This window comes from Nocardia ignorata NBRC 108230, from assembly GCF_001612905.1.
Taxonomy (GTDB): domain Bacteria; phylum Actinomycetota; class Actinomycetes; order Mycobacteriales; family Mycobacteriaceae; genus Nocardia; species Nocardia ignorata.
On sequence record NZ_BDBI01000001.1, the window covers coordinates 1 to 57,671 of the forward strand.

Genomic DNA, 57,671 nt, shown 5'->3' on the forward strand with positions numbered 1-57,671 from the left:
CCCAACACCTTTGTGGTGCACAAAACACCAAGGCAGTTCCACACGGCTGGAACCCCGCCACACAGCGGCCACCCAGAAACGGCAAAGGCCGGTAGCTCTAGCGCTACCGGCCTCCACCGTCGTTCAGGGCATGCTCACTGCCCACCTAGGCATCAGTTCGTGCGAACCGCCAGGCCGGGGTTGTCCGACAGGACCACGCTCAGTGGCTGTGCGAAGAGCTGGGGGGTGTCGCCGGTGATGGCGCCGATGATGTTGGGGATTTCGCAGATCGGGTAGTCGGCGACCGACGAGGCGCTGGAGATGCCGAGGGCCATGCGGCCGGTGACGATGGCACCGCCGGAATCGCCGGGCAGCGCGCAGATGTTGGCGGAGAAGCTCTGGGTGAGCTGACGATCGCCGACCTGGACGGTCTGGTCGACACCGTTGACGATGCCGCAGCTGAACCCGGTCCGCGAACCCGACTTGCACACGGGGGCGCCGACGACCGGCACGCCGACGCCGTCGACGGCGATGGGCGCCGCGCCGGGGACGGTGACGAGGTTGTTCTCGAAGCGGGCGCGCGCGTTGTCGTTCACGCGGATGATCGAGTAGTCCTGCTCGCCGAGGATCGACTTCTGGAAGGTGCCGAGCTGGGCGCCTGCACGGTCACCGTTCATCTCGTACACGGCGGCGGCGGAACCGGTGCCCGCCGACTCCAGGTCGGGGTTGCAGTGGCCCGCGGAGATGTTCACGACGTTGCCGGCGCGGTCGGTGCCGTTGAAGCCGAACGAGCAGCGCAGCGAGCTGTTGCCCGCGATGGCGGCGTAGCCCTCGCCACCGGCGATCGGGCCGGTGCCGTTGCCGGCCACGGGAGTGGCTTCCAGGTCGATCTTCTCACCGGCCACCGGCGGCGCGGTGACGACGACGCGGGCCGGGTCGATGAAGCTGGGCAGGGGCAGCCCGGCCTGCTCGACGCGCACGGCGATCGCGTTGTTCACGGTGTCGATGACGACGCCGCGCACCAGGTTGGCGATCTCCGGCGGCGCGGCGGCCAGCCAGTTCTCGAACGCGGTCTTCTCACCGCGCAGCATGGATTCGCTCTTGGCGACGTTGCGGACCTCGAAACCGGCCGATTCGGCGGCGGCACGGGCCTCGTCGGCGCCGGGGCCCTGGGTCAGCGCGACGACGGCGTTGCCCTGGTCGTTGAGCCAGGAACCGGCGAACACCTGCGGGAACTGACGCTGCGCGGTGGTGGCGAACGCGGCGACCTGCTGGGCCTCGTCGGCACGGCGCAGGTATTCCTGCGGGGAGAGCTTCAGGTCACGGCTCACGGCCTCGATCAGCTGGGCAGGCAGATCGACCGCGGGTTCGGCGTCGGCGACTGCCATCGTGGGGCCGAACAGCAGAATCGCCGCCGAAGCGGCGATCACGGACTTGCGAGCTCGTCTCGAGCTTCGTGCGAGGGGGGCGCGACCCATACGTGGCAGGAGCATGATCGAACTATATGGGCTCGGACCGGTTATGCCTACTCGGACCGGGCAAGAGATTTCACTCACCCGGTCCGTTCGGTGATTCGTCCGGTACTAACCCGCGTTGGGGTTGGTACGCACCATGATTCCGCTGCCGAGACCGCCACCGGAATTGGCCTCGATATCGGCCAGGATGGGCCGGATCGGCACACCGAGGGTCGCGGTGCCGCCGAAGGGTGCGAGCTGGGTGTTGGCCTCGGTGCAGTTGGGTGCCTCGGCGGCATTGGAGCCGCTGGTGATGCCGAGCGCGAGAGTGCCCGACACGATCGCGCCGCCACTGTCACCACCGAGGGTGCAGGCGCTGGTGGCGAAACCACGGATCGTCTTGCTGACACCTTCCGCGGTGAACAGCTGAGTCTCCACGTGATCGGCCGAGACGAAACCGCAGGTGAAAGTGGACGATTGACCAGTTTTGCAGACCGGCGCACCGGTCACCGGATCGGCGGTGCCGGTGATGGCGAGGGTGGTGCCGTTGGCGCCACGCACCCGGGCCTGGTCCATGCCGGCGTTCACCGCACGCTCGTTGAGCTTGATGACCGAGTAGTCCAGCGCGCCCGGCCCGCCGAGAACGGACATGGCGAACTGACCGACCTCGGGACTGTTGGGGATGTCGCGCACGTTCGGCACGTACACCGCGGCGGGTGTGCCGTGGTCGACATTCGGATTGCAGTGGCCCGCAGAGATGTTCAGCGCGTTGCCCGCCGCGTCGGTGCTGTTGAAACCGAACGAGCACACATCGACACCGCGCAGGTCGGCGTCGTGCAGGTCCTTGGCGGCGGTGATGTAGGTGTCGCCGCCCATCGGCCGGTTCACCACCTCGCCACCGCCGCCCGGCGTGATGACCACCTTGATGGTGGCGATCAGGGTCGGCAGGTTCAGCAGGTGGCCGGTGCTGGAATTGGCGACGCTCATAACGATCTGGCTGTTGAGCACGTCGATGGCGATCGAGCTGATCGGCGCGGAGATCTCGCGCGGCAGCGTGGAGATCCACTGACTCAGTTGCAGCAGAGCGCCTTCCAGGCCGCTCGCCGAGATCGGGGCGAGATGGGTCTGGTAGCCGTCGGCGGCGGCCAGGCGGCCGGTCTCGGCATCGGTCACCGCGACAACGGCTTTGCCCTCGGGCGTGAGCCAGGCACCGGCGAAGGTGTCGGGGTTCTCGGCGCGGAAGTCGGCGGCGTAGGCGCGCAGTTCCTGGGCGCGCGCGGCACGGTCGAGGTATTCGTTCGGGGTCATGCCCAGGTCGCGCGAGATGGCTGTCACCAGTTCGGCGGGTAGGGCGTCAGCCGAAAGCTGCTGCGGCGCAGCGGGTTGCGCGCTGGCGACACCGGAGCCGAGCAGAGGGGCGAGTAGAACGGTCGCGGCGAACCCGGCGGAGGCTGCCTTGACCGCGGCGCGACGCGCCACCAACTTGCGCATGAAATCCCTTCGTCACCGAACGAGTGACCGAGACCACCGCCGGCGGCGGGTATGTCGGTCAGCGCATCACTCTAAGGCACGCCCGGCGATGGGGTGCGGTTACCCGCTACCAGCTTCGGTTTTGCGCCAGCCGGGGATCTCGAGCGGCGGCGGGAGCTCGCCGGGCTCGCGGGGCTGGAACGGGAACGGCCGAGTGGTCGTGGTGCGGCCGGGCGTCGTCGTCGGCGTGGTTGTCGTCGGTGACGGCGTGGTGGTGGTCGGAGCTTCGGTGGTGGTCGGCTCCTCGGTGGTCGTCGTCGGTTCCGGGGTGGTCGTGACGACCGGTTCCTCGGTGGTCGTCTCCGGCGGCGGCGGAGCGACTACGGGAGTGGGTGCCGGCTGCTGGGTCGTCTCCGAGTGCGCGTCCGAGATGGTCGGCGGCTCGGTCGGCTCGGTGCCGCGCAGCAGCACCGACACCGCGATGCCACCGAGCACCAGGCCGATCAGCGCCGCCCCGGCGATCAACAGCGGCGTCTTGTTCCGCGCCGGAGCGGGCGTGGGAGCCGGAGCGGGCGCAGGCACGGTTGCGGCCATCGCCTTGGTCGGATGCTGCACCGGAAGCGCCGCCGAATATGCCTGCGCGACCACCACGGGCGGCTCGACAGCGGGCATCACATCGGTCTTCACCAGGGAGTTCTCGGTGACGATCGGATCCGGCGGCGTCGCACCGGCCGGGGTCGCCAGCACCGCGACCAGCGCGGCCTCGGCGGCCGAGGACGCGAACGCCTTCCCCGGATCGGCACCCTCGGCGGGCTGGGGCAGTTCGTCCTCGCCGAGCAGCGCCACCGATTTCAGACCCAGATAGTCCAGCGCCTCACGGACGCCGCGCACCACCTCCGGCGACCACTGCGCCGGATGCGTCGCGTAGAACTCGGCCGGGCCGCTCAGATGCTCGGTGGTGAGATCGATGAGGCAGAACATGGCCGTGGCCAGCAGGTCTTCGGCCCGATAGGCCTCGCCGCCGTCGACATCGACACCGGCCGGATCGCCGATCGCCCGGACGAAACCGGAGATCGCGTGCGCCTTCCCGGACAGCGGTGCGTCGCCGAGGGCAGCGTCGCCGTCGTCGGACATGTGCAGCACCGACGACCGCTCGACGAAATGCTTCGCCCCGTCGTCGGTGACCACCGCGGCGACACACTCGTCGTCGGCGATACGCAAGCCGACTCCAGTGGCCATCCGGTTACCTCGCTTCGACGTCCGTGGTGTTGGGCGGCGAGTCCGGCGGTCACACCAGAAGTGAGCCGTGTCCCATCGCGCGCAGCATCGACAATAATTCCGATCGTGAACGTGCGCCTATCCGGCGTCGGATACGCGCCACGTGATGCTCCACGGTCTTGGCGGAAATGTACAGCCGTGCGCCGATCTCCCGGTAGGTGAGACCGAGTAGCACCAGCTCGGCGACCTCGCGTTCACGATCGCTGAGCGCGCGCCGCTCGATCGCGGGCTGGGGAGCCGCCGAGGTTTCGTCGCCGGTCTTGGGTGCCTCGAGGCGGGCGGGGATGCGCACCGAACGGGCCAGCTTCAGCAGGGCGCTCGCGGCGGCGGGGTCGTCGATCACGCGTGCGGTGTCGCCGGCGAGGCGGGCGCCGTCGAAGGTGTGGCCCTGGTGGGCCAAGGCGAGGACCGCGCTGTGCACGGCGGGCAGGTCGACCTGGCCGCGCAGCACGAGCAACCAGGTGCGGCCCGCGTCGGCCAGGACGGCGGCGTGCGGGTCGCCGTCGGCGGCGGCGTTCTTCAGCGCGTGCGCGTGCGGCAGCAACTGCTGGGGCGAGGACTTGGCGATCGCCGCCTGCACCCCGTACCAGTGGAAGGCGTTGGTCCAGGCGGGTGCGCGGCCGAGGCGGCGCAACAGTGCGGTGGCTGCCTCGACGAGCGGCTGGATGCGGCCCTCGTCGCGCAATTGGATTCCGGCCAAACACAATTCGCCGATCGGTAGCAGGCTCAGCAGGTCGACGTCGACCTCGTCGAACAGCGGGAAGGCGGCGGTCCACGCGGCATGCAGTGCCTGCGCGTCACCGCTGCGGCGGGCCAGGCCGACGGCCAGGGCGTGCGCGAGCAGGCGGTCGCGCGGGGCAAGGGACGCGATGTCGATGCCGGTCATGGTCTCGGCGGCCTTGCATTCGTCTCCGATGCGCAACGCGGTCCAGGCCGCGAGCACGCCGAGTTGTTTGCCTTCGCCGTCGGCGGCGCGGATCGCGTCGTCGGCGCGGCGTGGTTCGCCCGCGCTCAGGCTGAGCAGGGCGCCGACGGTCACCGCGCTGCACGGGGTGGTGCCGGTTCCGTTGGTCCGCGCGGCCTGGACCAGTGCCGAGATGGCGGCCGCGGTGGCCGCGCCGTGCGGGTCGAGGGAGGTGAGCAGGGCGTTCGCGATCAGCCGGGCGCCGGCACCCGTCTGGGTGGGCGGCCAGTGTTCGGCGTCGGCCGCGGCCTTCGCGGCGGCGGCGCTGTCACCGGCCAGGGCGTGCACGGTCGCCGCGACCGCCCAGTCGGCACCGACTCGGTTCGGGCCGAGCCAGCGGTAGAGTGCGGCGGCCCGGCTGACCAGACCACGCCGGGTGAGCACGCTCGCGCAGACGCGGACGGCGGCCGCGAGTTCGGCGGTGTCGACATCGGCGCCGTCGAGCAGGGGTTCGGCCAGGCGGAGAGCGGTGTCGTCGTCGCCTGCCTTCGCGGCGGCCTCGGCCCAGGCGAGGGTGACGCGACGCGGATCGGTGCCTGCCGCGACGGCTGCCGCGTAGTAGCGGGCGGCATCGGGACGCTGCTGTCGGGCTGCCGCGCAGAGGAATTCGGCGAGGCGCTGGTCGCGCACACCGGACTCGGCCAGCAGCAGGCCGGTGTGGTCGCGCAGCAGGCCCGCCTCGAGCCGGGTGTCGAGGAGCCTGCGCTGCACGGCGACGAAGCGGCGATCACCGAGCAGCAGCCGCAGTTGCGGCACGGCCGCGCTCAGCAACAGGTCGGCATCGGTGACCAGTGCGCTCGCCCGCGCCCGGGCCAGCAGGTCATGGGCGACAGGCAATTCCACCCCGAGCACCTCGGCGAGCTCACCGGCGTCGAGACCGGTTCCCGTCGCCGCGACGACGAGGGTGTCGAGCAGTGGTGGATCGAAACCCGCCAATTGTGCACGGGCCCAAGCGGACAGGGCCGCGTCGACGGCAGGCAGGCCCGCGTCGAGCTTGGCCTGACCCGCCGCCCGCAGTGCCGCGACGACACCGCCGTGGATGCCCGCGGTCCTGGTGTGGATGTGGTTGACCAGCGGACGCGGCACCGACACCCCGAGTTCGCGGGCGAAGGAACCGATCTCACCGCAACCGAGTGCGCGGATCTCGATCAGGCGGCCCTGCCTGCCGACCGCGTCGCACAGGGCGCGCAGTTCGGGATGCTGGGGGCGAGGCTGAGTGGCGCAGACCAGGGAGCGGGCACCCGATTCCACCTCGGTGCGCAGGGCTGCGAGCTGGGCGGGGGTCATGTCGTGCAGGTCGTCGGCGATCACGACGGCGCCGTTGTCGGTGGGCTCGGGGGCCCGGCCGATCACGGCAACGCCCCGGCCGCGCAGCCGACGGCGTACAGCGTCGAGCAATACCGACTTGCCGGTGCCGGAGCGACCCGTCAGCAACAGCACCACCGGCTGGTCGTCGGCAGCGTCTACCGCTCGCAGAATCTCACGGGCATGGGGGACTGTGTCGAGCGCGATGGGGCTCAATTGCCGCCTCCGAGTAGTTCACCGGGGAGTTTCGTGACGCCGCCGACGGTGCCTTCGACCACCTCGCCCGCGCCGTCGAGCACCTGGCCGGGGACCGCGCCGACATTCGGCACGTTCGGAGCCTGGGGGACCGGCGGGGTGTATGGCGCCGGTTGCTGTGGGGCGGGCTGTTGGGGAGCGGGCTGCTGGGGGGCCGGTTGCTGCGGCGCAGGCTGTTGCGGTGCGGGTTGCTGCGGAGCAGGGGCTCCGCCGCCGGACTGGACCTGCTGCTGCGTTGCCGGGGACTGGGCAGTGCCGCCCGGCTGTGGTGTCCCGGCGGAGTTCACCGGTGCGGCCGGGGTGACGGTGCCGGGGATCGGCTGACCCGTCGAGTCGAGCAGGGGAGCGCCCGGGACCGGCTGACCGTTCGCGTCGACGGTCGGCGTGCCGACCACCGGCTTGCCGTCCGCGTCGAACGTGGCGATCGGCGCCACCGCCTGTCCGGGGCCGCTGTTCTTCGGCGCGTTCTCGGTGGGGTTCACCGTGGACACGTCCGGCTTGCTCGGCGTCGCGAACTGGGGAGACATGGCCAGCGTTCCCGCGGTGAGCGCGCCGAAGACGGCGACTGCCGCGCCGACGACCGCCAGGCGTTTGCCGGTGACGACCTTCTTCGCCGGGGCTTCGTCGTCGACGACGGGCAGGGCTTTCGCGAGTGCGACCGGGGCGATGTCCGTCGGCGCGGCCGGCTCGCCGACATCCTCGAGAGGAAGGACGAGCGGAGTGGATTCCGCCGCCCGCAGATCGGCGGCCAGCTCGGCCGCGCCCGCCGCGCTCGCGGTGGCCGGGTCGGCACACGCGACGACGGGCAGCGCGAACTCCGCGGACACCAGTTCCGCGACCAGCGGCATCTGCGCGCCGCCGCCGGTCAGCAGGACGGCGGTGATGTCGCCGAGCCGGACGCCCGCGCGCTCGACGGCCTCGCGCACCAGGGCCAGGGAATCCTGCACCGAGCCGCGCAGCAGGTCCTCGAGTTCGTGGCGGACGAGGCGAACGGTCGCGGCCTCGCCGAGGGCGCCGACCTCAACCACGGTCGCGGTGTCGAGTGACAGTTCTTCTCTGGCGAGGCGTGCGCGTTCGCGCAGGGCCGCGAGTTCGGTTTCCACGGCCGGATCGAACGGGTCGAATTCCCGGTCACCCAGCGCGTGCGACAGCACGTAGCGCATTGTCAGCAAATCGAATTCCGAGCCGGCGATCTCCGTGTCGTGCAGCGGGGTGGCCAACAAACCCGACTGCTCCCCGGTGCGGACCACCGAGACGGTCAGGCCGCTCGCGCCGAGGTCGTACACAACCACCGCACCCTCGTCGAACAGTCCGCGCTCGACCTCGTAGCGGCGGACCACCGCGACCGGTTCCGGGACGAGGACGACCGCGTGGGCGCCCGCGTTGTCGAGAGACGAACGCACCGCCTGCACTTGGTCATCCGTCCACCAACCGGGGTGGCACGACACCACCGTCGGCTCGCCCTCGACGTGGTCGCGAACCTCATCGATCAGCTGAGTGGTCGCCGCGGCCACCAAATCGGCCGCGACATGCGACGAACCGTCCTCGGCGAGCATGCGCACCGGATCGCCGACCCGGGCCAGGAAGCCCTCGATCACCACCGCCGGACCGGCTGTGGCTACTTCGATTGCACTGGGTCGCCGCACGACCGCGACCGGTGCACCGCCGTCGATCGCCGTCGCTACGGCAACTGAACGGGATGCGCCGACGGTGACGCCGAGCGCGAGACGGTCTGTCATGGGGAACCTCTGCAGATACGGGAGCGACGGAAATCATCGAGAGAGCTATCCCGACTGTCGATTGCTGACGGTCTGCTGTTACCGGTGCGCGCACCCATAACGGGGCCGATCCCCTAACGGCCCTCGATCCCCTAGCGGGCACCCCGTGCGATGAACAGGGGTTCGCCCTGTTACGAGGGGGGGTCATAGCTTCGAACATCTTGCCGAGCGCACGTGAGCACCGGGGCGCCGTTGCAGGGCATCGTCGGGTGCGGTGGTTACGGCGGCCTCGGCAACGGCGCGCTGGCAGGCGCTCTCGGGGAGGCCGGCGCGGGCGGTCTGCTCAGCGGCAACGACGTCACCGATTTCGCCGACTTCACCGACATCTCCACCAACGGCATCGGTGCCGCGATCGACGAGATCTCGGTCCTCAACGACGTGGTCGACGGCGGCGTGGCCGGTGTGGCCGGGGGTGTCCTGAACTGCGAGGGCGGTCTGCCCGACGGCGGCCTCCCGGGCGATGTGCCCACCGAGGTAGACGGCACAGGCGAACAGTTCGACACCCTCACCGGCGCGGCGACGGGCGGCCTGTCCGGCACCACCGAGGCGGCGACAGGCCGACGATGGTGGCCTCCTCTGAGGATCGTCATGACGACTCCGGCGAAGACGTCGGCCGCACCGTCGGCAGCCACCCCGCCGCTGACGGCGCCGGTCCCGCGCGCCGAACTGGTGCTCACCGCGCCGGGCGCGAGCGACATCCGCGTGGAGGTGCCGTTCGACGAGATCGGTTCCCTCGACGCCCGCTACGCCGACGGCATGCTCGAGCTCACCTCGGCGCCCGGCAGGCAGCGTTCGTATTCGGCGCCGTCACCCGGTGTGCGGCCGGTGCCCGCCGAGGACGGACGCCGGTGAACGCCGTGTTCGCTCCGGCGCGCGAGGGTGTGTTTAAGTGAAGGAATGATGCTCGCCGCGTGGGTCGAAGCGGAGGCCGCGCGCCGATGAGACACTATCGGCCCGAATCCCCGCTTCCCGGCGGCGCACCCACCGCACCCACGACCGGCGAGGCGCACCGGCTCGTCGAGGCCGCCGCGCGGGAACTGCGCGACCCCGCCGCCCGGCGGTTGATCGACGAATGCGCCGAGCGGTTGCGTCAGCCGTTGCGGGTCGCGCTGGCCGGTTCGATCAAGGCGGGCAAGTCGACGCTGCTCAACGCCCTGGTCGGGCAGAGCATCGCCCCCACCGACGCCACCGAATGCACCCGCGTGGTCACCTGGTACCGCAGCGGAACCACCCCAACGGTGACGGCGTTCGCGGCCGACGGCGCGTCGGCGAACGTGGCGGTCCGCCGAGGGGCCGGGGCGCACGGTCTCACCTTCGAGCTGTCGGGTCTGCGCTGGCAGCCGGCCGGTACGTACGCCGTCGACCACCTGGAAGTGCGCTGGCCGACGGCCGAGTTGTCACGCACCACCATCATCGACACGCCGGGCACGTCGTCGCTGTCGCACGACGTGTCCGAGCGAACCATGCGCCTGCTCACCCCCGCCGATGTCGAACCCGACGCCCTGCGCATCCCCGGCGCCGACGCCGTGGTCTACCTGCTGCGCCGCCTCGACGCCACCGACGTCCATTTCCTCGAGCAGATCGGCTCCGGCGGTCCGGCCGGTCCGCTCGGTGTGGTCGGTGTGGTGTCGCGGGCCGACGAGATCAGTGCGGGCCACATCAATGCCCTCAATTCGGCGCGCGATGTGGCCGCCAGATTCGCCACCGAGCTGGAACGCACCGGGTTGTGCCAGGCGGTGATCCCCGTGGCGGGACTGCTCGCTTTCGCCGCCGCCACCCTCACCCAGCCCGAGTTCGCCGCGTTCGCCGCCCTGGCCGGGTTGCCTGCCGACACCCTCGAACTGGCCCTGCTCTCGGCCGACCGGTTCTCGCGCCCCGATATCGACCTCCCGGTATCGCCGCTGGTCCGCGCCCAATTGCTGGACCGGTTCGGCATGTTCGGTGTGCGGATGGCGACCGAACTCGTGCGCACCGGCGTGCGCGACGCGGCGTCGCTGTCGGCCGAGCTCAGTGCCCGCAGCGGCATCGATGAACTGCGCCGGGTCCTCGACGTGCAGTTCGGTCAGCGCGCGGAGCAGCTCAAAGCCCATTCCGCGCTCACCACCCTCGACCGGGTGATCACCGCCCACCCCGGCACCCCCGCCGACGAACTGCTGCCGCGCGTGCGCACCCTGCTCGCCGACGTGCACGGTTTCGCCGAGTTGCGACTGCTCGGCCGGTTGCGCGCCGACGAGTTGCCACTGCCACCCGACGACCTCGCCGAACTGTTCCGACTGGTCGGCGGCGCCGGCGTCGCCCCGCACGTGCGCCTGGGACTACCCGCCGACACCGACCCCGCGACTGTGCGCTCCCATGCTCTCGACGCTGCGCGCAGGTGGCGGACCAGGTCCCGGCATCCGCTCATCGACAAGGCGACAGTCGAGGCGTGCCTGACCGCCGTGCGCAGTGTCGAGGGAGCACTCTCCCAGCTACCGCGCTGATTGCGTCTCCCAATTATTTCGCCGATCGATTGGCCTTGTCGCTGCTCGATACGGCATGATTTCGCCGTGAACACGACGATCGGCGATCCAGTCCGGATCCTGACGGACGCGCAATGGGCGCTGCTCGAATTGCTCCTGCCCAGCTCGGCGGGCCGTGCGGGCCGTGACTTCGCCAACAATCGTCCCGTGATCGAGGGGATGCTGTTCTGGCTGCGTACGGGCGTCGCGTGGCGTGATCTGCCCGCCGAATTCGGTCCGTGGCAGACGGTCTGGAAACGGCAGCGCCGCTACCAGGCCGACGGCACATGGGATCATCTGCTCATTGCCTTGGCCGCCATGGCCGACGACGGGGGCAACCTCGCCTGGGTGCGGCGCGATATTTAAGAGACGCTGATCTTTCGGCTCCGAAAGGGTCACACTCTTCATCGGTAACGATTTCGCTGTGGAATCGGACTAGCTTTCCGAACACTCGCATGGCCAAGCGTGAAAAGCACCCACCGACAGACGAGTACGGATCCGGCGCAAGTCCCGATCTGGAGGAGCTGACCCGAATGAACCCCACCGCGATCCTCGAGTTCATCCTGAACCTGCTGCGCGATCCCCAAGCCGCAGCAAACTATTGCGCCAACCCCGTCCATGTCCTCTGCGAAGCGGACATCCCCGCCACCCCCGCCGAGATCGCGGCCGCCGCCCCCACCATCGCCGCCACCCTCTCCACCGACTGCACCTCCACCCTCACCGCCCTCAACACCGCCGCCGCCTCGGTGACCACCGTCGCCACCTCGTCGGTAGCCGCCACCACCGCCGCAGCCGTCACCACGGCCGCCGACATCGAGACCGGCCTGGAAACGACCGTCGACCTCGGCACCTCCGTGGGCACCGGCCTGACCGCTGTCGCTGATGTTTCCGCCGGTTTGGGCGCGTCTGTGGGTGCCGGGCTGGGTGCTGTCGCTGATGTCTCCGCTGGTTTGGGTGCGTCTGTGGGTGCCGGCCTGGATGCAGCCGCTGATGTGTCTGCTGGTTTGGGTGCGTCTTTGGGTGCTGCCGCTGAGGTTTCCGCCGGTCTCGGTGCGTCTGTGGGTGCCGGCCTGGGTGCTGCCGCTGATGTGTCCGCCGGTCTCGGTGCGACTCTGGGTACCGGCCTGAGTGCCGCCACTGACGCAACCACAGGTATCGGCGCGACTCTGAACCCCACCCTCGATGCGGCAACCGACGTAGCAGCGGGCCTCACAACAGGTCTGGGCGTCGGCGTGAACACGGGCCTCACAGCTGCCACCGACATCGCCGCCGGCCTGGGCGGCACCATCAGCAGCACAACTGCTGATCTGGGTGCGACCACTGACATCACCCTCGACGCGGTGACCACCGCAACTACCGGCCTCGGAACCACCCTCGAAGCCGCAACCGACGTAACCACCGACCTCACGGCCGGTCTCGGTGCAGGCGCGGATGCCGCCGTCGACCTGGGCGCGGACGTCACCGCAGGTCTCGGGACGACCACAGGTCTCCTCGCCGACGCATCGGCAAACATCCACTCTGCCGTCACCACGACCACCGACACCACCGCAGACCTCGGCCTCGAGCTGGCCACCGCCACGAATAGCGCGGTAGGCGAGAGCCTTTCGTTCGGACACGAGTCGGTGATCGGTGCCGCCACCGGTCTCGATTCCGCCCTCGAGTCGGTGGCCACCGCTGGTGCCGACCTCTCCGCAACGGCGGGAACCGACCTTGGAATCGGTGCCACCGTCACAGGTGCACTCGACGCCACCACGGGTGTCGCCGCCGGCCTCGGCACGACTGTGAGCGGCCTGACGACAGCAACAACCGAGACCGACCTCGCCGTCTCCGCAGCACTCGGCGCCACCAACGCTGCCGCCGTCCAGTCGGCAATGTCCGCCAGCACCGCCGCGACTACCGGCCTCGAAACCGGCCTCATGACCGCAGGCTCGATCGGCACGAACGCTGCCGCCGACCTCACCGCCGGTGCTACGGCGGGCGTGGAATCCGCGGTTGGCGTCGATCTGACCTCTGGTCTTTCCGCCGTGGGTGCGCTGGGCGTGGAAACCTCGGCCGACCTCGCCGCGAACGCCGCTGCCGGCGTGGAGGCCGCTGCGGGCTTCGGCGCGACTTCGGGTCTCGCCGCCGGGGGTGTGCTGGATACTGTTGCCGATCTTGCCGCCAACTCCACGGCGGGCCTGAACTCCGCCGCCCTGTCCGGGGCGGGTTCGTTGGGCTCGGGTTTCGATGCCACTGCTTCCGGGTTGACCGAAGGCGTTGCGGGGCTGGGCACTTCCGTTGGTGGTGCGTTCGAGACGGGTCTCGAAACAGGGCTTTCGGGGACGGGTGGGGTCGGGATGCAGGTCGGTGCGGCCGCGAATGCCGGTGCTGCTGCGGCGACTTCGCTGACCGGTGCGGTCGCCTCGACCACGCAGATCGGCCTCACCGGCGCGGGCGCCGATCTCTCCGCCGGCCTCACGGGCGCCGCCGCGACAGCGGACCTCGGCACTCAAATCGCGGCAGGCCTGTCCACCGGTGCAGCCGCAACTCTCGGCGCTCCCTTCACCGCCGCCCCGGCCACCGGCCTCGAAACCGCCCTCAGTACAGCCTTCAACACCGATCTTCCCGCAGCCTCGACCGTCGACACCGCGGCCGAACTCGTGTCCACCTCGGCCTTCGATACCGCCCTGGTCGGCGCTGCGAACACCACCACCGCACTCCAGTCCACCCTCACCGGCGCAGTAGCGAACTCGACCGGCATCGCCACTGGCCTCGGCGGCATTGCCACCGCCGGGGCCCACGCTTCCGCGGACGCCGCCGCCAACGCAGCCGCGTCTGCCGAAGCCGCAGCCGGTTTCGCTACGAACGCGACAGCCGGCCTCGGCGCGAACGCGGCAGCCGACTTCGCCGCGAACGCGGCAGCAGGCGCAGCCGGTGCGACTGGCACCGCCGCCGCACTGGACGCGGCAGCCACCGGTGCCGGAGCCACGGCGACAGGCGCGTTCGACGCGACCGCCGACGTAACAACCGCCACCGCAACAGGGCTCGAACTCGGCCTCGGCACAACCCCCGACTGGTCCACCGAAACCGGCGTAGCCGCAGGCCTCGGTTCAACCATCCACTCCGAGCCGCAACTCGATTCCACCTTCACGACATCCACCGGCTTGGAATCCACTCTCGGGGCGACCAGCGGCTTCGAAACCGTGGCATCAACCGCCTTCACCTCGGAGACCTCCATGAACCTCACCGGCGAAGCCACCACCGAACCCACCTCGACCATCGATTTCACCTCGGCCGCCGATACCTGGTCGACGGTCGACGTGGACAGCGCCTTCGGCCCGGCTCTCGACGATTCCCCGCTCTCCGGCGGAACGGGCCTGCTCGACACCTCGTTCACCGCCCCGGAGACTCCGTTCGACACCCCTGAAGCCCTGTAGTTCAGGCCGATGGATTCGTTGCTGTCGGTTCTCGACAACACCGTCGCGGCGGCTCGTGCCGCGGGTCGTGACGACCTGGTCGCCCGCCTGGAAACGGCGGCGGTCCGGGTGCGCGACCCGCGGCGGCGGATCGTCGTCGCGGGCCAGCTCGATCAGGGTAAGAGCCGTTTCATCAACGCGCTGCTCAATGTCGAGATCTGTCCCGTGGGCGACGACGTCACCACCCGTTTCCCGATGCAGCTCGCGTACGCGCCGCAGCCGCGAGCTGAATTGGTGCTTGCTACAACCTCTTCCGAGGAGGAGCGGGTCGAGTTCCCGATCGAGCATCTCGCGTCGATCGACGAGCGGTCCGCGCAGGGCAAACAGATTCTTCGCATCGAGGTCCACCTCCCCGCCGACCTGCTCGCCGACGGCATAGTCCTCATCGACACCCCCGGCATCGGCGCCCGAACCACGGCGGGCACCGTCGGTGTCCTCGAGATGCTCCCCGCGGCCGACGCCGTCCTTGTGATCTCCGATGCCTCCACCGAACTCACCGCCCCGGAGCTCACCTTCCTGCGGCAAGCATCCGAATTGTGCTCGGCCACAGCGGTTCTGATGTCGAAAACCGATCTCTACCCGCACTGGCGCCAGGTCTTCGAAGCCGACCGGGAACACCTGCGCAGGGCGAACCTCGACGTCCCCCTGCTCCCGATCTCGGCTCTACTCCGCTCCCACGCCCTGCGCCTGCAAGACGCGCAGCTGGGCGCCGAGTCCGGTTACGGGCAGCTCTACCAATTCCTGCGCGAGCAGGTGGTCGCCCGCGACGAAGCCGCGACCCGCGCCGCCATCGCTCGTGAGATGTCCTCGGCCGCAGAGCATCTGGCACTGGCTCTGGGCAGCGAACTCGTCGCCCTACGCGATCCGCAACAAGCCGCGGCCGCGGTCGGCGAGCTGCAATCGGCCAAAGCCCGTGCACAGCAACTGCATCGCCGCACCGCCGCCTGGCAGCAAACCCTCGCCGACGGCATTACCGACCTGGCCGGTGACGTCGACCACGACCTGCGCGAACGCCTGCGCGAGATCGCCCGCACCGGCGAGGAGTGGATCGACGACCACGACCCCGGCCGCCACTGGGGAGCCATCACCGAATGGCTCATGGGCACAGTCGATTCAGCCCTGGGCGACAACTTGCTCTGGGCGCACACCAGAGCGGAAGCATTGGCCGACCAGGTGGCCGAACACTTCCTCGAGCTGGGCGCGGTAGACCTCCCCGCCGCCCTCGACCCCTCCGGCGCCACCCACCGCACCGGCACTCTGGGCGACCTCGAACCCGATATCGGCGTCCTGTCGAAGGTCCTGGTCGGCATGCGCGGTTCCTACGGCGGTGTCCTGATGGTCGGTCTCGCAACGACTTTCGCGGGCCTGGCCCTGCTGAACCCGATCTCCCTCGGCGCGGGCGTGCTCGTGGGCGGCAAGGCGTACCGTGACGATAAGCAGGCCCGCCTCACCCGCCGCCGCACCGAGGCCAAGAACGCCGTCCGCCGCTTCCTCGACGACGTGGCCTTCCAGGCGGGCAAGGACTCCCGGGACCGCATCCACCGAATCCACCGCGCCCTACGCGACCACTACGCGGGCATCGCCGAACGCAGCCTCCGCTCCATCGACGAATCCCTCACCGCCGCCCAGGAAGCAGCCTCTGTCCAGGCCAAACACCGCGCCGAACGGACAGCCACCCTCGAACACCAGCTCACCGCCGTAGCCGCTCTGCGCAACCACGCCACCACCCTCACGGCCCCCACCCGCATCCCGCTGCCGAAGTAGCCGCCGCGCTAGGTGGACGGCCCGTCCATCGTCGCGCGCAGTCGCGCGATCAGGGTCTCGAACTGCTCGAGCTGGTCGGCCGGGTATTCGGCCAGGATCGCGTCCTGCTCGGCATTGACCGTGTGGAAGAACTCGTCGGCGAGGCGGCGGGCCTGCGAGCTGCACCGCAATGTCACCACTCGCCGGTCGGTGTGTTCGCGGCTGCGGGTGACGTATCCCGCCTGCTCCAGCCGGTTGATCAGGGTAGTCATCGCCCCCGAGGTGAGCGTGATCCGCTTGCTTAGCAGCGCGGGGGACAGCGGTGTGCCTGCCGCCTCGGCGGCGGCGATCTCCATCAGGGCCGAAACCGAGACCCCACCGCTGCGGTTGTGGCTGGGGCTGATCGCGGTCTCGCTCGGCGTCGCGTTGATCGTGGTCGACCTGACGATCGTGAACGTGATCGTCGCGCCGATCGTCGACGACCTGGCGATCACTTCGATTCAGGCGCAATGGATCCAGGAGTCCTACGCGATCGTCTTCGCGGCGCTGCTGCTGCTCACCGGCAGGCTCAGCGATCTCTACGGCGCACGCAGACTGTTCCTGATCGGCCTCGTCGTCTTCGGCGTGACGAGCCTGCTCGCCGCCCTCGCCCCGAGCGGCGGCCTCCTGATCCTTGCCCGATTCCTGCAGGGCATCGGCGGAGCGATGATCCTGCCGACCTCCCTGGCGCTGGTGAACTCCGCGTTCACCGGCAAGGCGCGCGGACAGGCCTTCGCGATCTGGGGCTCCACGATCGGCGCGGCCGCGGCGGTCGGTCCACTGCTCGGTGGCTGGCTGGCCGACTACTCCTGGCGCTGGGCCTTCGGCATCAACATCCCGATGGTCGCCCTGATCATGGTCGCAGTGCTGTGCTATCTCCCCGTGTCGCCGAGGTCCACCGGCGAGGTGGATCGGCGAGGCGCCGCGCAGTCGGCACTGGGCCTCGGTCTCCTCGCCTTCGCCCTGATCGAGAGCCGTCACTACGGATGGCTGGTTGTCACCGAACCCTTGACTATCGGTGGATTCGCCTGGCGCAGTGGACCTTCTCCGGTCCTCGTCGCACTTGCCGGTGCGATCCTCGCGCTCGGCATGTTCTGGCGCAGGCAAGCCAGGATCGCCGATGGTCACCCCCTGCTCGATGTGCGGCTGTTCACCGTCGACTCCTTTCGCAAGGGCAATGTGGTGACCCTGCTCGTCGGCCTCGGCGAATTCGGCATCATCGCGGTCCTGCCGCTGTGGATGCAGTTCGCCCTCGACTACACCGCCCTGCAGGCGGGCCTGGCGCTGGTCCCACTCGCGATCGGCAGTTTCGCCGCCAGCGGCGCGAGCTTCGCGATGACGGTTTCGGCGCTCGGCCAGGTCAGGATCGGCCTGTTGCTGGAAGCCGCCGGTCTCGCGTTGCTCGGCCTGTTCGCCGTCGCCGACGCCAGTTGGTGGTCGATCGCCGTGGCCCTGTTCGTCTACGGAATCGGTGTCGGCTTCGCCACGGCCCAGGTCACCAATGTCGTGCTCGCCGACGTCCCCGCCGAAAGGGCAGGCCAAGGCTCAGGAATCCAGAGTGCCGCACGCGAACTCGGCTCGGCCCTTGGTATCGCCGTCCTCACCACTGTCTTTTTCAGCACCCTCGGCTCCGGCCTCCGTGACCGCCTGGCCGACGCGAACATGCCCGAAGCCGAGGCCGACCAGCTGACATCGACAGTCACCGGCAGTGCCGGATCGGTGATCCCAGTCCTCCCCGCAGATGCAGCCGAAGCGGCCCGGGCGGCCATGGCGGCGGGTATCGAGGTGTCGAGCTATCTGTGCGCGGGCCTACTGGTGCTTGCCTTGGCGGCTACCGCCTTCGTCGAACCCGCGCGCAAGGCATGAACGATCTGTCACGATCGCGCATCGGCCGCCGTGGTTGAGTGCGGTCGTGGCAAGAATGGCCAAGGGTGACGGGAAGAATTTTCGGGTGGCGGGAATGAATCGCCGCAGGTGCTCGTTGTGCAGATCAACGATGTTGAGCGCATGTCACTCAAGTTCGGGTTGACGCCCGGCGGGGCCGACAGGCAGGATTGAGCGCATCACGCTCAGCGTTGCTGGGAGTTGTCGTCAATTATCAGGAGGAACCCACTATGGCTCGTGCGGTCGGAATCGACCTCGGGACCACGAACTCTGTCGTCTCCGTGCTGGAAGGCGGCGAGCCGGTCGTCGTCGCGAACTCGGAAGGCTCGCGCACCACTCCGTCGATCGTCGCGTTCGCGAAGAACGGTGAGGTTCTCGTCGGTCAGCCTGCCAAGAACCAGGCCGTCACCAACGTCGACCGCACCATCCGCTCGGTCAAGCGCCACATCGGCACCGACTGGACCGTGGAGATCGACGGCAAGAAGTACACCCCGCAGGAAATCTCCGCGCGCACGCTGATGAAGCTGAAGCGCGACGCCGAGGCCTACCTCGGTGAGGAGATCACCGACGCGGTCATCACCGTCCCGGCCTACTTCGAGGACGCCCAGCGTCAGGCCACCAAGGAAGCCGGTCAGATCGCCGGTCTGAACGTGCTGCGCATCGTCAACGAGCCCACCGCGGCCGCGCTGGCGTACGGCCTGGACAAGGGCGACAAAGAGCAGACCATCCTGGTCTTCGACCTCGGTGGCGGCACCTTCGACGTGTCGCTGCTGGAGATCGGCGAGGGCGTCGTCGAGGTCCGCGCCACCTCCGGTGACAACCACCTGGGTGGCGACGACTGGGACGAGCGCATCGTCAACTGGCTCGTCGACAAGTTCAAGGCCAGCTCGGGCATCGACCTGACCAAGGACAAGATGGCCATGCAGCGTCTGCGTGAGGCCGCCGAGAAGGCGAAGATCGAGCTGTCCTCCAGCCAGAGCACCTCGATCAACCTGCCCTACATCACCGTCGACGCGGACAAGAACCCGCTGTTCCTCGACGAGCAGCTCACCCGCGCCGAGTTCCAGAAGATCACCTCCGATCTGCTGGATCGCACCCGCGCGCCGTTCCAGTCCGTCATCAAGGACGCCGGCATCAACGTGGCCGACATCGACCACGTCGTGCTCGTCGGTGGCTCCACCCGTATGCCCGCCGTCTCCGACCTGGTCAAGGAACTGACCGGTGGCCGCGAGCCGAACAAGGGCGTGAACCCGGACGAGGTCGTCGCCGTGGGCGCCGCCCTGCAGGCCGGTGTGCTCAAGGGTGAGGTCAAGGACGTCCTGCTGCTCGACGTCACCCCGCTGTCGCTGGGTATCGAGACCAAGGGTGGCGTGATGACCAAGCTCATCGAGCGCAACACCACCATCCCGACCAAGCGCTCGGAGACCTTCACCACGGCCGACGACAACCAGCCGTCGGTGCAGATCCAGGTGTTCCAGGGTGAGCGCGAGATCGCCTCGCACAACAAGCTGCTCGGCTCCTTCGAGCTGACCGGCCTGCCCCCGGCCCCGCGCGGCGTGCCGCAGATCGAGGTCACCTTCGACATCGACGCCAACGGCATCGTCCACGTCACCGCGAAGGACAAGGGCACCGGCAAGGAGAACAAGATCAAGATCCAGGACGGCTCCGGCCTGTCCAAGGAAGAGATCGACCGGATGGTCAAGGACGCCGAGGCGCACGCCGCCGAGGACAAGGCCCGCCGCGAGGAGGCCGAGACCCGCAACCAGGCCGAGTCGCTGGTGCACCAGACCGAGAAGTTCATCAAGGACAACGAGGACAAGGTCCCGGCCGACACCAAGTCGAAGGTCGAAGAGGCCATCGCCGACGCCAAGAAGGCGCTCGAGGGCACCGATATCGCCGCCGTGAAGTCGGCGGTGGAGAAGCTGGCCGCCGAGTCGCAGGCTCTCGGCCAGGCGCTCTACGAGGCCAGCGCCGCCGAAGGCCAGTCCGGTGACGGTGCGGGCCCCAACACCGCGGCCGACGACCAGGTCGTCGACGCCGAGGTTGTCGACGAGCCGGTTGATACGGAGAAGAAGTGACCGAGGCCAACTCCGAACAGGAATTGATCGAGGAGACCGCCGCCGAAGCCCCCGAGGCGGACGCGGCACCGGATCAGGACTCCGCCCCCGAGGCGGAGTCCGCCCCGGAACCCGAGGTCGAGGCAGCCCCGGAGAGCGACGAGCTCGCCGAGCGCACCGCCGACCTGCAGCGGTTGACCGCGGAGTACGCGAACTACCGCCGCCGGGTGGAGCGCGATCGCCAGGCCAATATCGACGCGGCCAAGGCGAGCGTGGTCACCGAATTGCTCGGTGTGCTCGACGATCTGGACCGCGCCAGGGCGCACGGCGACCTGGATTCCGGCCCGTTGAAGTCGGTGGCCGACAAGCTCGAGACCGCGCTCACCAAGCAGGGCCTGGTCGAATTCGGTGCTGTCGGTGACCCGTTCGACCCGACGCTGCACGAGGCCGTGCAGCACGAGGGTTCGGGTTCGGAGCCGGTGATCGGCGTGGTCATGCGCAAGGGCTATCGGTTCGGCGATCGGGTGCTTCGGCACGCGATGGTCGGGGTAACCGATCCCGAGACCGTGGGGGCATCGGATTCGGATGCCGACGCCGATAACGAATAGCGTGAGAGGAGGAGATGCCCGGTGAGTCAACGGGAGTGGATCGAGAAGGACTTCTACAAGGAGCTGGGTGTCTCCTCCGGCGCGTCGCAGGACGAGATCAAGAAGGCCTACCGCAAGCTCGCGCGTGACCTGCACCCGGACTCCAACCCGGGTGATACGAAGGCCGAGGAGCGGTTCAAGGCCGTCAGCGAAGCGAACGCGGTGCTGTCTGATCCGGCCAAGCGCAAGGAGTACGACGAGACGCGGCGCCTGTTCGCCGGTGGTGGCGGTCGCGGCTACGGCGGCGGCTTCACTCCCGGTGGGGGCGGCGGGTTCTCGCAGGAGTTCAACCTGGGCGACATCTTCGGCCAGCCGGGTGGTCCCGGTGCGGGCGACGGTGGCCTCGGTGACATCCTCGGTGGCCTGTTCAACCGGGGCGGGCGTGCGTCGAGCCGTCCGCGCCGTGGCGCCGATGTGGAAACCGAGACCACGCTGGGCTTCCGTGAGGCGGCCCAGGGTGTCACCGTTCCGCTGCGGATGACGAGCCCCTCACCGTGCACCACGTGTCACGGCAGCGGCGCCAAGCCGGGTACCAGCCCGCGTGTGTGCCCGCATTGCAACGGCGCGGGTGTGGTGAGCCGCAATCAGGGTGCGTTCGGTTTCAGCGAACCGTGCGACGACTGCCGCGGTACCGGCTCCATCATCGACGATCCGTGCACCGATTGCGCGGGCACCGGCATCCAGAACCGCACCCGCACCATCACCGTCCGCATCCCACCGGGGGTCAGCGACGGGCAGAAGATCCGGCTCGCCGGTCAGGGTGAGGCGGGCCTGCGTGGCGCGCCGTCGGGTGACCTGTATGTCACGGTGCACGTGAGTCAGGACAAGGTCTTCGGCCGTCAGGGCGACGACCTCACCCTTGTGCTGCCGGTGAGCTATGCCGAATTGGTGCTCGGGACAACCGTTTCGGTGCCCACGCTGGAGGGCCGGGTCGGTGTGAAGGTGCCCCCGGGTACCGCCGATGGGCGTATCCTGCGGGTACGCGGCCGGGGTGTGCCCAAGCGCGGTCCGGCCGGTGGTGCAGGTGACCTGCTGGTGACGGTGAAGGTCGCGGTTCCGCAGGCTCTCGATGCCGAGGCGACCGAGGCCTTGAAGCGGTACCAGGAGGCGGAGAAGTCGAGCGGTTTCGATCCGCGTGCAGGATGGGCAGGTGCTTGATGTCCGATGATCCGAAGTCTGCGGGATCCTCGCGCGCCGAGTTCTTCATGATCTCGGTGGCGGCTCAGCTGGCGGGGATGCACGCGCAGACGTTGCGTACCTACGACCGGCTGGGTTTGGTCACCCCTCAACGTACTTCGGGTGGCGGACGCCGTTACTCGGCTCGCGATGTGGAGCTGTTGCGCGAAGTGCAGCGGCTGTCGCAGGACGAGGGCGTCAACCTGGCGGGCATCAAACGCATTATCGAGCTCACCAATCAGGTGGAGGCTCTGCAGCAGCGGGTGGATGAGATGAGCGCGGAGCTGGAGCGGTTGCGGGCTGGTTACCGGCCCGATTTGTCTCCGCCGCAACGCAGTACCGCGCTCGTGGTGTGGCAGCCACGTCATCGCCGCTGAGGCACTCGTTTCACCGAGCCCCCGGTTCGCTTGTCCGCCACGGCGGTCGCGGATCGGGGGCTCTGTCGTGTGCTGGTCAATCCCCGGCGATCGGCTGGTGACTATCCAGCAACTCATTTATTTTCGATCTTGCCGTCCGGAAGTAGAAGCGCGCGGCGAGGACGTCCGAATTCCGGGCCCAATCGGTCACGTCCACGCCTCATTCACGGGCTCCAGGTCTGTTTCTTTGGCGCGCCACCGGGACTGTATCCAGTTTTGTCAGAATTACATGCGTGATGTTTAAGAGTACGATTCCTAAGCTGGCAAACCTCGCCTAGACTTCTCGCATCGGCTGCTGACGAGTGTCCTCCCAGCCCGTCACTCGCCGGCGCGACAAGCGTTCGATGGCGAAACGAGGTTGTGACACATATGGATTCGCGGACTGTCGCTTTGATCCGTACCACGTTCAAGGCGGTTGCTGCGGAAGAGGGTGGGTCCGAGACACTGGCGAGGTCGTTCTACTCGATCCTGTTCACGGACTACCCCGGTGTCCGTGACTTCTTCCCAGCCGCCATGGATGCCCAGCGCGACCGCCTCGTCCATGCGATCTCCTACGCGCTGGACCGGCTGGAGGAACCCGACAAGCTGTTGCCGTTCCTCGCGCAGCTCGGGCGCGACCATCGCAAGTACGGCGTGCAACCGGCGCACTATGTGGCGGTGGCCAATTCGCTGAAGTCGGCGATCCGCGGGTGTGTGGGCGACGAGATGTGGACCGACGAGGTCGCCGCCGCCTGGGATGAGGGCCTGGCCAATATCAGCGGCGCGATGATCGGCGCCGCCGACAAGGAAACCAGTCCCGCCGCGTGGACCGCCACCGTCGTCGAGTGCCGCGAAGTGTTGCGCAACCTGTCGATCGTCCGGGTCCAGCTCGAACATCCGATGGAGTACGCGGCGGGCCAGTACGTCAGCGTGCAGGTGCCGTCGCGTCCGCGTATGTGGCGATACCTGTCACCCGCCAATCCCGCGAACAGCAACGGCGAGATCGAATTCCACATCCGCAGTGTGCTCGGCGGCTGGGTGAGTCCGGCGATCGTGTCGCACACCACCGTCGGTGACCAGTGGTTACTCGGCGCCCCCCTCGGCGGTCTGGGCGTACCGCGCAACACCAAGCGCAAGATGCTGATGATCGGCTGCGGCACCGGCATCGCCCCCCTGCGCGCCCAGATCATGGCGATGGCCCAGCGCCGGGTGAACCCGAAGGTCCACCTGTTCGTCGGCGGCCACCACCCCTGCGACCTCTACGACCTCCAGGTCCTGAGCCAACTGGCCGTCGCCAACAAGTGGCTCACCGTCACCCCCGTCACCGAACACGAAGAAAACCCCTGGTGGTACTACGATTCCGGCGAACCCCAGGTCGAACTCCCCGGCCTGGAACCCCGCATGACCGGCCAGATCGGCAAGGTCGTCGCCGCCTTCGGCCCCTGGGCCGACCGCGACGTCCAAATAGTCGGCTCCCCCTCCATGGTCCAAACCACCAAGTTCCGCCTCATGGCCGCAGGCACCCAAGCCAAATCGATCCGCCACGACCCACTGTTCTGAGCCGATCTCAGGTCGTGCGCGGACAGGTCTCGATCCGCAGCGACATCGCGGTCGAGGCAAGGCGGGCGAGCAGGTGCGGGTGGAAGTACATGGAAGGAAAGCTTCCCACTGACATTTCGGCTTGCACCAAGATTTCGCCGCCAGGACGGTCTTGCGAAGTCATCGGCCTGTCAGGCCATTCGTCCAGAAATGCGCTGACCGCATCTTCAGCGCACCAGCTCACGACCGTCCGATGGAAAGGCCCATCCGGATGCCCGGTCGATCCGGTTTGTATGACCGGAGTGGCAGGGTCTGGATCGTCGGTCGCCCCCGAGATGACATCCACATCCAAGGATAGTCCGGAAGCTGCCAGCAGCCTCAGCGCCGCAGCCGAAAGGGCGATGACCGGCCTGCCCTGCCCATCGGTGTCGACCGCGACGCTCAGACACCCGGACATCTCTCGCGCCGAGAGAATATGCCGCAATCGGTCACTGATCGGCGCGAGTTCGTCGAGGGCTCGGTCCACCTGCTCGCCGACGTGACCGGCGCCGGCAGCCGATTCGAGCACCCAACCATCGGAACGCCTACGCAGTTTGGGTGCAGGCCCTGCCTGTCCGGCTCGCCACTGATCGGTCGGCACTCGACATAGCGCCGCCGTGATCTCCTCGGGGTCGAAAGTGCCGGTCAGGCGCAGTGAAGCGGCAACCTCGAAAAGGGCGATGGTCAAGCACCTTCGGAGGTGATGTTGGCCGGGGGTGTCCCGCCGGCGACGAGGCGGTCGGTGGTGGTGGCGACCATGGCGGGGGAGCCGCAGATCAGGACCTGGTGTCGGTCGAAGGGGCCGTGGGCGGCGGCTACCTCGGCGAGGGTGCCGTGCAGCATTTCCGAGGGGGCGAAGCCGATGTCGACGCGGGTCTGTTCGTGCCATTCGTCGCGGATCGGCGGGTCGTCGGGGCTTTCGACCACGGGAATCACCGTGAGCCAGGGCAATTCACCCGACAGCAGGTACAGCATGTCGGCGGCGTAGAGGTCGCGTGGGCTGCGGCCGCCGAATAAGAGGTAGGTGCGTGGCGGGTTTTCGCGGCGGGCCAGGTCGAGGATCTGGGCGCGCATCGGTGCCAGTCCGGTGCCGCCCGCGATCATCACCACCTCGGTCGCGTCGGGGTCGACGGCGAACACGGTGTGCGGTGCGTTGATTCGCCATTGATCACCCGGCTGGGTGTCGGCCACGATCGACCCCGAGCACCATCCACCCGGCACCGTCCGCACATGGAATTCGAGTTTGCCGTCCAGCGAGGGCGGCAGCGCGGGCGACAACCGCCGCCGCACCCCCGGATGCTGCGGCACCTCCACCTCCACCGACCCGCCCGCGGTGAACGGGACGAAGTCACCGATCAACCGGATCACGGCCAGATCGTTGCGCAGCCGATGATGACCGACAACGGTCGCCGTCCAGGCCGGGTGGGGAAACTCGGTGCTCATCAGTCACTTTCGCGCGGTCAGCCGACGGGATCGGCCGCGATGATATCGGTCGGGGTGCCGGCCCGGATGAGGGCGCGGCGGGTGTCGTCGATCATCTTGGCGGATCCGGCGATCTGGATCTGCCGATCGGCCCAGGCGCCGAAACTGGTGACCACCGCGCCGAGATTCCCGGTGAGCCTGCGGTGCATGCCCGGCGGCGGCTCGGACGGGGTGGGCGGATACCACCACGGGTTCTCGGGCTCCTCGCACACCGGCACGATCGTGAGCCACGGATTCGATTGCGACAGCTGCCACATGTTGTTCACGTCGTACAGGTCGCCGGGGAAGCGTCCGCCGATGAAGAAGTGCACGCGCGGGTTGATACCGCGCTGACTCATCTCGATCAGCTGCGCGCGCAGCGGCGCGATGCCGGTGCCCGAGCCGATCATCAGCACGTCGCGCCCGGATTCACGGTCCACCTGCAGCCCGCCGAGCGGTCCGGCGATCTTCCACCGGTCGCCCACCTTGGTGTCGTTCACGATGGCCGGGCTCACCCAGCCGCCGCTCACCCGCCGCACATGGAATTCGATCTCGCCGTACGGGTTGGCGGGGATGGCGGGCGAGAGGTAGCGCCACATGTTCGGCCGCTGCGGCACCGCGATCGGCACGTACTGGCCCGCCTTGAACGGGATCGGGCTGTCGGCCTGCAGCCGTACGATCGCCAGATCGTCGAGCACGCGGCGATGACCGACCACCGTCGCGTCCCAGTACGGCTGCGATTTGTCCTGGTTGGCGCCGATCGCCATGGCCGCCGAGATCACGATGGTGACATCGCGCCAGCCCTCGTCGAGCTCCCGGTTCCAGCGGTTGCCGTGGTAGGTGCGCAGCGCACCGAGCAACGCGAGCCCCGCCATGTCGTAGTGGTCGGCCTCGACCCCGTACTTGCGGTGGTCGCGCGCCAATTGCTCGAGGAACCGCTGAGCGCGGTCGAAGTCGTCGAGATGTTCGAGGACGAACTGCACCGCCGTGGTCAGCCGCTTGGGCTGCATGTCCATGGTGGGCGGAAAGAGATCACGCAATCTTGGGTCCTGTGCGAACAGGTGCCCGTAAAAAGCCCTGGTCAGCCGCTCGGGGCCGCCCGGTGCCTCCATCACTCCGCGAAAATCGGCGCGGACCAGCGCAAGCGAACGCGCATCCACGTCGTCAAGCTCCCTTTCCTAGAATTGTTGCCCGGTGGCCCCGCCCCCACGGCGGGCGCCGTCTCAAGTATCCCCCGAAAACGCCAGCTCGGTGCAGGGATGCTCATCACGCCTCGCGGATCGTATGCCCAGCGTTGCCGCGCGTCCGCGAGTTCGCGTCATCGATATTGGTCGGTGATCTTCCGTAGTTCCTCGAGCGCCCCGCGCAGCGCGGTCGACCGTCGCGGCCCGAGGTGGGCGAGCCATTCCGACTCCACCTGGCGCGCCGCTCGATTCGCGACCTCCACGGCCCGTGTCCCTTTGTCCGACAGCCGCAGCAGGCGCGCGCGGCCGTCGCTGGGGTCGGGTTCGCGTCGCAGGTATCCGGCGCGCACCAGCTGGTCGACGAGTACCCCGGCGGTCTGCTTGGTGACCTGCGCCTGGGCGGCCAGGTCGGTCAGGCGCGACCCGTCCGGCCCGATCCGTGCGACCAGTCGGGCCTGGGCCTGGGTCAGGTCGTCGAAGCCGCCCTCGCTCAGCGCGTCGAGCACCCGCCGCTCCATCTCCCGGTACGGAATGAAGAGCAGAACTCCGAGATTGAGCTCGTCAGCGGGCATGACACTCCTTGATCAGGTCAGTGACACTGACTATATTAGTCAGAAAGGCTGACTACAAGGAGCCGAGCATGGACCCCGATCAGTACTGGCGAACCATCACCGACCAGCGCCGCGCCATCGCCGGGTTCCTGGCCGAGCTCACTCCGGCCGAACTCGACGCCCCCTCGCTGTGCGCGGGCTGGCGCGTCCGTGATGTCGCCGCGCACGTCGCGCTGGCACCCCGGCCGCCCGGCCCGCTCGCCATGCTGCGCGAGGCCGCCCGCGCCCGAGGCAGCTTCCACCGCCTCAACCACGACCTGGCCGTCCGCTACGCCGACGCCACCCCCGACATCGCCACCGCCCTCGCGAGCCTGGCCGATTCCCGCGCCCTGCCCGTGGTCACCAACTACCGCAACATCCACTTCGACGTGATCGTCCACGCCCAGGACATCGCCCGCCCGCTCTCGCGCACGATCGAAGTCGACGCGCAGGCGTGTGAGGTTGCCGCACAGCGTGTCTGGACGATGGGCTGGCCGTTCTGGGCCCGCCGCCGGCTACGCGGTGTGTCCCTCGTAGCCGACGACTCCGCATGGACCGTTGGTAGTGGTCCCGAAATCCGGGGCTCCACGCTGGATCTGCTCCTACTTCTCACCGGCAGACCGAGCGTGCTGCCCGCCCTGACGGGTGCGGGTGTGGAGTCGCTGACCGCACGATGAGCGACCGGCTGCTACCGGTTTGCCCGCCGCTCGGACCCGGTTCCGTGTCCGAGGCCCGTGCTAATCTCCCTGGTCAAAGCAGTGGACCGGCGAGAAGGGGTGGGGATGAACCGGGCGGGGATCGCGCTAGTGCTCGCAGGTCTGGTGGTTGTCGGGGCAGCCGGATGCGAGGAGGGGAAGTCGACGTCTTCGGGGACGACTACGACGGCCAAGCCGGTGCTGTGGAATCCGTGTACGGAGATTCCTGATGCGTTGTTGACGGAGGTCGGGGTCGACCCGGCGACCGAGGAAAAAGGCGTCGGCGGTGTTCCGCAATCGGGGTGGGAGATCTGTGCGTGGGATGCGCGTGAGTTCTCGCTCACCGTGTACACGACGAACAAGACGGTTGATCAGTTCGAACAGAAACCTGGCAACGTCGACTTTCGGGACGTAACCATCGCAGGCCGTTCGGGTCGTGAGTTCAAGGTCAGCGGTGCATCGAAGGACCTCGGCTGCGATGTGGTCTTTCCCGCGCAGCTCGGCGTCGTCCAGTTGCAGATCCTCAATTCGCCCCTCGAGTCCGGCCTCGACGACCCCTGCGAGTACCTGGCCCGCGCGGGCGAAGTGCTGGTTCCGATCTTTCCGAGCTGACCGGGAGGGCTCCGTGAGTGAGAACACCGCCTACAGCGCGTTGCTCGCCCAGGCGAAGGCCGGCGAGGTTTACCTCAACGACGAGGCTGCCGCCTTCCACATGTACAAAGCCTGCGATGATCGCCTGACTGTTCTTCGCGAAATTCTGGGCATTACCCGCCGAACGCAGAACGTGAGCGGTTTCGGCGACTTTCAGATCGGCAAGGATCTCGAGAAGAAGTTCCTCGTTCAGGCCACAGGCGATCCGAACTCGATCGATGCCGTGGTCATGAAGGACATCGAAGCCGTGCAGCAACTTCGCGAAGTCTTCGCCATTTCCTTCAAACGCCTCACCAGCACCGACATCGAAAATGCCAACGCCATGGACTACATCTCCGAGCAGGTGACCCCATGACCGGCATGCAGAGCATCAACGGCTTCGACCTCTACGGCAAACTGCGCGACCTCGTCTCCTTCTCCGGCGACGACGGCGAACTCGACAGTTCCGAAATCGCCGACATCCAGGACGAATACAACGACCAGCGCGCAGTAACCCGGCAGAAGGCATGCCAGCTCGGTTTCGACGGCGAATTCCGCCCGCGAACGGTGGTCGAGAACAACCTGTTCGCCGGTACCGTCGCCGAGCTTCGCGCCAAGGTCGACAAGATCGATCTCGATGCCGTCAACGATCTGATCGGCGCGTGGACCGAGATCTCCACCCGCAACGCCACTTCCCTCGACGAGTTCCGAAAGCAGATTTCGCGTGGGATGTCGCCCGATGTCTGGTCGGGTTCGGCCGCGAATGCCGCCGCGCAGACCGTCGCGGCCTACGACGCCACGGGCAAACGGGTCACCACCGCGGCCGCCCTCACCAGCAACAAGCTGGTCGAGCTGCGAACCGGCCTCGAGCCGACGAAACGTCTGGTGCCCCATCAACCCGAGCACCGCAGCGGCGTCGACAACTTCACCGGCCTGTTCACCGGCCGAGCATGGCGCGATGACGATGTGGCGGAAGAGAATGCGCGGGTCGAGGCGGTGCGTGTACTCCAAACCGTCTACGCGCCGGTGATTTACGAGTCCGACACGAATGTTCCGGTCATTCCGGTCCCCAAGGCTGTGGACAATGCTGGGGATCCCGAAATCCCCGGTGGCGGTGGACGTCCCGCCGATCTGGACTCGCCGGCCGGTCAGCCCGCAGCGACACCGGGCACGCCCGCGGCCGTCACCCCGACGACCGACCCCGGCGAAACGCCCGGCGAAACGCCCGGCGACACCTCCGCCGACGACGATGACCAGAATTCTTCCGAGGACGACACCCCACAGACCACCGATCCCTCGTCGACTACCCCGGCCTCGACGACTCCCGCCGCGACCACCCCGCAGTCGACAACGTCGGGATCTCCCGGAAATCCGAGCAGCACAGGCCTTCCCGGTGGCGGAGGTTCCCCGGGCTCAGGCGTGCCGGGCAGCGGTTCCCCCGGCGCCAGTTCGCCGGGGGCGGGTGCGGCGGTACCCGGCAACCCCGCGTCGGCCGGCGCAGGGGCGAACCGTGGCGGCGGAGCGGGCGCTGCGGGCCGCTCCGGGATGCCCGGCATGATGGGCCCGGGCGCGGGACGTGGCGGCGGCAAGGACGACGAGTCGACCAAGGGCATCCCCGACTACCTCGTCACGCAGGAGAACGGCGAGGAGCTCACCGGTCTGGACAGCCTGCCCAAGATGGTCCCGCCCGTCATCGGCGCCGACTGAGTGCCGATCTCGATGGAACAGAGTAGATTTCCCGTGCGCACCTGGCATCTCACCGCCCTCGACTTCCGCACCCTGTGGGAAGCCGCGGGGCGCGACGTCCTCCCGTACCCCTTACAGCACCAGTACACCGACGTCGAGACCTACGCCGAGGTCCTGCGCCTGCGTCGCAAGGCCGCCGAGAACCTGATGGCCGAATTCGACTCCGACCTCGACCGCGCCATGGCCGCCCTGCTCGCGCCCCACGCCCGCGTCGAGGTGGCGGGCGCCTCCCGCGGCGTGCGAACCATCCGCGCCCACGGCGGCACCCGCGACACCTACGCCTCCCTCGCGGTCCAGGCCCCCGGCGACACCCGCAACCCCGGCGACATCACCCTGCACCTGATGACGCCCAACACCCTGGCCGCCGCCGTCCTCTCTACCCTCCCCAAGGTCTCACCCGGCCGCGGCCGCGAAATCCGAGTCACCGCAGCCGAACTCGCGGCCCCCCGCCCCCACACCCGCGACCGCTGGAACCCCACCCCCCGAGAACAACTCGAATCCTTCCTCGCCAAACCCACCGACACCCTCACCCACATCGGCGTCTACGCCCACGCCAGCGTCGACAACCGCCACACCGAAGGCCGCGACGACTTCCAGCTCCACGACCTCCCCGGCGACGGCCGCTACGTCTTCTACGGCGAAACCACCTTCACCGTAAAACCCACCACCCCCACCCGAATCCACAAAACCCTCACCGAAATCCTTTACACCACCGCCACCAAAGCCCGCACCGGCACCCAACTCCCTAATTGACCCCGTCCCGTCTCAGACGAACTGACCATCCTCGGCCTACAACTCGGAGTCCGACCACGACTTCATCGTGGTGCGCGAGGCGAACATACGGCTGATGCAGGCCTGGCCTTTTCAGGCGAAACAGCGAACGGTCGCAGATCATCGGTAGATATCGCGGCGATGTTCAACATCGTGAATGACCACTAGCCGATGGGTATCGTCGATCCGGTAAATGATTCGGTAGGTGCCCCGGCGAGCGCTGTGCAGCCCGGTGTAGGGCTCATGTAGCGCCTTGCCGACCCGCCACGGATTTGCCGCCAGGTCACCGTTGATCAACTCCCACGCCGCTGCTGCCACTGGTTCGGGGAGCTTCATCGAGAGCGCCCGCCGCGCTGCCGGGGTGTACTGAATACGGTAGCTGTCAGCCACGGCCCAAGCGCTCATTCATGATCGCCGTCATTTCCTCGTGGGAGGTGAGGTTTCCAGCGGCATCATCAGCGGCGGCCTGCGCGAGTTCTTCACGAAGCGGTTGGTTGGCGAGTATGGCCATGGTCTCCTGAATGGATTCCCACTCGCTCACGCCGACCAAGACCGCTCGGGCGCGACCATTGCGAGTGAGGGTGAAGTGATCGTGCTCCCGGTCGGCTTTGTCAGCCAGTTCGGTCAGTCGTGTCTTGGCTTCGCTGATGGGGATCGTGTCCATAAGCGTTATTCTATCAGAGTTGGTCAAAATTTCAACCAATTTGAACGCCGCGAGCGCGGCTGTGCGATACCTTCAGATTGCCAGGACGGTCTTTCCGCGTGCACTACCCGCGCCGAGTACGGCGGGAGCGGTTTCCAGCGGCACCGTCATCTGGACCGGGACCACCACATCCCCTGCCGCCACGCGCCCGAGCAAACGGCTCAGTTCGGGACCGCGTCCTTTGGATTCGAAGTTGCCGCCGGTGACGCCGCGCTCGGTCAGTGCCTGTTCGTTGGCAGCCCAGACGGTGGAGTAGGCGTGGCCGCCGCGGCGGACGAGGGTGGCGTGGTCGGCGAAGGCCGGGGCGGTGCTGACCAGGTCGAACAGGACGTCGATGCCGTCGGGGTGGGTGGCGCGCACGGCGTCGACGATGTTCGAGTCGACCTGGGTGGACGGGTCGTGCGGGTCGGGGCGGGCCTGGGTGTAGTCGACGGTTTCGGCGGCGCCGAGGCGGGCGACCTGGTCGGTGGCGTCGGCGCGGGCGGTCGCGATCACGTGGGCGCCCGCGATATTGGCCAGCTGTACAAGGAAGGAACCGACACCGCCGGTGGCGCCGACGATCAGCACGGTCTGGCCGGGCTGGATGTGGGCGGCGTCGACCAGGTCCTGGGCGGTGAGCCCGGCGATGGGCAGGGCGGCGGCGGCGACCGTGGTGATGCCGTCGGGGATCTTCACCAGTGTGGCGTCTTCGGGGACCGTCGCGTACTGGGCCCAGCTGCCATGGCCTGCGGGGGCGGTCAGGAATTTGCCGACCACCTTGTCGCCAACGGCGAACGAGGTGACGCCCGACCCGACCGCCGACACGGTGCCCGCGCCGTCCACGCCGAGGATCATCGGGAAGTCGGTCGGCATTTTTCCTTCGAGCAGCCCGTCGGCCATCTTCAGGTCGAACGGGTTGACCCCCGCGGCGTCCAAGGCCACCTGCACTTCACCCGGACCGGGTTCGGGCACCGGCATATCGGCGAGTTCGGGCGTGGCACCGAACTTGTGAACCACGATGGCGCGCATGGTCGACAACTCCTCGTATCGGGGGTGAGCCAGGCACCGCAATCCTAGGCTGAGGGGGCTCCGACATGCGGCGTAGCGTGAGGCGGCGTGGCGAACCGGCGAGAAAAGATTAAGTTGAGCGGAACAGACTCAAGTTTGCCGACGTTGAACAAGTCGATACCGGAATTACCCCGAGGAGACCAGTGGACTCGTTCAATCCCACCACCAAGACCCAGGCGGCCCTGACGGCCGCCCTGCAGGCCGCGTCGGCGGCGGGCAACCCGGAGATCCGTCCGGCGCACTTGCTGGTGGCGTTGCTTGATCAAACCGATGGCATCGCCGCCCCGCTGCTCAAGGCCATCGGTGTCGACCCCGCGACCGTCGAACGGGAAGCGGGCGACCTCGTCGACCGGCTGCCGCGCGCCACCGGCGCCACGACCACACCTCAGCTCGGCCGCGAGGCGCTGGCCGCGATCACGGCCGCGCAACGGCTGGCCACCGAGCTCGGCGACGAGTTCGTCTCCACCGAGAACCTGCTGGTCGGCCTGGCCGACGGCAGCGGCGAGGTGGCCGAGCTGCTGCGCAGACACGGCGCCACCCCCGAGGCGTTGCGTGACGCCTTCACCACGGTGCGCGGCAGCGCGCGGGTCACCAATCCCGACCCCGAAGCCTCCTACCAGGCACTCGAGAAGTACTCGACCGACCTCACCGAGGCCGCCCGCACCGGCAAGCTCGACCCGGTGATCGGCCGCGACACCGAGATCCGCCGTGTGGTGCAAGTACTTTCGCGACGCACCAAGAACAACCCGGTGCTCATCGGCGAACCGGGCGTCGGCAAGACCGCCATCGTCGAGGGCCTCGCCAAGCGCATCGTCGACGGTGACGTGCCGGAGTCGTTGCGCGGCAAGAAGGTCGTCTCGCTCGACCTCGGCGCGATGGTCGCGGGCGCGAAGTATCGCGGCGAGTTCGAGGAGCGGCTCAAGGCCGTGCTCGACGACATCAAGAACAGCGCGGGCGAGATCATCACCTTCATCGACGAGCTGCACACCATCGTCGGCGCCGGCAGCACCGGCGACTCGTCGATGGACGCGGGCAACATGATCAAGCCGCTGCTCGCGCGCGGTGAGCTGCGCCTGGTCGGCGCGACGACGCTCGACGAGTACCGCAAGTACATCGAGAAGGACGCCGCGCTGGAACGCCGGTTCCAGCAGGTGCTGGTCGGCGAGCCGACGGTGGCCGACACCATCGGCATCCTGCGCGGCATCAAGGAACGCTACGAGGTGCACCACGGTGTGCGGATCACCGACTCCGCGCTGGTGGCGGCCGCGACGCTGTCGGACCGCTACATCACCTCCCGCTTCCTGCCGGACAAGGCGATCGACCTGATCGACGAGTCGGCGTCGCGGCTGCGCATGGAAATCGACTCGCGCCCGGTCGAAATCGACGAGGTGGAGCGCGCGGTGCGGCGCCTCGAGATCGAGGAGGTCGCGCTCGAGAAGGAAACCGACGAGGCGTCCAAGCAGCGCCTGGAGAAATTGCGCCAGGAACTGGCCGACGACCGCGAGAAGCTCAACCAGCTCACCACCCGCTGGCAGAACGAGAAGAACGCCATCGACTCGGTGCGCGGGCTCAAGGAGGAGCTCGAGCGCCTGCGCGGCGAATCCGAACGCGCCGAACGCGACGGTGATCTCGGCAAGGCCGCCGAGCTGCGCTACGGCCGCATCCCGGCGCTGGAGAAGCAGCTGGCCGCGGCCGAAGAGGCCAGCGGTGCCGCCGCGAGCGGTGAGGTGATGCTCAACGAGGAGGTCACCCCGGACGACATCGCCGATGTGGTCTCGTCGTGGACCGGTGTGCCGGTGGGGCGGATGCTCGAGGGCGAGACCGCCAAGCTGCTGCGCATGGAGACCGAGCTCGCCGGGCGGGTCGTCGGGCAGCAGGAGGCTGTGCAGGCGGTGTCCGACGCGGTGCGCCGCTCGCGTGCGGGCGTGGCCGACCCGAACCGGCCGACGGGCTCGTTCATGTTCGTCGGGCCGACCGGTGTCGGTAAGACCGAGCTGGCCAAGTCGCTGGCGGAGTTCCTGTTCGCCGACGAACGCGCCATGGTCCGCATCGATATGAGCGAGTACAGCGAGAAGCACTCGGTGGCCCGCCTGGTCGGTGCGCCTCCCGGTTACGTCGGGTACGACCAGGGCGGTCAGCTCACCGAAGCGGTGCGCAGGCGGCCGTATTCGGTGGTGCTGTTCGACGAGATCGAGAAGGCACACCCGGACGTGTTCGACATCCTGCTGCAGGTGCTCGACGAGGGCAGGCTCACCGACAGCCAGGGCCGTACGGTTGATTTCCGCAACACCATCCTCATCCTCACCTCCAACCTCGGTGCCGGTGGCACCAAGGACCAGGTGATGGACGCGGTGCGCCGAGCGTTCAAGCCGGAGTTCCTCAACCGGCTCGACGACGTGGTGATGTTCCACGCGCTCGACGCGAAACAGCTGGAGTCGATCGTCGACATCAACCTGCGCCAGCTGCAGAAGCGGTTGTCGCAGCGCAGGCTCACCCTCGATGTCACCGAGGAGGCCAAGCAGTGGCTCGCGGTGCGCGGTTACGACCCCGCCTACGGCGCGCGCCCGCTGCGCAGGCTGATCCAGCAGGCCATCGGCGACAGCCTGGCCAAGGAGCTGCTCTCCGGCACGGTCACCGATGGTGACACGGTGTCGGTGAGTGTGGACGACGCCGCCGACAAGCTGGTCGTCGGACGCGAAGTTGTCCACAGTTCATGATTTATCCACAGCCCGGTGCGTAGGACCCTCTCTACGCGCCGGGCTGACCTACGCTGGGGACATGACGAATCCGAACGATCCGTGGGGACAACGCCCGGAGGATTCGCCGACGGAACGGCTGGGTTCGCCAGGGAACGAAACCACACGGCCGTACGGCGGTGGGTTCGACGAGTGGGGACAACCGTCGAACCCCACCCAGGCGCTACCGCCGCACGACGCTCAATGGGGACCGTATGAAAGTGGTTATCCCGCAGAGCAACCCGCGCCCCAACCGGCCTACGGGCAGGGTTACCCGCCCGCCCCGCCGCCGGGCTACGGGCCGCAACAGCAGCCCGAATATCCACCGCGCCCACAGGACGGCGACCAGGAACCGCCGAAGAAGCACACCGGCCTGTGGATCGCGCTCGGCTTGGCCGTCGTGGCACTCATCGCCTTCGGCGGCATCCTGGCCGGTCTGATGCTCACCGGTGGCGACGGTTCCGACAACGACACCGCCGCCGCACCACCCACCACCCAGACCCTGCAACCACCGACCAGGCAAACCACCCCGACCCCGCCGCCGAGTGCGAGCGGCCTGCCCGGCTTACCCGGTCTCGGTGGCACCGAAGACCTCGGCGCCACCATGGGCAGCATCACCGCCAACACCGGTTCCGAGATCACCATGAGCACCCTCGGCGGGTCGAGTGTGCGGGTGTTGATCGACGAGGCCACGCAGGTGATCTCGCTGAGCACCACCAAGGCGAGCGAACTTCCGGTCGGTGACATGGTTATGGTGCAGGGCGACAAGAACCCAGACGGGTCGATCCGCGCCAAGATCATCATCAGCACGGCGCTCCCGAGCGGCCCCCGATGAGCGACCCGCGCGTCGAATCCCCGGTGCTACCGGGCAATCACGGCGACGGCTGGATAGGCTAGGCGACGATGACGGCTATGTGGTTCGGCTTGGCGGCGATCGCACTCGTTGGTGCGGTCGTACTGCTGTATTTCGATCGGGTCCAGCGACAGCGCACCGGACACGCCCGCCAGGTGTGGGCGAAGTCCCAGGGCTATACCTATGTGTCGGTGGAGCCCGCCCTCGCCTCGACGTGGCGGCGTGGCGCGCTGACCAAGCTCGGGTACCTGTCCGCGGTCGACGTGGTCTCCGGTATCCGTAAGGGCGAGAAGTTCGTGCTCTTCGACCTGGAAGACGCCGCCACCCTGGTGGCCGTGCGCCGCCAGATCGGGTCCGAGATCGATGTCGACATGCGGCTCAAGACCGCGTCGCCGCCCAAGGATCACGACCTGGAACTGCTCGGCGCCATCGGCGACCGGGTTGTGTTCGCCACCGACCCCGAGATCGCCCGGCATGCCGTCGACCAGCGGATGGTCGGCTTCATCGAATCCCTGTCCGACACTGTGCAGATGCTGTGGAGCGAGGGCAACTGGACCCTCGGCATGCTCCCGGTCGGCAGCGGGTCCAAGGACTGGGAGACCGCGATCGACGCTGTGCTCCGCCTGTCGGGTCTGCTGCATGTGCTGCCGCCGGTGGCCGAGCCGAACGAATACACCCGTCCCCGTTCGGGAATCGGCGAACCGTCGCCCGACGGTTTCCGCGACGAGTACGACGACGACTACGCTCCGGCCGCCCGCGTGCCCGATACCGACGGTCGCGCCCGCTTCCCCGGTCCCGACGACGAAGCCGATGTCGACGACCACTACGGCCGCGCCGCCGAACCGCTGTTCCCCGCGCGTCCCGCCCAGGCACCCGACGACGACTACGACCGTTTGCCGCCGCGCAAACCCGCCTTCGCGGCCGACCCGGATTTCGATCCCGACCTCGACGACCCGGATTTCGAGGACCAGCCCGCACCCGGCCGCCGTCCGCTCGGCGAACCGCCGAAGCGCCCGTCGCTCGCCGTCGTCCCGGAACCGCGCCCGCGCGTGGAGCCGCCGCGTCCGCGCACGGAGGAACCGCGTCCGCGCGTAGAAGAACGTGCCGACGACGATTCCGACCAGCCCGGCGGCCCCTTCCACCCCGGCTTCCGCCCCTACCAGGGCCCCGTCCCGAAGTGATCCCGATGCCGTGACACGGCAACATCCGTCGACCCGAATCGACCAGCTATGACCGATATCCCCGCGCGCCTGCCCGGTGCGTCCCGACCCGTCGCCCTGATCACCGGCCCCACCTCCGGCATCGGCCTCGGCTTCGCCCACCGCCTCGCCGCCCTCGGCTACGACCTGGTGCTCGTCGCCAGGAACGAGGTGCGGTTGCGTGGCCTGGCCGACGAACTCGGCCGCCGGTACGCCACCTCCGCCGAGGTCCTCGTCGCCGACCTGGCCGATGACGACGACCGCGCCCGCGTCGCCGAACGTGCCGAGGCCGGCCTCCAATTCCTGGTCAACAACGCCGGTTTCGCGCACTCGGGGGAGTTCTGGACCCTCGAGCCCGCCGAGCTGCAGGCCCAGCTCGATGTGAACGTCACCTCGGTCGTGCAGCTCACCAGGGCCGCGCTGCCCGCGATGATCGCGGCCGCGTCCGGTTCGATCGTCAATGTGGCCAGCGTGGCGGGACTCGTCCCCGGCCGCGGGTCCACCTATTCGGCGTCGAAGGCTTATGTCGTCGCCTTCACCGAAGGTCTGGCGGGTGGGCTGTCGGGCACCGGTGTGCGCATCCAGGCCCTGTGCCCCGGATTCGTGCACACCGAGTTCCACGAGCGAGCCGGCATCGAGATGAGTTCGCTGCCCAAGGCGCTGTGGCTCGAGGTGGACCAGGTGGTCGACGGCTGCCTGCACGACCTGGAAGCTGGCCGGGTCATCAGTGTTCCCGGCCTGCAGTACAAGGTCATCACCACGGTGGCGGGGATGGTTCCGCGCACCCTCATCACGCGGCTCAATCGCGGCCTGTTCAACGCACGCGGCAGGACCTAGGGCATGGCGTGGGCCCCGGCGGCGGCAGCGTAGCGTAATCGCGCAGGGCCCACGCAGATGACCGAAAGGAAACCGCATGATCGACCAGGCACGTCAGGCGCTCACCGAAGCCGATCGCGACCAGTTGGCCGCGCTCGTGCGCGAGCTCGCGGTCGTGCACGGCAAGGTGACACTGTCCTCGGGCAAGGAGGCCGACTACTACGTCGACCTGCGCCGCGCGACGCTGCACCACCAGGCCGCCCCGCTGATCGGGTCGCTGCTGCGTGAGCTGGTCGCCGACTGGGACTTCGACGCCGTCGGCGGGCTCACCATGGGCGCCGATCCCGTCGCGATGGCCGTCATGCACGCGCCCGGTCGCCCGATCGATGCCTTCGTCGTCCGCAAGGCCGCCAAGGCCCACGGCATGCAGCGCCAGATCGAAGGCCCCAATGTCGTCGGCAAGCGCGTGCTGGTGGTCGAGGACACCACAACCACCGGCAATTCGCCGCTCACCGCCGTGCGCGCGCTGCGTGACGCGGGCGCCATCGTGGTGGGTGTGGCCACCGTCGTGGACCGCGAAACCGGCGCTGACCAGGTGATCGCCGCCGAGGGGCTGGAATACCGGTCCATCCTCGGTCTCGACGACTTGGCTCTGAGTTAGCCTGAACGTCAGAAAATTCGGATGGCGACGAAGCCGTCCGGCAGTGAGAAGGACGTGTGAGTCACCCGTGGTGAGCATTGCAATCAACAAAGGTCGCGACAATGTCGCGATGCTCGGGATCGGTGCGTACCGCCCGCAGCGCATCGTCAGCAATGCCGAGGTGTGTGAGGTTCTCGACTCGACGCCAGACTGGATCTACGAACGCACCGGCATCCACAACCGGCGCTGGATCAGCGGCGACGAGACCATCCGCTCGATCGCGGCGGCCGCGGGCGAGCGCGCGCTGAAGAACAGCCCGGTCGACCGCGCCAAGATCGGCGCGGTCCTGCTGTGCACCTCGAGCTGGCTCAAGCTCACTCCGCACGGTGCGCCATCGGTGGCCTACGACCTCGGCCTCAACGGTGTGGCCGCGTTCGACCTCACCTCCGGCTGCGGCGGTTTCGGCTACGGCCTCGGCGTCGCCGCCGACCTGATCCGCGCCGGTTCGGCCGAATACGTGTTGGTGATCGGCGCCGAGACCATGACCGTCGGTCTCGACCCGACCGACCGCGGCACCGCGATGATCTTCGGTGACGGCGCGGGCGCCGTCGTCGTCGGCCCGGCCGAGGAGAACGGCATCTCGCCGACGGTGTGGGGCAGCGACGGCGAGAACGCCGAGGCCATCGCCCAGGACGTCGACTTCCTCGCCTACATGAACAAGGCCCAGGCCATGCAGGGCACCGACCCCGAGGTGGAGCCGATCGGCCGCATGTCGCTGCACATGGAGGGCCCCAAGGTCTTCCGGTGGGCCGCGGTCACCCTGCCGCGCGCCCTGTCGGCGGCGCTCGACGCCTCCGGTGTGGCCAAGGAGGACATCGAGGTGTTCATCCCGCATCAGGCCAATGCCCGCATCAACGAGCTGATGAAGAAGAACCTCGGCCTCGCCGAGAACATCCCGATGGCCAACGACATCGAGAACACCGGCAACACCTCGGCCGCCTCGATCCCGCTGGCCATGGAGGAGATGCTGGTGACCGGCAAGGCCAAGGGTGGTCAGCTGGCGCTGCTGCTCGGCTTCGGCGCGGGACTGAGCTACGCGGGCCAGGTCGTCACCCTGCCGCCCGCCCCGAAGGAACCGAGCTTCTGACGATGCGTCCGTTGCGCGCGGGCTATCTCGCGGCGGCGGCGGTCACCGTTTTCGGTGCCGTCACCGGCCGCGAACGCCTGCAATGGGTGGCCAAGCCGCTGCTGATGCCGTTGCTCGCGGCCGACGCGGTGACCGGCGGCGCCGTTGACCCGGCCGAGCGCCGGATTTTGCTCGGCTCGCTGGCCGCCGCCACCGTGGGCGACGTCCTGCTCATCGACCCGGACGACGACCGCCGCCTCATCGCGGGCGCGTCGTCGTTCGCGGTGATGCAGACGGGCTACTCGCTGCTGTGGTGGCGCCGGGGCGCCCGCCCGCGCCCCGAGATCGCGGCGCCCCGCCTGCTCGCCTGGGTGGGCGCGGCCGGTCTGCTGCGCGCCAAGGCGCCGATGCTGGCGCTACCGCTCACCGCGTACGGCGCGACTCTCGGAACCGCCGCCACCCTCGCCTCGGACCCGGCCTTGGCTCCAGACGCGAAAAACGTTGCTGGGCTGAACATCCCGAACGAGGACCCGCGCAGCCGCTACGGCTTGGGCGCGCTGCTGTTCACCGTCTCCGACGGCCTGATCGTCCTGCGCCGCCTCTTCGCGAAGTCCGAAAGATCCCGCCGCCTCACCGAGGGCGTCATTCTCGCGACTTATGCGGCGGCCCAGTACCACCTCACCGTCGCACCGCCGACAGCCGCCGACCCGCTGGTCAGCTCACCGCGAGGAACGTCAGGATGGTCGCACCGATCCGGATGATGTCACCATCGCCCAGCAAAGCCCCACTGTCGATGGGCAATTCGTTCACATAGACACCGTTGGCCGAATGCAGATCCTTGATCAGCAGACCGGCGCGGCTCGGCATGATGTGGGCGTGGTAGCGGCTCGCCTTGGGGTCGTCGAGGACCAGTTCGTTGTCGGTCATGCGCCCGATTCGCAAGCCGCCGTGCGGAATCGGGATGGTGCGGCCGTCGGCGAAGCGCAGGTTGCCGTTGCGGATCGAGCGCGGCACCTCGGTGACGGTCTCCGTCATCGCCGCCGCGACCTGCTCGGATCGCTTGAACGCCTGCACATTCAGGGGTTCCTGGCGAAGAACACGCTGCTCGAGTTCGATCAGCGCCGCGCCCGGGTCGATGCCGAGCTCCTCGGCGAGGACGGTACGCACCCGGCGGCACGCCTCGAGCGCGTCGGCCTGACGACCCGACAGGTACAGCGCGGTGATGAGCTGACCCCACAGCGGTTCACGCAGCGGGTTCTCGTTGGTCATGGTGACCAACTCACCGATCACCGAAGACGAACGCCCACAGGCGATTTCGGCATCGATGCGGGCCGAGGCGGCGAGCAGCCGCTCCTCGTTCATCGCGGTGGCGAAACCGTCGGCGAACTGCAGGCCGGCCAGATCGGCCAGTGCGCGCCCCGACCACTCCCGCAGCGCCGCGCCGAACAGGTTGGCCGCACCGGGATGGTCACCGGCGTCGAGGCAGCGCGAACCGGCCTCGCGCGCGTTCTCGAAACGGCCGAGATCGCAAGCGGTGTCGGGGATTTCGAGCCGATACCCGGCGCCCTCGGTGCGCAGCACCTGTGCGGAATCGATCCCGGCGTTGCGCAGCGCCTTGCGGATATTGGAGACGAACACCTGCAGGCTCGCCGCGTACGAGTCGGGCGGATCCTCGTTCCACACCATCTCGGCGAGCACAGCCGACGACACCGCGCGCCGCCGGTTGACGGTTAGCGCGGCAAGCAGCGCGCGCGGCTTGGGCCCGCCGACCGCCACCGGCTCACCGCCGACGAGCAGTCGAACGGGCCCGAGCACACGGACATCAAGACTCATGAGCTCGGGCCCCGTTTGTTCGATACTTCGATCAGGAACCGCTGACGGAGCGACCGGCCGACTTGAGGTCGTTGCAGGCCTCGAGCACGCGCGCGGCCATCGAGGACTCGGCCTTCTTCAGGTAGCTGCGCGGGTCGTAGGTCTTCTTGTTGCCGACCTCGCCGTCGATCTTGAGCACACCGTCGTAGTTGGTGAACATGTGCCCGGCGACGGGGCGGGTGAAGGCGTACTGGGTGTCGGTGTCGACGTTCATCTTCACCACGCCGTAACGCAGGGAGTCCTCGATCTCGGACTTCAGCGAGCCCGAACCGCCGTGGAACACGAAGTCGAACGGCTGCGCGTCCGCGCCGAGGCCGAGCTTGGCGGCCGCGACGCGCTGACCCTCGGCCAGCACCTCGGGCTTGAGCACCACGTTGCCCGGCTTGTACACACCGTGCACGTTGCCGAAGGTGGCGGCGAGCAGGTACTTGCCGTTCTCACCGGCGCCGAGCGCGTCGATGGTCTTCTCGAAGTCCTCGGGCGAGGTGTAGAGCTTGTCGTTGATCTCGGCCTCGACACCGTCCTCTTCACCGCCGACGACGCCGATCTCGACCTCGAGGATGATGTTGGCGGCCTTCGAGAGCTTGAGCAGCTCCTTGGCGATCTCGAGGTTCTCGTCGATCGGGATGGCCGAGCCGTCCCACATGTGCGACTGGAACAGCGGGTTCAGGCCGTTGTTCACGCGCTCCTGGGAGATGGCGAGCAGCGGACGCACGTAGGTGTCCAGCTTGTCCTTGGGGCAGTGGTCGGTGTGCAGCGCGATCGTCACGTCGTACTTCGCGGCGACCACGTGCGCGAACTCGGCCAGCGCCACCGCGCCGGTGACCATGTCCTTCACACCCTGGCCCGAAGCGAACTCGGCGCCGCCGGTGGAGAACTGGATGATGCCGTCGCTCCCGGCCTCCGCGAAGCCCTTGATGGCGGCGTTGATCGTCTCCGACGAAGTGCAGTTGATAGCCGGGAATGCGAACGAGTGCGCCTTGGCCCGGCCGAGCATCTCGGCGTAGACCTCCGGAGTCGCGATAGGCACAGCAGTGACCTCCGTCTGTGGGGAGCAAAAAACCAATTCTGTCAGGCCACACCCTAGGTTAGGAAGTGATCGATGAGTTCACCGGCTGGTTTCCGCCAGGTCGCCCACACCCATTCACTTCACAGCCGCGACCGGTACTGTGGGCCCCGTGACTTTGCTGGCGGTTTCCGATGTGATGACGCACAACCTCGCGTTGACCCAGTTGCTGGACCCGATGTATCTGCTCCAGGACACGTGGCTGAAGAACGCGGTGCTACCCGCCATCCTGGCGATTGTCTTCATCGAGACCGGTCTGCTGTTCCCGTTGCTGCCCGGTGACTCGCTGCTGTTCACCGGTGGCATGCTGGCCGCGCAGGGCAGCCCGAACATCTGGGTGCTCGTCCCGCTGGTGATCGTCACCGCGTTCGCGGGCGACCAGTGCGCGTACTGGATCGGGCGAAAAATCGGGCCGGCGATCTTCCGCAAGGAGGACAGCCGCTTCTTCAAGAAGCAGTACGTCGTCGAGACCCACGAGTTCTTCGAGAAGCACGGCCCCAAGACGATCATCCTGGCCAGGTTCGTGCCGATCGTCCGCACGTTCATGCCGGTGCTCGCCGGTGTGTCGAAGATGAGCTACCGCAAGTACGTGGCGTTCGACATCGTCGGCGCCGTGCTGTGGGGCGGCGGCGTGACGATCATCGGTTACTTCCTCGGCAATGTGCCCTTCATTCGCGACCATGTGGAAGCGATCTTCCTGCTGATCGTGTTCGTCTCGATCCTGCCCGCCATCATCACAGTCGGTAAGAAGGTGCTCGCGCGCCGCGCTCTGCCCGTGGTGCCTGTGGTGCCCGCCGAGCCTGCCGAGCTGGCCGTCTCGACGAACAAGACGCTCTGATCGACGTGACAGCGGGACCATCCACCTACGCCGTCGGCAGCTTCGATCCGCTGGTCTCGGCCGGGCCCGCTGTGGTCTGCACGGTCGTGCTGGTGTTCGTGTTCCTGGAATGCGCGTTCATCATCGGGCTGTTCCTGCCCGGCGATTCGATGCTGATCACCGCGGGTATCGTGCTCGCCTCCCACGCCAACGGCGAAGCGCAGGTGTGGGGGCTGTCCGTCGGCACCATGCTGGCGGCGATCGCCGGGAACCAGGTGGGGTACCTGGTCGGCCAACGCACCGGCCATCGTGTGGTCGCGCGCAAGAACGGCCGCTACATCAATACCGAGAACCTGGCGAAGGTGACGCATCTGCTGGAACGGCACGGGTTCTTCGCGGTGATGATCGCCCGCTGGATCCCGTGGGTGCGCACGCTGTGCCCGATGGTCGCGGGCGCGGCCGGGATGGATCACCGCAAGTACACGATCGCCAGCACCATCGGTGCGATCATCTGGGCGCCGGTGCTGCTGCTCATCGGCTATTACGCGGGTGAGTTCCTCGAGCGGGTGTCGTGGTTGATGCCCGCGGTGATCGGCACCCTCGTCGTCGGTCTGATCATCGGCACGGTGATCGGCATCCGGCACTACCGCCAGGAAATGGCCAAGCCCGCCGAGGACTACGAAGTCGAGTGCGAGGCGAGCGTCGGCGAGCGCTAGAGGCCCGCGGCACTCACCTGGTAGGCGGCTTCCATCAGCATCCACCCCGACAGCTGCACCGACAGGTCGCGTTCGGGAACCACCGACGCGGTCACCGAACCGCCCGCGGTGAACTTGCCCGCGCCCGCCGAACCGCCCGGCAGGCGGGCCGGTTTGCTCCAGTCGTAGCCGAACAGCGGTTCGCCTTCCACGTCGAGGCGGTTGCTCCAGGCGGCGGTGGCCGAGGTCTTCACGATGGCCGCGGCGATGCGGCGCGCGGCCTCGGGTCGTTTGCCTTCGCCCGGCAGCATCAGCGCGACGACGGCCAGATAGCGGGCGAGGATGCCGTTGAACAGGCCGCCGTCGCCCCCGCCGCCGCCGGAGATCACCAGCCGGTGGGTCATGTGGTCTTCCACCGCGTCGACCAGGTCGACGGCGCGGTCGATGTGGCGGTCGTCGTCGGTGTGCACCGCCAGCTCGGCCTCCAGGCCGAGCACCACACCCTGGCAGTAGGTGAACGTCGGCCGTTCGATCTCGCCGGAGGGCAGGTGGATGCCGTCGAGGACGAGACCGGTCTGCGGGTCGCGCAGGGTGTCGTGCAGCCAGTCGGCCATCTGTTGTGCGCGTTCGACCTGGCCCAGTCGCAGCAGTGCGATGCCCGCGGGGCCGTTCGCCGGTGCGTTGTAGAAATCGGACCGCACCCGCCACGGGATGCCGCCGCCGACACCCGGGTTCCATGCGCTGTAGAGCTGCTGTTCCAGGGCTAGCAGACCGCCGCGCGCGGCGCTGAGTTCCTGGGTGCGTTCGGCGCGTTCGAGTGCGATGGCCAGCCAGGCCATGTCGTCGTAGTAGCGGTTGGTCCAGCCGGTGATGTTGCGCATGCGGTGCGAGCGCGCGATGGCGGCGATGCGCCTGCGCCGGGCCGGTGTCGGTACCCGGTTCGCGGCGTCGATCGCGCAGTCGAGCAGATGCGCCTGCCACCAGTAGTGCCAGCTGCCGAACAGGCGCTCACGGCGGGTGGCCGGCCAGCCGACGACGCCCAATTCCGTTCCGGGACAACCCCACAGGGCGCGCAGGTGGCGCGAGATGATGGCCGATTCGGCCATGTCGGCACGTTCGGACCACAGCGCAGGGGTCGGTATGGATCCGGTATCAGTCGGCTGCGGGCGCCGGCCCCCACGCGAGGTCATGGGGTCCATGTTGCCAGGTCGGTGTGCATGCGGGGCAAGGAAATTGTGGTCTGTGGCGACCGGTGTGGCGTGGCAGACCTGATGTGACCCGCGGGATTCAGGTGATCGGCCAGGCCAGCGACAGATCCGCGTGCTGACGGATCCAGGTGTGCATGGCGATGCCCGCCGCGACCCCCGCGTTGATGCTGCGGGTCGAACCGAACTGGGAAATCGAAACCGTGAGGGCGGCAGCGTCTTTCGCGTCGTCGCTTACGCCGGGTCCCTCCTGGCCGAACAGCAGGAGGCAGTCGCGTGGCAACTGGGCGGTTTCGAGCGGCACCGAGCCGGGCACATTGTCGACGGCCACCACGGTGAGTCCTTCGCGGGTGGCGTAGTCGCGCAGCTCGGTCAGGTCGGCGTGGTGGACGAGGTGCTGGTAGCGGTCGGTGACCATGGCGCCGCGCCGGTTCCAGCGGCGCCGGCCGACGATGTGCACCGCGGCGGCGGCGAAGGCGTTGGCGGTGCGGACCACGGTCCCGATATTGGCGTCGTGACCGAAGTTCTCGATGGCCACGTGGAACGGGAAGCGGCGGGCGTCGATGTCGGCGACGATCGCCTCGCGCTTCCAGTAGCGGTAGGCGTCGACCACATTGCGGCGGTCGCCCTCGGCGAGCAGCACCGGGTCGTAGCGCTCGTCGGTGGGGGCGGGCGTGCCGTACTCCTGCTCCCACGGGCCGAGGCCGTGTGGATGTTCACCCCACTCGGTTGGTCCCGCGACGTCGGCCTCTGGTTCGATCACCCGCAGGATGCTAGCTCAGTAGGTGGATGTGTCCGCCGACGCACCGATCACCATGAGCACCACCGCGAGCACGAGGAACAGCAGCACGATGCCGAGCATCGCGGAGCCGATGATGCCCATGATGTAGCCCGCGTACACCTGCGAACGGCCGCCGATCGTGCCGTTGGACGCGTCGATCTCGGCCAGCGCCGACTTGGCCTTCAGCCACGCGAACGGCGCGGTGAGACCGCAGAACGACACCCCGATCACCCCGAGCACCAGCACGAGGGTCGACTCCGGATGGTCCGGCGGACGGTAGTAGCCCTGCGGCGGCAGCGGGTAACTCATAGGCCGCATGGTAGCCGGGGCATCAGCCCTGCTCGGTCATCATCGGGGGATCCGGCTCCGGGGTGGGCAGCGCGACCAGGGGGCTGCCTCGGCGCAGGGTGCGCTGCCAGCGCAGCGGATCGTAGGCGGCCGGTTCGGTTTCCTCGATGAACTGCCGGATGAGCGTCACGAAGCGGTCCGGATCGAAGTGGTGCGGGAAATGGCCTGCGCCGGTGAAAATTTCGATGCGGCTGCCGGGGAAGGCGCGATGCGCGCGGGTGGCGTGTCCGGAGGGGATGACGGTGTCGCGCGTGCCGCCGATGACCAGGGTGGGCAGGTGGGCGGCGAGATAGCCGCGATCGAGCATGGTGATGGTCTGCCCGCGCCGGTCGGCTGCCGCGCGGATGGTACGGAGGAAGGCGTTGCGTGCGCCCGATTCGGCCAGGCCGCCGTAGAGGCGGAGCACATATTCGGCGTCAGGTCCGAGGCCGAGCCCGCCGACCGCCGTGACCAGCGGGATCACGGCACGCACCGCCGTGCGCACCGGCCAGCTGGTGGCGGCCATCAGCGCGGGCCCGGCGCCCGCGATCGTGGCCAGCCGGAACGCCGGGTGCACGCCCGCGCCCATGCCGGCCGGGCACACCAGCGCGATCCGCTCCACCTTCTCCGGGAACTGGTAGGCGAACTGCATGGCGATACCGCCGCCGAGCGAGTGCCCGACCACGGTGGCCCGTTCGATGCCGAGCACGCTGAGCAGATCGCGCATGCCGTTGGCATAGGCGGCCACCGCGTAATCGGCGCGCGGCTTGGCGGATTCACCGTGCCCGAGCAGGTCGGGTGCGATCACGGTGTGGTGCTCGGCGAGCGCGTCGAAGACGGGCGCCCAGGTTCCGGAGCTGTCGGTGATGCCGTGAATGAGCAGCACCGGCGGACCTGTCCCGGCCATCCGATACGCACGCCGATACCCGTGCACCTCGATGAACCGCACATTCCCGTTCATCAACGAAGCGTGCGCGCGGGGTGTTGCGGCACGACAACACGCAGGTAAGCGACATGTGACACCGCGTATCAGCTACGCGGTGCGGCTTCGGTCAGGTCAGGCGGATCTCCGCGGCGGCGCGGCCGAAGAGCTTGCGGCCCTCCGAGGTTCCGCTCAGCAGCACGGTCGCCGCGCGGCGGTCGGTGTCGACCGACTTGATCTTGCCGGAGAATTGGATCTCGCCCGCCGCGGTCGGTGGGACCGGGACGAAACCGGAGAAACGCACGGCCAGCTTCTCGATAGCGGTCGGGTCGCCGAGCCAGTCCGTGAGGTACTGGGCGGCCAGGCCCATGGTGAGCAGGCCGTGGGCGACGACGGTCGGCAGGCCGGCCAGTTCGGCGGCGCGGTCGCTGAAGTGGATGGGGTTCGGGTCGCCCGAGACGCCCGCGTAGTTGGCGAGGTCACCGCGGGTGACGCGCGCGGTGGCGACCGGCAGTTCCATGCCCTTGGTCAGCGATTCGAACGCCGGGCCGGTGTGCACGGGTACGAACTCGCGCGGCGGCACGGCGGGGGCGGGGCCGGTGCGGCGGATCAGGAGGTCGTCGGCGATGCCGGTGTCGCCGGGACGCGGGTGCATGCTGATGTTCTCGACGGCCTCGACGATATTGGGGTCGACCTCCACGCCGCGGCGCGCGACGATGGTCGTCGTTCCCTGTACCGCCACCTCGTCGTGCTGGTTCACCAGCTTGAACCCGACATTGACGAAGTCGTTGTCGGCGAACTGGCGGATCGACTCGATCTCGATCTCCGTGCGGATCCGGTCGCCTGCCAGCATCGGGTGGAAGATCTCGAACACCTGGTCGGTCTGCAGCACCTGCGACAGGTCGTACTCGGTGAGTACGCCGTCGAGCAGGGCGCGGGTGGCGCTCATGCCGATCACCGAGGCGAAGGTCGGCGGTGCGATCACCGCGTTGTAGCCGAGCTTGCGGGCGTCGACTTCGTTCTGGTGCGCGAGGTGCGTGTTCTGCACCGCCCGGGCGAATTCGCGGATCTTCTCGCGCCCCACCTCGTAGTGATCGCGGAATCCGAAGCGCTGGCCCACCAGCGCCGCCTCCGGGACCACAGCATCGATGTCCGGCTGCGACGTTGTGTGTTCCGTGCTCATGATCCGAAAAATGATACTGGGTGCACAGTGCCCGATACCAGTTATGTGTGACCCGTCATAGCACCTCTGACCGGCGCTACGACGGGTCATCACCGGTTCAGGGTGCCGCCGTGGGGTCGCACACCTTCCAGCCGTCGTCGGTCTTCTGCAGGTCGAAGGTGCGTGCGGTGCGCTTGGACTCCGCCGCCGTATACACCGTGGCCTCGGCCAGCGCCGTGTCGTCGGTGATCCGCACCGCGTCCACGCTGTCGACCACCGGAATGGAGCCCTGCTCGGTCGAGAGCTGATGCACGCCCTGGAACTGTTCGGTACTGATGCCCTGGTAGAAGTCGTGCAGCTGTCCGCACGTGGTGGACCGCAGGGTTTCGAGATCGCCCTCGCGCAGCGCGTCGGTGTACTCACCGATCACCGCCCGCACCTGCCCCTCCGGCGAATTGTCACCCGTCGTCATCAACACGAAGCCCACGATCAACGCGATGACGAGCACCGTCGCACCCGCCGCCGCCAACACCAACCGCTTCGACCGACCCGCCCCGGCGGCGTTCGCCTGCTGCTGCGGTGCGACCCCTTGCTGACCCGGCTCGATCCGCTGCGGAGGCGCCACCTGCCGCTGCCCGTCCGCCAGGTGATGCGCGGGCCGCGTCGGCTGGATATCAGCAGGAGAAGGAGCCCCTGGCCCTTGGCCACGAGCAACACCCGCCCCTTGCGCACCATGCTGCGCCGACGGGCGCGTCTCCTCGACCCCCTGTCCCTGTGGTCCGCGAGGAGCTCCTGGCCCTTGCGGACCCTGGGGTGCCGACGGGCGCGTCTCCTCGGCCCCTGGTTTTTGCAGTCCGCGCGGAGCTCCCGGACCTTGAGGTGCCGATGGCCGTGCGTCTTCGGCCCGCGGTCCTTGCGGCCCGCGAGACGATCCCGGTCCTTGCGGTCCTTGCGGTCCGCGTGGCCCTGGGGATGCGGATGGCCGTGTGTCCTCGACGCCGGCTCCCTGCGGTCCGCGGGGAGCGCCCGGCCCCTGGGGTCCTTGGGGTGCGGACGGCCGTCTGTCTTCGGCCCCGGCCCCACGGCCCCCCTGCGGTCCCGACGGGCGCGCGTCCTCGACACCGGGCCCCTGCGCTCCCTGCTGCCCTGCCTGCCTCGGCCCCGAAGGACCCCGCGGCGTGCTGGGCGGCGGCGTCACGGCCCGCCCACCGACAACCCGATCCGTCCCCCGCTGCACCGGAAAAGTGGTAGTAGGCGCATCCGCGGGATTGACCACCCGCATAGCAACGGTCTGATCCTCCGACCCGGATTCACCTGCCCCAGCAGGACTCTCGTCCTTCTTCGACAACCCGCCGGCCCCAGCGGCAGCCCCAGCTCCAGCCGCAGCGGCCGCAGCCCCAGCCGCACCGCCGAGAGCTTTATCGCCGCTGCCGCCCGTCTGGTCCTGCACCCGGGAATCACCGCGCTGCTGCCCGGAACTCGTGGAGAACTTCTCTGTCGCATCGGAGCTCTGGGAATCACCCTCACGCACAGCGGGTTCAGAGCCAACAGTTCGAGGCTGCCCCGCATCGTTCCCGCTGCCGGTACGAGCCTGTCCGGTGTTCGCGCCGCTCGCACCAGCTTGCGGGTCGTTCACACTGTCGACGCCACCCTGGTCCTCGGAACGCGAAGCCGCCCTGGCAGTCCCGAACCGCGCGGTCGCCGCGTCGGCGCCACCGTGTTCACCGCGCGAATCATCCGGTGCGCCACGGAACTCGGCGTCTCGGACGCCCGTGCCGTTCTCGCCGCGCGACTCTCCTCGCGCGCCACGGTCGTCGGCTGCTCCAGTCCGCTCGATGTCGCGTGCAGCCTGCTCACTGCGCGAATCACCTTGTGCGTCCGGAGTATTCGCGACCATGGCCCGTTCGTCCGCAATTGGGCGCTGCTCGCCACGCTGCTCATCAACCCCCGAGCGATCGACGTGCTGCGCATCATCTCGGGTTCCCGCCGAAGCATCGCGGGTTGCTGCGGAAGCGTCTCGGCTGGTGGGCGCACCGAAGGATTCGATTGAATCGCTTGTGCCCGGGCGAGATCCACGCGCATCTGCTGCGGCCGTGCCCTGTCGTTCGGCGGCCGGACGATCGCCCGGCTCCATCCCGACGGTCGGCACATCCGCCGCACTCTGCTCGCCTTGATCGGCGGACGCAGCCCCCGCCGCCGCGCGTCCGGGGATCCGCATTGCGGTAGTCGGCGCATCGGCGCCACCCAGGCCTGGCGAATCAGGCTGTGCCCGCGAATCACCTTCGCCGCCAGTTGATTCCCCGGGAAGCCCCTTCGACAACCCGGCCAACGGCGAACTGCCCGCGGCCGAGCCCTGGTTTCCGCCCGGCTCGCGTCCTTGCCCGGCAGCCGGGCCCTGCCCACTGCCACGGCCGGCGGCCGCACCCGGCGCATTCGACGGCCGGTCACCACGTTGCTGCGATCCGGCTCCACGCTCCGCGCCGCCCACACCACTACCGCCGCGAGTATCACCTTCGCCGCCACCGGGGTGGCCACCCTGTCCAGGCTGGTTCGCTGGTCCACCGGCCGCAGAGCTCTGCTGACTCTCGACAACGCCTCCGGGACGACCTCGACCGCCTGCCTGTTCGCCCGAAGGACGCTGTGCGGCTGGCTCATTCGTTGCCCGCGCGACCGGCGCCGCACGTCCTGGCCCCTGCTGCGGGCCGGGCCGACCCCCTTGTGGCGCGCCAGAAGCGTTGGGCCCGTTCGGCACTGGTGCGTTTCCCGGTTGCCAGCCCGCAGCCCTGGGGTCACCGGACCCCGGTGTACCCGAGCGATCGTTCGAGGGTCCGCTCGCTGGTCGCCCGCCCGATCCAGCTCCGGGCCCGTTCACGGGACGCCCAGCTGCCCCGGACGCGTTTCCCGGACCGTTAGCCCCCGGCGCATCGACCGGCCGCCCGGCAGCGCCGGGGCTGTTCGGACCACGGCCTGCCGCGTTGCCCGCTCCCGGCGGCAGCGGATTCCCACCCTGGGGAGGACGATTTCCCGGACCGGCGGGACGCTGAGAACCGGGCCCCTGCGGACCACCCACCCGCGGCCCGGCCGGGCCCTGCGGCGCACCAGGCCCACCGGCAGGTCGGAAACCGGGTCCGTACGAACGTCCCGCACCCTGATCGCCCGGCAGCTCACTACGCCGGATGACAACAGTCTCGGAGGTCCCTGCGGTCGCGCGCTCCGGCTCGGTCACCGCGTGCGGCACCGATTTCGGCGCTTCGGAACCCGGGCGGGTCGACTCGTCGGGCGACGGGCCGGCGTCATGGTGTGTCCCGGCCGCACCGGGACCACGGTCCTCGGCTGCTGGGTTGTTCTCGTCGGTCGGGTCGGACACCTAGTACCCCTCGCTCAGGCTCGAACGTTGAACTCCCGCCCAGCCTAATGCGCGGCGCGCGGGGGAGTTCGTCGATCACCCGTGGCGGGGTGGGTGGGCGTGGCGGTGCACAATGAACCCATGACCTCCTTCGGTGACCTGCTCGGACCGCAGCCGGTCCTCCTCCCTGAACTGATCGACGCCGAAGACGCCATCGCGGCGGGCACCGACCCCGTGAAGGTTGCCGCCGATCATCCGGCCGCGTCGATCGCGTGGGCCCAGCTCGCCGAGGCGGCGCTCGAGCGCAGCAACGGCGAGGTCGATCACGACACTGTCGCCGCCTACGCCTTCGCCCGCACCGGTTACCACCGCGGCCTCGACCTGCTGCGCCGTAACGGCTGGAAGGGTTTCGGCCCGGTGCCGTGGTCGCACGAACCCAACCAGGGTTTCCTGCGCAGCGTCGGTGCGCTGGCCAAGGCCGCGCAGGTGATCGGTGAGACCGAGGAATACGCCCGCTGCCTCGACCTGCTCGAGGACTGCGACCCCAACGCCGCCACCGAACTCGGTCTCGACTAGCCGGTCACCGGTTCGCAGGTGAGCGAGCACAGGCCGTTCGTCGAGGTCGCTACGCCCGTCGTAGCGGCCGCGAAGGTGAGTACCGTCGGCCGGTTCCGGCAATCGGTCGAGCGGTTGCGGCTGTCCGCGATCCCGATCATCCAGTGCGCGCTGGGGGCGGCGCTGGCCTGGTTCATCGCCCACGACGTGATCGGCCATATCGAGCCGTTCTTCGCCCCGACGGCGGCCGTGGTGTCGATCGGCATCTCGTTCGGCGCACGGATCCGCCGCTCGGTGGAACTGGTCGTCGGTGTCGCGGTCGGCATCGGTATCGGTGACCTGTTCATCGCCCAGGTGGGCACCGGTGTGTGGCAGGTGGCGCTGGTCGTCGGCGGTGCGATGGCGGTGTCGGTGTTCCTCGACTCCGGGGCCATCATGACGATTCAGGCGGCGGGTTCGGCCGTGCTCGTCTCCACGTTGAACCAGGCTCCGGGCGCGGGTCCGTCCCGCATGATCGACGCGCTCGTCGGTGGCCTCGTCGGTGTGTTGATGGTGGCCGCGATCCCGCTGCATCCGGTTCGTCGCGCGCGTGAGCACGCCGCACAGGTGCTGGACGTGATGAGCAAATCCATGACCGAGTGCGCCGACGGTCTGCTCGAGCAGAGTGCGGACAAGGTGCACGACGCGCTCACCGCCGTGCGCGCCACCCAGAGCCAGATCGACGGACTCCGCTCCGCGCTCGAGGGTGGCCGCGAGGTGAGCCGCATCTCCCCGCTGTACTGGAATTCGCGAAAACGCCTCGCCCGCATTCGGGCCACCGCCGACCCGCTCGACAACGCCGTGCGCAACACCCGTGTGCTGCTGCGCCGTTCGCTCACCCTCGTCCGCGACGACGAGGTGCTCGATCCGCGCCTGATCGACCTGCTCCGCCAGCTCGGCGGCGCCACCGACGTGGTGCGCAAGATGATGCTCGCCGATCCGGGCGAGCAACCCGACCAGGCCGAGGCGGCCCGCTGCCTGCGCAGCGTCGCCAAGAACGCCCGCCCGGAACTGGTTGTGGGCGCGGGCCTTTCAGCGCATGTGGTGTTCGCCCAGATCCGTTCGATCGTGGTCGATCTGATGGTGGTGTGCGGAATGCAACGCATCTCCGCGATCGCGCTGCTCCCGCCCACCGTGCCGAATCCGTATGTCCCGCCGGAGGACTGACCCAGGCTGTCAGTACCAGAAGCGCGTCAACCGGCTGCCGTTGCCCGCCCAATACTGCGGGATGCCGGAAATATCGAACAGTAAGTACACGGCCTCGAAGAACACCCGGCTGAGCGGGGTGAAAAAGATGACGGCGAAAAGAATCAACATGCCGTACGGCTTGAACTGGTCGAGCGAGCGCCGCGTCTGGTAGCTCAGCGACGGCTCGATGATCCCGTATCCGTCGAGGCCCGGCACCGGAAGAATGTTCAGCAGAAACGCTGTGAGCTGCAGGAACGCCAGGAAACTCAGTCCGAACCAGAACGCGGCGTGTTCGGTGGCCGAGCCCATCGCACGGATCACGATCAGCAGCACGATCGCGCACAGCAGATTCGAGAACGGACCGACCGCGCTCACCAAACGCTGTATGCCCGAACGGAATCGGGTGGTGTCCAGGTAAACCGCACCACCCGGCAGACCGATTCCGCCGAGCGCGATGAACAGCAGCGGTAAGACTATCGACAACACCGGATGGCTGTACTTCAGCGGATTCAGCGTGAGATAACCACGCGCCTCCACATCGTGATCACCGGCCCGCCACGCCACATAGGCGTGCGCGAATTCGTGCAGGCACAAACTCACGATCCAGCCGAACACCACAAGGACGAACACGCCGACTTTGGCGCGCACCGAGGACACGTCGGCGTCCCACGCCAGCGCGCCACCGAGCACGGTGACGGCCACGATCAGCAGAAAGACCGGACTCGGCCGCACCGCGCCACGGGTGCTGGGAAAGGAGTAACTCATCGCACCAATAGCCAGGGTTGTTCGAAGCGGTAGAAGGTCGAGCGGGGGACGGTGCGTTCGGCGGTGATCCCGTCGCGGGTCACGACCGCACCCGGCGTGCCGAGCTGGGCGGCGCGCCCGCCGACCCAGCCGCGTTTGCGCAGACCCTTGCGCACCCGCGCCCGCACACCCGGCATCGCCATCGTCGGAGAGATCAGCATGGTCGTCACCGTGCCGGTGAACAGCAAGGTGTCGTCGACATAGGCCTCGCCCTCGAGCTTGGCGCCCTCGACGCCGGTGATGCTCGCCCGGCCAACCAGCACCGTGCCCGTGTCGTCGCGGATCAGCGGCGTCTCGACGGCCCGGCCTTCCAGCGCGGTCTTGGCAGCCGCGTTGCCGGTGCCGGTCTGATAGACCCGCGAGGCATAAGTGGTCTCGACCGGCACGTAGCCGATCTCCACGTGCAGCCGTTCGGTGCGCATCAGATGGGTGAGCACGAACGCCAGGCCCGCGTCGTCGCCCAGCACGATCAGGCGGGGCAGGCTGTCGGCGGCCAGCACCGGCAGCAGCTCGTCGATCACGGTGACATCGGGTAACCGCTCGGTCTGCGTGGTGGGGAGTGAGGCGAGAGCGATCGGGACCGGCAGGTCACCACATCGGAGAACGTGGGTACTCAAACTGCGGTACACCCTCCTCGGTCGGGTCGACGGTGTGTCGCCCATGAGCGCGGCAATCCCCCTGCCGGCAAGTAACCGTAACCGATGATGGCACGCCCGCCGGGCGCGGGTCGGGGCGCTGGACAGGGCACGCGAGTGCCGTCGGCTAGACTGTGTCTCCGGCCACCGCCTCAGTACGGCAGGTAGCTGCAGTACAAGCGTGCTGCTGTCGATCTGTAGGAGACTCCGAAATGCCGGCTATCGTCCTCATCGGCGCCCAGTGGGGCGACGAGGGTAAGGGCAAAGCTACCGATCTGCTCGGTGAGCGGTTGCAGTGGGTAGTCCGTTATCAGGGCGGCAACAACGCCGGTCATACGGTGGTGCTCCCCAACGGTGACAAGTTCGCGCTGCACCTGATCCCGTCCGGCATTCTCACCCCCGGTGTGAAGAACGTCATCGGCAACGGCGTCGTCGTCGATCCCGGTGTGCTGCTCGAGGAACTCGCCGGGCTCGAGGAGCGCGGTGTCGACACCTCCGGCCTGCTGCTCTCTGCCGACGCGCACCTGATCATGCCGTACCACGTGGCCATCGATAAGGTCACCGAACGCTTCCTCGGCAACCGCAAGATCGGTACCACCGGTCGCGGTATCGGCCCCTGCTACCAGGACAAGGTCGCCCGCGTCGGCGTGCGCGTCGCGGATGTGCTGGACGAGAAGATCCTCACCCAGAAGGTCGAGGCCGCACTGGAATTCAAGAACCAGGTGCTGGTGAAGATCTACAACCGCCGCGCGCTGGACCCGCAGCAGGTGGTGGACGAGGTGCTCGCGCAGGCCGAGTCGTTCAAGCACCGCATCTCCGACACCCGCCTCGAGCTGAACCTGGCGCTCGAGCGGGGCGAGACGGTGCTGCTGGAAGGCTCGCAGGGCACCCTGCTCGACGTCGACCACGGCACCTACCCGTTCGTCACCTCCTCGAACCCGACCGCGGGCGGCGCCGCGGTGGGTTCGGGCATCGGCCCGAACAAGATCGACACGGTGCTCGGCATCCTCAAGTGCTACACCACCCGCGTCGGCTCCGGCCCCTTCCCGACCGAACTGTTCGACAACTTCGGCGAGTTCCTCGCCAAGAACGGCGGCGAGGTCGGTGTCACCACCGGTCGCGCCCGCCGCTGCGGTTGGTTCGACGCCGTGATCAGCCGGTACGCCACCCGCGTCAACGGCGTCACCGACTACTTCCTCACCAAGCTGGACGTGCTGTCCGGGCTGGACACGGTGCCGATCTGCGTGGCGTACGAGATCGACGGCGAGCGGGTCGAGCAGATGCCGACCACGCAGACCGAATTCCACCACGCCAAGCCGATCTACGAGGAGATGCCGGGTTGGTGGGAGGACATCTCCGCCGCCCGCACGTTCGAGGATCTGCCGGCCAACGCGCAGGCGTATGTGCTTCGGCTGGAAGAGCTCTCGGGTGCTCGGATTTCGTGCATCGGTGTGGGGCCGGGTCGTGACCAGACGATCGTTCGGCACGACGTGCTGGCGTAGATCTGCCGTCGAGCCCGGCGTCGCAGCAGCGGCGCCGGGCTTTGCCGTATCCACCCTCGACACGCTCGGACTATGCGGACACGCTATCGATTTGAGCATCCATCTGGCTAACGCTATGGTCGCTGCGGCACGCGGGGACGTGCCGGTTTCTTCTAGCGTGTGAGTGGGTGTTCGACGTGGTCCGTCGGTGTGCTGGTGTGTGGGGATCGACGGGGCGGATGAGCGCTCGGGCGGTCGCGGGTGTGTTGCCGATGGCGGTCGCGGTGGCTTGTGCGGGTGTCGCGCTCGCTGTGCCGCAGCCGGGTGTGACCGATGAGGTGCCGGAGCAGCCGGGAGTGAACATGCCGGGCGAGGAGGGGCGTTCCAGTCTCGGGGATTTCGAGGGACCTGATTCGCTGGCCTATCTGGCGCCCGAACCGCAGGAAACGCGCCCGGTGCCCGAATACACCACGCCTGCGCCGCCCGTCGTGATCGAGGAACTGCACCTCCCTGAACCGGTCGAGCCCGTCGCCCCGATCGCGCCGCCGCCGCGCACTCTGCGCGTCGGTGACTTCACCGCCCCGGCTCCGGAGGAACTTCCGGCCGAAATCCTCGACGGTGTGAA

At 68.5% G+C, this 57,671-nt stretch carries 53 protein-coding genes (1 of these 53 running past the window's edge); 30 read left to right on the forward strand and 23 right to left on the reverse strand.

What is annotated here, in order from left to right:
- Nucleotides 1-152: 152 nt before the first annotated feature.
- From NI2_RS00005 to NI2_RS00025, 5 genes are all read right to left on the reverse strand, one after another.
- On the reverse strand, nt 153-1,409 hold the full coding sequence (locus tag NI2_RS00005) for a S1 family peptidase (RefSeq protein ID WP_243749775.1): 1,257 nt from the start codon (nt 1,407-1,409) through the stop codon (nt 153-155).
- 153 nt (nt 1,410-1,562) lie between these two features.
- On the reverse strand, nt 1,563-2,924 hold the full coding sequence (locus tag NI2_RS00010) for a S1 family peptidase (protein ID WP_067484239.1): 1,362 nt from the start codon (nt 2,922-2,924) through the stop codon (nt 1,563-1,565).
- A 99-nt stretch (nt 2,925-3,023) separates the two neighbouring features.
- Nucleotides 3,024-4,142, reverse strand: a complete 1,119-nt coding sequence (locus NI2_RS00015; RefSeq protein ID WP_067484241.1) for a hypothetical protein — start codon at nt 4,140-4,142, stop codon at nt 3,024-3,026.
- 49 nt (nt 4,143-4,191) lie between these two features.
- Entirely contained in the window at nt 4,192-6,666 is a 2,475-nt protein-coding gene (locus NI2_RS00020; protein ID WP_067484244.1) for a LuxR C-terminal-related transcriptional regulator, read from the reverse strand.
- Nucleotides 6,663-8,444 (reverse strand): Hsp70 family protein, encoded by a 1,782-nt coding sequence (locus NI2_RS00025; protein ID WP_067484247.1) that lies wholly within the window; start codon nt 8,442-8,444, stop codon nt 6,663-6,665. The genes NI2_RS00020 and NI2_RS00025 overlap by 4 nt, the downstream gene beginning before the upstream one ends.
- Nucleotides 8,445-8,657: 213 nt before the next feature.
- On the opposite strand from NI2_RS00025, the gene NI2_RS00030 reads away from it, so the two are divergent.
- From NI2_RS00030 to NI2_RS00050, 5 genes are all read left to right on the forward strand, one after another.
- Nucleotides 8,658-9,335 carry a hypothetical protein gene (locus NI2_RS00030; protein ID WP_067484250.1) on the forward strand — a complete coding sequence of 226 codons (678 nt, stop codon included), beginning with the start codon at nt 8,658-8,660 and terminating at the stop codon, nt 9,333-9,335.
- 86 nt (nt 9,336-9,421) lie between these two features.
- Complete coding sequence (locus NI2_RS00035) at nt 9,422-10,963, forward strand: dynamin family protein (protein ID WP_084475756.1); 1,542 nt, start codon at nt 9,422-9,424, stop codon at nt 10,961-10,963.
- Between the two features lie 66 nt (nt 10,964-11,029).
- The gene (locus tag NI2_RS00040; RefSeq protein WP_166655738.1) at nt 11,030-11,347 is read left to right on the forward strand and encodes a transposase; all 318 of its coding nucleotides are present in this window, start codon (nt 11,030-11,032) and stop codon (nt 11,345-11,347) included.
- 167 nt (nt 11,348-11,514) lie between these two features.
- Nucleotides 11,515-14,397: an IniB N-terminal domain-containing protein gene (locus NI2_RS35505; protein ID WP_157104640.1), complete on the forward strand. Its 2,883-nt coding sequence runs from the start codon at nt 11,515-11,517 to the stop codon at nt 14,395-14,397.
- A gap of 9 nt (nt 14,398-14,406) precedes the next feature.
- Nucleotides 14,407-16,200, forward strand: a complete 1,794-nt coding sequence (locus NI2_RS00050; RefSeq protein WP_067484256.1) for a dynamin family protein — start codon at nt 14,407-14,409, stop codon at nt 16,198-16,200.
- An 8-nt stretch (nt 16,201-16,208) separates the two neighbouring features.
- On the opposite strand, the gene NI2_RS00055 is transcribed toward NI2_RS00050, so the two are convergent.
- On the reverse strand, nt 16,209-16,535 hold the full coding sequence (locus NI2_RS00055) for a MarR family winged helix-turn-helix transcriptional regulator (RefSeq protein ID WP_084475758.1): 327 nt from the start codon (nt 16,533-16,535) through the stop codon (nt 16,209-16,211).
- On the opposite strand from NI2_RS00055, the gene NI2_RS00060 reads away from it, so the two are divergent.
- The 6 genes from NI2_RS00060 to NI2_RS00085 all read left to right on the forward strand — a co-directional run bounded on the left by NI2_RS00060 (nt 16,468) and on the right by NI2_RS00085 (nt 23,937).
- Complete coding sequence (locus tag NI2_RS00060) at nt 16,468-18,084, forward strand: DHA2 family efflux MFS transporter permease subunit (protein ID WP_243749774.1); 1,617 nt, start codon at nt 16,468-16,470, stop codon at nt 18,082-18,084. The genes NI2_RS00055 and NI2_RS00060 overlap by 68 nt on opposite strands.
- A gap of 248 nt (nt 18,085-18,332) precedes the next feature.
- A complete protein-coding gene (gene dnaK, locus NI2_RS00065; RefSeq protein WP_067484262.1) occupies nt 18,333-20,180 on the forward strand; it encodes a molecular chaperone DnaK in 1,848 nt (615 codons plus the stop codon).
- Nucleotides 20,177-20,767 carry a nucleotide exchange factor GrpE gene (gene grpE, locus NI2_RS00070; protein WP_067484265.1) on the forward strand — a complete coding sequence of 197 codons (591 nt, stop codon included), beginning with the start codon at nt 20,177-20,179 and terminating at the stop codon, nt 20,765-20,767. The genes dnaK and grpE overlap by 4 nt, the downstream gene beginning before the upstream one ends.
- A 21-nt stretch (nt 20,768-20,788) precedes the next feature.
- Nucleotides 20,789-21,964, forward strand: coding sequence for a molecular chaperone DnaJ (gene dnaJ / locus NI2_RS00075; RefSeq protein WP_067484268.1), 1,176 nt, complete (start codon nt 20,789-20,791; stop codon nt 21,962-21,964).
- Complete coding sequence (locus tag NI2_RS00080; protein ID WP_067484271.1) at nt 21,964-22,359, forward strand: heat shock protein transcriptional repressor HspR; 396 nt, start codon at nt 21,964-21,966, stop codon at nt 22,357-22,359. Before dnaJ ends, NI2_RS00080 begins: the two co-directional genes overlap by 1 nt.
- A 408-nt stretch (nt 22,360-22,767) precedes the next feature.
- Nucleotides 22,768-23,937 carry a globin domain-containing protein gene (locus NI2_RS00085; RefSeq protein ID WP_067484274.1) on the forward strand — a complete coding sequence of 390 codons (1,170 nt, stop codon included), beginning with the start codon at nt 22,768-22,770 and terminating at the stop codon, nt 23,935-23,937.
- Between the two features lie 7 nt (nt 23,938-23,944).
- On the opposite strand, the gene NI2_RS32685 is transcribed toward NI2_RS00085, so the two are convergent.
- The 4 genes from NI2_RS32685 to NI2_RS00105 form a co-directional block, all read right to left on the reverse strand.
- On the reverse strand, nt 23,945-24,643 hold the full coding sequence (locus tag NI2_RS32685; RefSeq protein ID WP_166655737.1) for a DUF4279 domain-containing protein: 699 nt from the start codon (nt 24,641-24,643) through the stop codon (nt 23,945-23,947).
- Complete coding sequence (locus NI2_RS00095) at nt 24,640-25,398, reverse strand: FAD-binding oxidoreductase (RefSeq protein ID WP_067484280.1); 759 nt, start codon at nt 25,396-25,398, stop codon at nt 24,640-24,642. Before NI2_RS00095 ends, NI2_RS32685 begins: the two co-directional genes overlap by 4 nt.
- Nucleotides 25,399-25,415: 17 nt before the next feature.
- Nucleotides 25,416-26,576, reverse strand: coding sequence for an FAD-binding oxidoreductase (locus NI2_RS00100; protein ID WP_067484283.1), 1,161 nt, complete (start codon nt 26,574-26,576; stop codon nt 25,416-25,418).
- Nucleotides 26,577-26,734: 158 nt separating this feature from the next.
- The gene (locus NI2_RS00105; protein WP_067484286.1) at nt 26,735-27,172 is read right to left on the reverse strand and encodes a MarR family winged helix-turn-helix transcriptional regulator; all 438 of its coding nucleotides are present in this window, start codon (nt 27,170-27,172) and stop codon (nt 26,735-26,737) included.
- Between the two features lie 68 nt (nt 27,173-27,240).
- Between NI2_RS00105 and NI2_RS00110 the strand changes: the two genes are divergently transcribed.
- The 5 genes from NI2_RS00110 (at nt 27,241) to NI2_RS00130 (ending at nt 31,014) form a co-directional block, all read left to right on the forward strand.
- Nucleotides 27,241-27,867 (forward strand): maleylpyruvate isomerase family mycothiol-dependent enzyme, encoded by a 627-nt coding sequence (locus NI2_RS00110; RefSeq protein WP_067484289.1) that lies wholly within the window; start codon nt 27,241-27,243, stop codon nt 27,865-27,867.
- A gap of 105 nt (nt 27,868-27,972) precedes the next feature.
- The gene (locus NI2_RS00115; RefSeq protein ID WP_084475762.1) at nt 27,973-28,497 is read left to right on the forward strand and encodes a DUF3558 domain-containing protein; all 525 of its coding nucleotides are present in this window, start codon (nt 27,973-27,975) and stop codon (nt 28,495-28,497) included.
- A gap of 13 nt (nt 28,498-28,510) precedes the next feature.
- Nucleotides 28,511-28,891: a hypothetical protein gene (locus NI2_RS00120; protein ID WP_067484296.1), complete on the forward strand. Its 381-nt coding sequence runs from the start codon at nt 28,511-28,513 to the stop codon at nt 28,889-28,891.
- Nucleotides 28,888-30,222: a hypothetical protein gene (locus NI2_RS00125; protein WP_067484299.1), complete on the forward strand. Its 1,335-nt coding sequence runs from the start codon at nt 28,888-28,890 to the stop codon at nt 30,220-30,222. Before NI2_RS00120 ends, NI2_RS00125 begins: the two co-directional genes overlap by 4 nt.
- A gap of 33 nt (nt 30,223-30,255) precedes the next feature.
- Nucleotides 30,256-31,014: an ESX secretion-associated protein EspG gene (locus tag NI2_RS00130; RefSeq protein ID WP_067484302.1), complete on the forward strand. Its 759-nt coding sequence runs from the start codon at nt 30,256-30,258 to the stop codon at nt 31,012-31,014.
- A 138-nt stretch (nt 31,015-31,152) separates the two neighbouring features.
- Here the strand turns inward: NI2_RS00130 and NI2_RS00135 are convergent, their stop codons facing one another.
- From NI2_RS00135 to NI2_RS00145, 3 genes are all read right to left on the reverse strand, one after another.
- Nucleotides 31,153-31,422 (reverse strand): type II toxin-antitoxin system RelE family toxin, encoded by a 270-nt coding sequence (locus tag NI2_RS00135; RefSeq protein WP_243749773.1) that lies wholly within the window; start codon nt 31,420-31,422, stop codon nt 31,153-31,155.
- Nucleotides 31,415-31,696: a type II toxin-antitoxin system Phd/YefM family antitoxin gene (locus tag NI2_RS00140; RefSeq protein WP_067484308.1), complete on the reverse strand. Its 282-nt coding sequence runs from the start codon at nt 31,694-31,696 to the stop codon at nt 31,415-31,417. Before NI2_RS00140 ends, NI2_RS00135 begins: the two co-directional genes overlap by 8 nt.
- A 72-nt stretch (nt 31,697-31,768) precedes the next feature.
- On the reverse strand, nt 31,769-32,743 hold the full coding sequence (locus NI2_RS00145; protein ID WP_067484310.1) for an NADP-dependent oxidoreductase: 975 nt from the start codon (nt 32,741-32,743) through the stop codon (nt 31,769-31,771).
- Between the two features lie 182 nt (nt 32,744-32,925).
- Here NI2_RS00145 and clpB point away from each other — a divergent pair, with 182 nt between their 5' ends.
- The 7 genes from clpB (at nt 32,926) to NI2_RS00180 (ending at nt 40,912) form a co-directional block, all read left to right on the forward strand.
- Nucleotides 32,926-35,499 (forward strand): ATP-dependent chaperone ClpB, encoded by a 2,574-nt coding sequence (gene clpB / locus NI2_RS00150; RefSeq protein ID WP_067484312.1) that lies wholly within the window; start codon nt 32,926-32,928, stop codon nt 35,497-35,499.
- 61 nt (nt 35,500-35,560) lie between these two features.
- Nucleotides 35,561-36,352: a DUF5666 domain-containing protein gene (locus tag NI2_RS00155; RefSeq protein ID WP_067484314.1), complete on the forward strand. Its 792-nt coding sequence runs from the start codon at nt 35,561-35,563 to the stop codon at nt 36,350-36,352.
- Nucleotides 36,353-36,420: 68 nt separating this feature from the next.
- Nucleotides 36,421-37,551: a TtfA family protein gene (locus NI2_RS00160; protein WP_243749772.1), complete on the forward strand. Its 1,131-nt coding sequence runs from the start codon at nt 36,421-36,423 to the stop codon at nt 37,549-37,551.
- 48 nt (nt 37,552-37,599) lie between these two features.
- Nucleotides 37,600-38,406, forward strand: coding sequence for an SDR family NAD(P)-dependent oxidoreductase (locus NI2_RS00165; RefSeq protein ID WP_067484317.1), 807 nt, complete (start codon nt 37,600-37,602; stop codon nt 38,404-38,406).
- Between the two features lie 76 nt (nt 38,407-38,482).
- Nucleotides 38,483-39,046, forward strand: coding sequence for an orotate phosphoribosyltransferase (pyrE, locus tag NI2_RS00170; RefSeq protein WP_067484319.1), 564 nt, complete (start codon nt 38,483-38,485; stop codon nt 39,044-39,046).
- 67 nt (nt 39,047-39,113) lie between these two features.
- On the forward strand, nt 39,114-40,172 hold the full coding sequence (locus NI2_RS00175) for a beta-ketoacyl-ACP synthase 3 (RefSeq protein ID WP_067484322.1): 1,059 nt from the start codon (nt 39,114-39,116) through the stop codon (nt 40,170-40,172).
- A gap of 2 nt (nt 40,173-40,174) precedes the next feature.
- The gene (locus tag NI2_RS00180; protein WP_067484325.1) at nt 40,175-40,912 is read left to right on the forward strand and encodes a lysoplasmalogenase; all 738 of its coding nucleotides are present in this window, start codon (nt 40,175-40,177) and stop codon (nt 40,910-40,912) included.
- Here the strand turns inward: NI2_RS00180 and NI2_RS00185 are convergent.
- Nucleotides 40,866-41,984 carry a BTAD domain-containing putative transcriptional regulator gene (locus NI2_RS00185; protein WP_067484327.1) on the reverse strand — a complete coding sequence of 373 codons (1,119 nt, stop codon included), beginning with the start codon at nt 41,982-41,984 and terminating at the stop codon, nt 40,866-40,868. The genes NI2_RS00180 and NI2_RS00185 overlap by 47 nt on opposite strands.
- A gap of 31 nt (nt 41,985-42,015) precedes the next feature.
- Nucleotides 42,016-43,053 carry a class II fructose-bisphosphate aldolase gene (gene fbaA, locus NI2_RS00190; RefSeq protein WP_067484330.1) on the reverse strand — a complete coding sequence of 346 codons (1,038 nt, stop codon included), beginning with the start codon at nt 43,051-43,053 and terminating at the stop codon, nt 42,016-42,018.
- A 172-nt stretch (nt 43,054-43,225) separates the two neighbouring features.
- Here fbaA and NI2_RS00195 point away from each other — a divergent pair, with 172 nt between their 5' ends.
- Nucleotides 43,226-43,927: a DedA family protein gene (locus NI2_RS00195; RefSeq protein WP_371851925.1), complete on the forward strand. Its 702-nt coding sequence runs from the start codon at nt 43,226-43,228 to the stop codon at nt 43,925-43,927.
- Nucleotides 43,928-43,932: 5 nt separating this feature from the next.
- Nucleotides 43,933-44,622: a DedA family protein gene (locus tag NI2_RS00200; protein ID WP_067484333.1), complete on the forward strand. Its 690-nt coding sequence runs from the start codon at nt 43,933-43,935 to the stop codon at nt 44,620-44,622.
- Here the strand turns inward: NI2_RS00200 and NI2_RS00205 are convergent.
- The 6 genes from NI2_RS00205 to NI2_RS00230 all read right to left on the reverse strand — a co-directional run bounded on the left by NI2_RS00205 (nt 44,619) and on the right by NI2_RS00230 (nt 49,623).
- The gene (locus NI2_RS00205; RefSeq protein ID WP_067484336.1) at nt 44,619-45,707 is read right to left on the reverse strand and encodes a glycoside hydrolase family 76 protein; all 1,089 of its coding nucleotides are present in this window, start codon (nt 45,705-45,707) and stop codon (nt 44,619-44,621) included. The two genes, NI2_RS00200 and NI2_RS00205, sit on opposite strands and share 4 nt — an antisense overlap.
- 181 nt (nt 45,708-45,888) lie before the next feature.
- Nucleotides 45,889-46,569 (reverse strand): TrmH family RNA methyltransferase, encoded by a 681-nt coding sequence (locus tag NI2_RS00210; RefSeq protein ID WP_243749771.1) that lies wholly within the window; start codon nt 46,567-46,569, stop codon nt 45,889-45,891.
- A gap of 15 nt (nt 46,570-46,584) precedes the next feature.
- Nucleotides 46,585-46,896 carry a DUF4190 domain-containing protein gene (locus NI2_RS00215; protein WP_067484345.1) on the reverse strand — a complete coding sequence of 104 codons (312 nt, stop codon included), beginning with the start codon at nt 46,894-46,896 and terminating at the stop codon, nt 46,585-46,587.
- Between the two features lie 22 nt (nt 46,897-46,918).
- On the reverse strand, nt 46,919-47,875 hold the full coding sequence (locus NI2_RS00220; RefSeq protein ID WP_067484348.1) for an alpha/beta fold hydrolase: 957 nt from the start codon (nt 47,873-47,875) through the stop codon (nt 46,919-46,921).
- A gap of 91 nt (nt 47,876-47,966) precedes the next feature.
- Nucleotides 47,967-49,019 carry a fused (3R)-hydroxyacyl-ACP dehydratase subunits HadA/HadB gene (locus tag NI2_RS00225; protein ID WP_067484350.1) on the reverse strand — a complete coding sequence of 351 codons (1,053 nt, stop codon included), beginning with the start codon at nt 49,017-49,019 and terminating at the stop codon, nt 47,967-47,969.
- 97 nt (nt 49,020-49,116) lie between these two features.
- Nucleotides 49,117-49,623 carry an Rv0361 family membrane protein gene (locus NI2_RS00230; protein WP_133733869.1) on the reverse strand — a complete coding sequence of 169 codons (507 nt, stop codon included), beginning with the start codon at nt 49,621-49,623 and terminating at the stop codon, nt 49,117-49,119.
- A 1,092-nt stretch (nt 49,624-50,715) separates the two neighbouring features.
- Between NI2_RS00230 and NI2_RS00235 the strand changes: the two genes are divergently transcribed.
- From NI2_RS00235 to NI2_RS00245, 3 genes are all read left to right on the forward strand, one after another.
- Nucleotides 50,716-51,048: a hypothetical protein gene (locus NI2_RS00235; RefSeq protein ID WP_133733868.1), complete on the forward strand. Its 333-nt coding sequence runs from the start codon at nt 50,716-50,718 to the stop codon at nt 51,046-51,048.
- A gap of 1,437 nt (nt 51,049-52,485) precedes the next feature.
- Nucleotides 52,486-52,920 carry a DUF3151 domain-containing protein gene (locus tag NI2_RS00240; RefSeq protein ID WP_067484401.1) on the forward strand — a complete coding sequence of 145 codons (435 nt, stop codon included), beginning with the start codon at nt 52,486-52,488 and terminating at the stop codon, nt 52,918-52,920.
- Between the two features lie 75 nt (nt 52,921-52,995).
- Complete coding sequence (locus tag NI2_RS00245) at nt 52,996-54,105, forward strand: FUSC family protein (protein ID WP_243749823.1); 1,110 nt, start codon at nt 52,996-52,998, stop codon at nt 54,103-54,105.
- Between the two features lie 9 nt (nt 54,106-54,114).
- Here NI2_RS00245 and NI2_RS00250 read toward each other — a convergent pair whose 3' ends face one another.
- Together NI2_RS00250 and NI2_RS00255 are read right to left on the reverse strand one after the other, a co-directional pair.
- A complete protein-coding gene (locus NI2_RS00250) occupies nt 54,115-54,891 on the reverse strand; it encodes a site-2 protease family protein (protein WP_067484360.1) in 777 nt (258 codons plus the stop codon).
- Entirely contained in the window at nt 54,888-55,547 is a 660-nt protein-coding gene (locus NI2_RS00255; protein WP_243749770.1) for a hypothetical protein, read from the reverse strand. The genes NI2_RS00250 and NI2_RS00255 overlap by 4 nt, the downstream gene beginning before the upstream one ends.
- Nucleotides 55,548-55,777: 230 nt before the next feature.
- Here NI2_RS00255 and NI2_RS00260 point away from each other — a divergent pair, with 230 nt between their 5' ends.
- Complete coding sequence (locus NI2_RS00260) at nt 55,778-57,067, forward strand: adenylosuccinate synthase (protein WP_067484365.1); 1,290 nt, start codon at nt 55,778-55,780, stop codon at nt 57,065-57,067.
- A gap of 218 nt (nt 57,068-57,285) precedes the next feature.
- A protein-coding gene (locus NI2_RS00265) for a hypothetical protein (RefSeq protein WP_243749769.1) crosses the window boundary here: on the forward strand, nt 57,286-57,671 show its 5' end (the start). The gene runs 469 nt beyond the window's last position; only the first 386 of its 855 coding nucleotides appear in the window; it begins with the start codon at nt 57,286-57,288; its stop codon lies beyond the right edge, outside the window.

Bases quoted from the DNA above. Each gene is read 5' to 3' on its own strand.
- NI2_RS00010 (WP_067484239.1), bottom strand. From the start codon at position 2,924: ATGCGCAAGTTGGTGGCGCGTCGCGCCGCGGTCAAGGCAGCCTCCGCC.
- NI2_RS00015 (WP_067484241.1), bottom strand. From the start codon at position 4,142: ATGGCCACTGGAGTCGGCTTGCGTATCGCCGACGACGAGTGTGTCGCC.
- NI2_RS00025 (WP_067484247.1), bottom strand. From the start codon at position 8,444: ATGACAGACCGTCTCGCGCTCGGCGTCACCGTCGGCGCATCCCGTTCA.
- NI2_RS00035 (WP_084475756.1), top strand. From the start codon at position 9,422: ATGAGACACTATCGGCCCGAATCCCCGCTTCCCGGCGGCGCACCCACC.
- NI2_RS35505 (WP_157104640.1), top strand. From the start codon at position 11,515: ATGAACCCCACCGCGATCCTCGAGTTCATCCTGAACCTGCTGCGCGAT.
- NI2_RS00050 (WP_067484256.1), top strand. From the start codon at position 14,407: ATGGATTCGTTGCTGTCGGTTCTCGACAACACCGTCGCGGCGGCTCGT.
- NI2_RS00055 (WP_084475758.1), bottom strand. From the start codon at position 16,535: ATGGAGATCGCCGCCGCCGAGGCGGCAGGCACACCGCTGTCCCCCGCG.
- dnaK (WP_067484262.1), top strand. From the start codon at position 18,333: ATGGCTCGTGCGGTCGGAATCGACCTCGGGACCACGAACTCTGTCGTC.
- NI2_RS00080 (WP_067484271.1), top strand. From the start codon at position 21,964: ATGTCCGATGATCCGAAGTCTGCGGGATCCTCGCGCGCCGAGTTCTTC.
- NI2_RS00085 (WP_067484274.1), top strand. From the start codon at position 22,768: ATGGATTCGCGGACTGTCGCTTTGATCCGTACCACGTTCAAGGCGGTT.
- NI2_RS00095 (WP_067484280.1), bottom strand. From the start codon at position 25,398: ATGAGCACCGAGTTTCCCCACCCGGCCTGGACGGCGACCGTTGTCGGT.
- NI2_RS00105 (WP_067484286.1), bottom strand. From the start codon at position 27,172: ATGCCCGCTGACGAGCTCAATCTCGGAGTTCTGCTCTTCATTCCGTAC.
- NI2_RS00110 (WP_067484289.1), top strand. From the start codon at position 27,241: ATGGACCCCGATCAGTACTGGCGAACCATCACCGACCAGCGCCGCGCC.
- NI2_RS00115 (WP_084475762.1), top strand. From the start codon at position 27,973: ATGAACCGGGCGGGGATCGCGCTAGTGCTCGCAGGTCTGGTGGTTGTC.
- NI2_RS00125 (WP_067484299.1), top strand. From the start codon at position 28,888: ATGACCGGCATGCAGAGCATCAACGGCTTCGACCTCTACGGCAAACTG.
- NI2_RS00140 (WP_067484308.1), bottom strand. From the start codon at position 31,696: ATGGACACGATCCCCATCAGCGAAGCCAAGACACGACTGACCGAACTG.
- NI2_RS00145 (WP_067484310.1), bottom strand. From the start codon at position 32,743: ATGCGCGCCATCGTGGTTCACAAGTTCGGTGCCACGCCCGAACTCGCC.
- NI2_RS00155 (WP_067484314.1), top strand. From the start codon at position 35,561: ATGACGAATCCGAACGATCCGTGGGGACAACGCCCGGAGGATTCGCCG.
- NI2_RS00160 (WP_243749772.1), top strand. From the start codon at position 36,421: ATGACGGCTATGTGGTTCGGCTTGGCGGCGATCGCACTCGTTGGTGCG.
- NI2_RS00165 (WP_067484317.1), top strand. From the start codon at position 37,600: ATGACCGATATCCCCGCGCGCCTGCCCGGTGCGTCCCGACCCGTCGCC.
- pyrE (WP_067484319.1), top strand. From the start codon at position 38,483: ATGATCGACCAGGCACGTCAGGCGCTCACCGAAGCCGATCGCGACCAG.
- NI2_RS00180 (WP_067484325.1), top strand. From the start codon at position 40,175: ATGCGTCCGTTGCGCGCGGGCTATCTCGCGGCGGCGGCGGTCACCGTT.
- NI2_RS00185 (WP_067484327.1), bottom strand. From the start codon at position 41,984: ATGAGTCTTGATGTCCGTGTGCTCGGGCCCGTTCGACTGCTCGTCGGC.
- NI2_RS00205 (WP_067484336.1), bottom strand. From the start codon at position 45,707: ATGGCCGAATCGGCCATCATCTCGCGCCACCTGCGCGCCCTGTGGGGT.
- NI2_RS00215 (WP_067484345.1), bottom strand. From the start codon at position 46,896: ATGAGTTACCCGCTGCCGCCGCAGGGCTACTACCGTCCGCCGGACCAT.
- NI2_RS00220 (WP_067484348.1), bottom strand. From the start codon at position 47,875: ATGAACGGGAATGTGCGGTTCATCGAGGTGCACGGGTATCGGCGTGCG.
- NI2_RS00225 (WP_067484350.1), bottom strand. From the start codon at position 49,019: ATGAGCACGGAACACACAACGTCGCAGCCGGACATCGATGCTGTGGTC.
- NI2_RS00240 (WP_067484401.1), top strand. From the start codon at position 52,486: ATGACCTCCTTCGGTGACCTGCTCGGACCGCAGCCGGTCCTCCTCCCT.
- NI2_RS00250 (WP_067484360.1), bottom strand. From the start codon at position 54,891: ATGAGTTACTCCTTTCCCAGCACCCGTGGCGCGGTGCGGCCGAGTCCG.
- NI2_RS00260 (WP_067484365.1), top strand. From the start codon at position 55,778: ATGCCGGCTATCGTCCTCATCGGCGCCCAGTGGGGCGACGAGGGTAAG.